This window comes from Pseudomonas sp. R1-15 (assembly GCF_051132085.1).
Taxonomy (GTDB): domain Bacteria; phylum Pseudomonadota; class Gammaproteobacteria; order Pseudomonadales; family Pseudomonadaceae; genus Aquipseudomonas.
This window is the reverse complement of sequence record NZ_CP071660.1, coordinates 1850001-1907671: the sequence shown is the minus strand read 5'-3', so window position 1 is coordinate 1907671 and position 57671 is coordinate 1850001. Positions and strand designations below refer to the sequence as shown.

General features: G+C 62.9%; 22 protein-coding genes, 2 tRNA genes and 3 rRNA genes (2 of these 27 cut by a window edge). 12 read left to right on the top strand and 15 right to left on the bottom strand.

The features are described 5' to 3' along the window. The 3 genes from J3P97_RS08610 to J3P97_RS08600 form a co-directional block, all read left to right on the top strand. Positions 1 to 194 carry the 3' end of a formylglycine-generating enzyme family protein gene (locus J3P97_RS08610; protein WP_434673918.1) on the top strand. Its footprint begins 682 nt before the window's first position, so 194 of the gene's 876 nt are visible here — the last part of the coding sequence; the start codon falls outside the window, past its left edge; it ends in the stop codon at positions 192 to 194. A 77-nt stretch (positions 195 to 271) separates the two neighbouring features. After that, positions 272 to 1930 (top strand): cyclic peptide export ABC transporter, encoded by a 1659-nt coding sequence (locus tag J3P97_RS08605; protein ID WP_434673917.1) that lies wholly within the window; start codon positions 272 to 274, stop codon positions 1928 to 1930. A 37-nt stretch (positions 1931 to 1967) separates the two neighbouring features. Then, positions 1968 to 6095, top strand: a complete 4128-nt coding sequence (locus tag J3P97_RS08600) for an amino acid adenylation domain-containing protein (RefSeq protein WP_434673916.1) — start codon at positions 1968 to 1970, stop codon at positions 6093 to 6095. A 532-nt stretch (positions 6096 to 6627) separates the two neighbouring features. On the opposite strand, the gene J3P97_RS08595 is transcribed toward J3P97_RS08600, so the two are convergent. The 5 genes from J3P97_RS08595 to J3P97_RS08575 form a co-directional block, all read right to left on the bottom strand. Continuing rightward, positions 6628 to 9096, bottom strand: a complete 2469-nt coding sequence (locus J3P97_RS08595; RefSeq protein WP_434673915.1) for a TonB-dependent siderophore receptor — start codon at positions 9094 to 9096, stop codon at positions 6628 to 6630. 333 nt (positions 9097 to 9429) lie between these two features. Continuing rightward, on the bottom strand, positions 9430 to 12636 hold the full coding sequence (locus J3P97_RS08590) for a non-ribosomal peptide synthetase (protein ID WP_434673914.1): 3207 nt from the start codon (positions 12634 to 12636) through the stop codon (positions 9430 to 9432). Then, positions 12633 to 26210, bottom strand: a complete 13578-nt coding sequence (locus tag J3P97_RS08585) for a non-ribosomal peptide synthase/polyketide synthase (RefSeq protein ID WP_434673913.1) — start codon at positions 26208 to 26210, stop codon at positions 12633 to 12635. Before J3P97_RS08585 ends, J3P97_RS08590 begins: the two co-directional genes overlap by 4 nt. Beyond that, positions 26210 to 38647 (bottom strand): non-ribosomal peptide synthase/polyketide synthase, encoded by a 12438-nt coding sequence (locus J3P97_RS08580; protein WP_434673912.1) that lies wholly within the window; start codon positions 38645 to 38647, stop codon positions 26210 to 26212. Before J3P97_RS08580 ends, J3P97_RS08585 begins: the two co-directional genes overlap by 1 nt. A 266-nt stretch (positions 38648 to 38913) precedes the next feature. Then, positions 38914 to 39648: a thioesterase II family protein gene (locus J3P97_RS08575; RefSeq protein WP_434673911.1), complete on the bottom strand. Its 735-nt coding sequence runs from the start codon at positions 39646 to 39648 to the stop codon at positions 38914 to 38916. 132 nt (positions 39649 to 39780) lie between these two features. Between J3P97_RS08575 and tam the strand changes: the two genes are divergently transcribed. Continuing rightward, positions 39781 to 40551: a trans-aconitate 2-methyltransferase gene (gene tam, locus J3P97_RS08570; RefSeq protein ID WP_434673910.1), complete on the top strand. Its 771-nt coding sequence runs from the start codon at positions 39781 to 39783 to the stop codon at positions 40549 to 40551. Positions 40552 to 40633: 82 nt separating this feature from the next. Then, positions 40634 to 41767, top strand: a complete 1134-nt coding sequence (locus tag J3P97_RS08565) for a cupin-like domain-containing protein (protein ID WP_434603392.1) — start codon at positions 40634 to 40636, stop codon at positions 41765 to 41767. A 122-nt stretch (positions 41768 to 41889) separates the two neighbouring features. Here J3P97_RS08565 and J3P97_RS08560 read toward each other — a convergent pair whose 3' ends face one another. Continuing rightward, the gene (locus J3P97_RS08560) at positions 41890 to 43062 is read right to left on the bottom strand and encodes an MFS transporter (protein ID WP_434673909.1); all 1173 of its coding nucleotides are present in this window, start codon (positions 43060 to 43062) and stop codon (positions 41890 to 41892) included. Positions 43063 to 43220: 158 nt separating this feature from the next. On the opposite strand from J3P97_RS08560, the gene J3P97_RS08555 reads away from it, so the two are divergent. The 4 genes from J3P97_RS08555 to J3P97_RS08540 all read left to right on the top strand — a co-directional run bounded on the left by J3P97_RS08555 (position 43221) and on the right by J3P97_RS08540 (position 47863). Continuing rightward, positions 43221 to 44021, top strand: a complete 801-nt coding sequence (locus J3P97_RS08555; RefSeq protein ID WP_434673908.1) for an SDR family oxidoreductase — start codon at positions 43221 to 43223, stop codon at positions 44019 to 44021. Further along, positions 44014 to 45837, top strand: a complete 1824-nt coding sequence (locus tag J3P97_RS08550) for a glycoside hydrolase family 15 protein (RefSeq protein ID WP_434673907.1) — start codon at positions 44014 to 44016, stop codon at positions 45835 to 45837. The genes J3P97_RS08555 and J3P97_RS08550 overlap by 8 nt, the downstream gene beginning before the upstream one ends. 717 nt (positions 45838 to 46554) lie before the next feature. Continuing rightward, the gene (locus tag J3P97_RS08545; RefSeq protein ID WP_434673906.1) at positions 46555 to 46932 is read left to right on the top strand and encodes a hypothetical protein; all 378 of its coding nucleotides are present in this window, start codon (positions 46555 to 46557) and stop codon (positions 46930 to 46932) included. A gap of 28 nt (positions 46933 to 46960) precedes the next feature. Continuing rightward, positions 46961 to 47863 carry an alpha/beta fold hydrolase gene (locus J3P97_RS08540; protein ID WP_434673905.1) on the top strand — a complete coding sequence of 301 codons (903 nt, stop codon included), beginning with the start codon at positions 46961 to 46963 and terminating at the stop codon, positions 47861 to 47863. Here J3P97_RS08540 and J3P97_RS08535 read toward each other — a convergent pair. Then, positions 47832 to 48824, bottom strand: coding sequence for a GlxA family transcriptional regulator (locus J3P97_RS08535; RefSeq protein ID WP_434673904.1), 993 nt, complete (start codon positions 48822 to 48824; stop codon positions 47832 to 47834). The two genes, J3P97_RS08540 and J3P97_RS08535, sit on opposite strands and share 32 nt — an antisense overlap. A 101-nt stretch (positions 48825 to 48925) precedes the next feature. Here J3P97_RS08535 and inhA point away from each other — a divergent pair, with 101 nt between their 5' ends. Next, a complete protein-coding gene (inhA, locus tag J3P97_RS08530) occupies positions 48926 to 49612 on the top strand; it encodes an isonitrile hydratase (protein WP_434569273.1) in 687 nt (228 codons plus the stop codon). Between the two features lie 47 nt (positions 49613 to 49659). On the opposite strand, the gene J3P97_RS08525 is transcribed toward inhA, so the two are convergent. Together J3P97_RS08525 and J3P97_RS08520 are read right to left on the bottom strand one after the other, a co-directional pair. Then, positions 49660 to 49917 (bottom strand): Atu4866 domain-containing protein, encoded by a 258-nt coding sequence (locus tag J3P97_RS08525; protein WP_434673903.1) that lies wholly within the window; start codon positions 49915 to 49917, stop codon positions 49660 to 49662. Positions 49918 to 49944: 27 nt separating this feature from the next. Further along, entirely contained in the window at positions 49945 to 50682 is a 738-nt protein-coding gene (locus J3P97_RS08520) for an SDR family oxidoreductase (protein WP_434569275.1), read from the bottom strand. 199 nt (positions 50683 to 50881) lie between these two features. Between J3P97_RS08520 and J3P97_RS08515 the strand changes: the two genes are divergently transcribed. After that, entirely contained in the window at positions 50882 to 51829 is a 948-nt protein-coding gene (locus J3P97_RS08515) for an AraC family transcriptional regulator (protein ID WP_305495957.1), read from the top strand. 907 nt (positions 51830 to 52736) lie between these two features. Here the strand turns inward: J3P97_RS08515 and J3P97_RS08510 are convergent. Beyond that, positions 52737 to 53195, bottom strand: a complete 459-nt coding sequence (locus J3P97_RS08510) for an SRPBCC family protein (protein WP_434603372.1) — start codon at positions 53193 to 53195, stop codon at positions 52737 to 52739. Positions 53196 to 53319: 124 nt separating this feature from the next. On the opposite strand from J3P97_RS08510, the gene J3P97_RS08505 reads away from it, so the two are divergent. Continuing rightward, positions 53320 to 53721, top strand: a complete 402-nt coding sequence (locus tag J3P97_RS08505; protein WP_434574251.1) for a lysozyme inhibitor LprI family protein — start codon at positions 53320 to 53322, stop codon at positions 53719 to 53721. Positions 53722 to 53815: 94 nt separating this feature from the next. On the opposite strand, the gene rrf is transcribed toward J3P97_RS08505, so the two are convergent. The 5 genes from rrf to J3P97_RS08480 all read right to left on the bottom strand — a co-directional run. Next, positions 53816 to 53931, bottom strand: a 5S ribosomal RNA gene (gene rrf, locus J3P97_RS08500). 149 nt (positions 53932 to 54080) lie between these two features. After that, positions 54081 to 56972 (bottom strand): 23S ribosomal RNA (locus J3P97_RS08495). Positions 56973 to 57223: 251 nt separating this feature from the next. Next, a tRNA-Ala gene (locus tag J3P97_RS08490) sits at positions 57224 to 57299 on the bottom strand. Positions 57300 to 57326: 27 nt separating this feature from the next. Continuing rightward, positions 57327 to 57403 (bottom strand) — tRNA-Ile (locus tag J3P97_RS08485). A 65-nt stretch (positions 57404 to 57468) separates the two neighbouring features. Continuing rightward, positions 57469 to 57671 (bottom strand): 16S ribosomal RNA (locus J3P97_RS08480); it runs 1336 nt beyond the window's last position. Together the 16S, 23S and 5S rRNA genes with 2 tRNA genes alongside form the textbook arrangement of a ribosomal RNA operon.

Genomic DNA, 57671 nt, shown 5'->3' with positions numbered 1-57671 from the left:
ATTGCTTCAACGAAAACTACCTCAATGCTCCAGGCGACGGCAGCGCCGCACTGACGGGCAACTGCAAAGTGCGGCGCATCCGTGGCAACGACTGGGGCGAAGCACCGGTGTTCTCCCGTTCGGGCAACCGCAACGCGGTGTTCTCCGATGCCCGCGGCGATTGGCTGGGGTTCCGGGTCGCCCGGGAGATGTAAACCGTGATCAGCCGCCTCGCGCCACTTGGCCCGTGCCTTGAACCATTGCCCTCACCGGCCCAGAAAGGGGAACTCCCATGATCTCGAACTCCCGCGGCGCCCTGCGTGAAGTGCTCAGCCTGCTGAAGCCGTTCCGGCTCATCGTCGTGGTATCGATCCTGCTCGGCATGCTCGGTGGCCTGAGCATCACCGCCCTGCTGGCGACCATCAACGACGCGCTGAACGCCGATGCCGGGCCCTCGCCACACATGCTCGGGACCTTCGCCGGGCTTTGCGCGGCGGCGCTGCTGACCTCGATCCTGTCGGACATCGGCACCAACCATGTCGGCCAGAACATCATCGCCAGCCTGCGCAAATCCCTTGGCCAAAAAGTACTGCTGGCACCGATCGAACAGATCGAGCGTTTTCGCAGTCATCGGCTCATCCCGATACTGACCCACGATGTCAACATGGTCAGCAACTTCGCTTTCTCCTTTGCGCCATTGGCCATCGCCTTCACCGTCACCCTCGGCTGCCTGGCCTACCTGGCCTACCTGTCATTGCCGATGTTTGCGCTGCTGCTGGTGGCATTGGTGATCGGCACGGTCATCCAGTACGTGGCGCGAGCCCGTGGCATTCGCGGTTTCGAAGCGGCCCGCGAGGCTGAAGACGCCCTGCAAAAGCATTACAGCGCGATCGCCGCCGGCGCCAAGGAATTGCGAATCCATCGGCCTCGTCGCCAACGCATGTTCAGCCAGCGCATCGAAGCCACCGCCGAGCAGATCTGCGATACCAACATCCGCTCGGTCAACACCTTCGTGGTCGCCAAGACTTTCGGCTCGATGCTGTTCTTTGTGGTCATCGGCCTGGTCCTGGCCCTGCAATCGCTGTGGCTGGGCATCGACAAGGCGGTACTCAGCGGTTTCGTGCTGGTGCTGTTGTATATGAAAGGGCCGCTGGAATACCTGGTGATGACCTTGCCGGTGATCAGCCGCGCCAACATTGCATTCAAACGCATTGCGGAGTTGGCCGAGCAGTTCTCCTCACCGGAGCCGCACCTGCTGCTCAACGATAAGAACGTGCCCAAGCCGACGATCCAGCAGCTTGAATTGCGTGACGTGCACTACGCCTTCCCGGCGGTCGACGGCAGCCAGGCCTTCGCCCTCGGCCCGGTCAACCTGTCCATCGCCCAGGGCGAGATCGTATTCATCGTCGGCGAGAACGGCGGCGGCAAGACCACGCTGATCAAATTGCTGCTGGGCCTCTATGCGCCCCAGGGCGGTGAAATTCTGCTCGATGGCAAGCCGGTGCTGGCTGCGCAGCGTGACGATTATCGCCAGTTGTTCACCACGATTTTTGCCGACTACTACCTGTTCGATGAACTGGTGCAAGGCGACCAGCAAGTGCCGGGGACCGCCAATCGTTACCTGGAGCGCCTGGAGATTGCCCACAAGGTCAACATTCGCGACGGTGTCTTCAGCACCACTGATCTCTCCACCGGCCAGCGCAAGCGCCTGGCCCTGCTCAACGCCTGGCTGGAAGAACGCCCGGTGCTGGTCTTCGACGAATGGGCCGCCGACCAGGACCCGGTGTTCCGGCGGATCTTCTACACCGAGCTGCTGCCGGAGCTGAAGGCCCTGGGCAAGACCATCATCGTCATTTCCCACGACGACCGTTACTTCGACATCGCCGATCAGCTGGTGCGGATGCAGGCCGGTCAGGTCGTCACTGAAAAGGTCCCGGCAGCCTTCGCCTGAGCCTGCCCGACGCAATGCTGTCTACCGCGAGAACACCATGAACGAATTGCTAGATGATGATCTGCTGGCGCTGCTGCTCGATGACGCCGCCGACGATCTGCACGCGCGGTCCAACCGCAGCCGGCTGGACCGCGCGCCCTTGTCTTTCGCCCAGCAACGCTTGTGGCTGGAACAACAGCGCGACCCGACCCGGTCGGCCTACAACCTGCCACGTGCCCTGCGCCTGACGGGCGAGCTGAATGCCGCTGCCCTGGAGCAAGCGCTGAATCGGGTCATCGACCGGCACGACATCCTCCGCACCGCGTTCCTCGAAATCGACGGCGCCGCCACCCAGGTGGTTGAGCGCAACGCCTGCCTGGTCCTGCATCGCGAAGACCTTGCCGGGCTCGAACAGCCGACGCTTTCGCAGCGCATCGAGCAACACGCCCGGCAACCGTTCGATCTCACCCAGGCGCCGCTGATGCGGGCCACACTGCTCAGGCTGAGCCCTGCGGAACATGTGCTGTTGCTGAATATGCATCACATCGTGTCCGATGCCTGGTCCAACACGGTCCTCATGCAGGACATGACCCAGGCCTATGCCCAGGGCTTACTGGACGATCCGTCACCGCTGCCGCCGTTGCCCCTGCAATACGCCGACTACGCGACGTGGCAACGCGGCGAGTACTTGCAGAGCCTGGCCTGCCGGCGCGGCGGCGAATACTGGAGCGAGTACCTGGGCCACGACCTGCCCGCACTGGAACTGCCACAGGACTTTGCGCGCACCGCGAGCCAGACACACATGGCCGGCCGTGTGCAGGTGGCGCTGGCCCCGGCGATGGTCCAGGCGCTCGACACGTTCTGCCAACGCCAGGGGCTGACGCCGTTCGTGGTAGCGCTGGGTGCCTGGCAATTGCTGCTGGCCCGCTACAGCCGCCAGAACGACTTCACCGTCGGCGTTCCCAACGCCAACCGCAACAACCATGAAAGCCAGGACCTGGTAGGTTTTTTTGTCAGCAGCCAGGTGTATCGGGCGCGGATCGACTCGACCCGCAGCGCGCTGGATTTTCTCCGCGATCTGCGCGCGCAGTCCCTCGCCGCGCTGGAGCATGCCGATTACCCGCTGGAATTGATCCTCGATCAATTGGGCGCCAACCCGCTGTTTCAGGTCCTATTCAACTGGCGCACCGGATCACAGGCGGCGTCGCTGCCAAGTCCGGAGCAATTTATTCTGGAGTTTCTCGACACCGGCGAAAACCAGGCCAAGTTCGACGTGTCGCTGGATGTCGACTATTCACAACAGCAGACCGTGGCGACCTTCGAATACAGCCGTGACCTGTACCGCACACAAACCATCGAGCGCATGGCCGAGCATTGGCAGAACCTGCTGCGCGGCCTGATCGAAACGCCCGGCTGCGCCCTCGGCGAGCTACCATTGTTGAGCGCCGATGAACAGCGGCTGACCCTGAACGACTGGAACCGCCGGCCGACCCGGTTGCGCCAGGAAGAGTGCCTGCACCAGGTGATCGAAACCCACGCCGCCAACACCGCAGAGGCGATAGCCCTGACGTTCGAAGGGCAGCACATGAGCTATGCCGAGCTCAATCGACACGCCAACCAATTGGCCCATCGTTTGATCGAACAAGGCGTCGGGCCCGACGTACTGGTCGGCATCGCCGTCGAACGCACGCCACGGATGATCATCGGCCTGCTGGCGATTCTCAAGGCCGGCGGCGCCTACGTACCGCTGGACCCGGCCTACCCGGCCGATCGCCTGGCCTACATGATCGAGGACAGCGGCGTCAGGCAGATCCTGACCGAGGCCCACCTGCTTGATTCGCTGGCGCTGCCCGCCGGCGTCGACTGCCTGTTACTGGATCCGGTCGATGCCGTCAGTACCTACCCCGAACACAATCCGCACGTGCCGATGGATCCGGACAACCTGGCCTACGTGATCTACACCTCCGGCTCCACCGGCAAACCCAAAGGCGCACTGCTCGCGCACCACAACGTCAGCCGATTGTTCCAGGCCACCGACCATTGGTTCGGTTTCGGCCAGCAGGACGTGTGGTGCCTGTTTCACTCCTACGCCTTCGATTTTTCCGTGTGGGAGATCTTCGGTGCCCTGCTGCATGGCGGTCGACTGGTCATCGTGCCCCACGCCGTAAGCCGTTCGCCCGAGGATTTCTACACCCTCCTCTGCCAGGAAAAGGTCACGGTGCTCAACCAGACCCCATCGGCATTCAAGTCATTGCTGCAAGTGGCCTGCGACCCTCAACAGACGCTCGTCCACCGCTTGCGACAAGTGATTTTCGGCGGTGAAGCGATTGACGTGCAGAGCCTGCGCCCCTGGTTCGAACGTTTCGGCGACCAGACACCACAATTGATCAACATGTACGGCATCACCGAAACCACGGTGCATGTCACCTGGCGGCCGCTGTCGTTGCAGGATTTGCATGGCGAGGCCGCCAGCCCCATCGGCGAGCCCATCGTCGATCTGTCCTGGTATTTGCTCGATGCGCACCTGAACCCAGTGCCCAAGGGTTGCATCGGCGAGCTGTATGTCGGTCGCGCGGGCCTGGCCCGCGGTTACCACCAACGCGCCGACCTGACCGCCAGCCGTTTCATTCCAGACCCGTTCGACCCACTGCCGGGCGGACGCCTGTACCGCACCGGCGACCTGGCCCGCTACCTCTGCGACGGCAGCATCGAATACATCGGACGCCTCGATCATCAGGTCAAGATCCGCGGCTTCCGCATCGAGTTGGGCGAGATCCAGGCGCGCCTGCAAATGCTCTCGGCGGTCCGCGATTGCGTGGTGTTGGCCCATGAAGGCCCGGGCGGCCTGCAATTGATCGCCTACGTCATCCCGACGCAACCGGCCTCGGCCGAGTTGCGCGAAGGCCTGCTGACTGCGCTGAAAACGCAGATGCCGGACTACATGGTGCCCAGCCATCTGTTATTCATCGATCACTTGCCCCTCAATGCCAACGGCAAGCTCGATCGCAAGGCCTTGCCGGAACCGGACGCCGACCTCCGGCATTCGACCTACGTGGCGCCCCGCACACAGTTGGAACAGGCCCTGGTGCAACTCTGGCAACAGTCGCTGAAGGTCGAGCGCGTGGGTATCAGCGACAGTTTTTTTGAGCTGGGTGGGCATTCGATCCTGGCGATCGAGCTCATCGCCAACCTCAAGGCACGCCTGAACCACACGGTGCGCCTGCAAGAACTGCTGGCCAACCCGAGCATCGCCGAACTGGCCCGGTTCATTTCGCAAAAACACCGCGAGCAGACGCAGTGCCTCGTCGCCCTGAACAACGCGCCCGTCAGCGCACCGCAGCTGTTCTGCCTGCACCCCAGCGGGGGCATCGTCTTCTGCTACCAGCCACTGGCGCGCAAACTGCAAAATCGCGCACGCACCTTCGGCGTCATGCACCGCGGCTTCAGCGAACCCCATGCGGGCCCCGAGGCCTGGCACCAGATGATTGCCGACTACAGCCAGGAAATCGTCTCGGCTCAGCCAGAGGGTCCGTATTACCTGATGGGATGGTCCCTGGGCGGGGCGATTGCCCTGGACATCGCGGCAACCCTGGAAAGCCAGGGTCACACGGTGGGTTTCCTGGGGCTGGTGGACAGTACGATTCCCGAGCACCTGTATCCCGCGACGTTACCGCGTCATCGGGAACTGCTTGCGGAGGAAAAAACCGACCCGACCTCGCAGGATCTGCATGAGGCCATCGAGTATTTCGATCTGCTGTTCCCTGCTCTTACGGAACGCACCGCGGCCTTTCGACGGGAACACCCTGACAGCTCGGTCAAGGCCTTCCACGAGTGGGCAGCCGGCCAGATCGAGCCTGAGCGAGGCGACTTGCTGTCGGTCGTGCAGAGCGTCAAGGAAGAGGTCATGAATGCCCAGGCGTTTTCGGTGCATGACCGGTTGCTGGAGGCCTTTGAAGGGTTCACTTTCAAGCCGGTACGGGTACGTCCCAGCTGCTGGTGGACCGAGGCGGAGAAAACACCGCAAGAGCTGGCGTTTTGCGAGGCGTTGGTCAGGGAACATAGCTTGACTGGCGAGTTGCAGTGCTCGGTGCATTCTCCGTTGCGCCATCGGGGCATGATCTTTGATGAGGGGTTGCTTGATTCGTTGGTTGAGGTGTTACTGACGAGCGTGGCGCAAGGGATATAACTCGGCAGTGACGTGTCCAGCCCCACATGGGTTATGTGGTGTCGCTGGGTTTTATATTCACTAGAGATCCACCGTGGGAGCGAGCCTGCTCGCGAAGGCGGTGGCACAGTCGAAGAAGATGTCGAATGGACCGGCCTCTTCGCGAGCAAGCTCGCTCCCACATGGGATCTGTGGTGTCGCTGTTTTTTTTATTCACTGGAGATCCAGTGTGGGAGCGAGCCTGCTCGCGAAGGCGCTGGGTCATCTTGCATCGACGGCGAATGTGCCCAGGCCTCCATCCCACAAGCAAATAGCCGCTGTCCCAAGGAAAAGACAACCCCGTGGCGAGGGAGCTTGCTCCCGCTCGGCTGCGCAGCAGTCGTAAAAAATACCCTGCTGTCGTCTCAGATATACCGTGCTGAATGGTTTTGGGGGCTGCTGCGCAGCCCAGCGGGAGCAAGCTCCCTCGCCACGGGGTTTGCGTTTCCAGCGAAATTAACCCCATAAAAACCGACCCGCGAAAGGCGGGTCGGTTTTTTGTTGCCGCCGAAAATCAAAACTGCGGCGTGTACTTCACGGTAAACATCAGATTCCTCGGATCACCGAAGTTGTTGTTACCGTTGATCTGGTTGTAAGCCGGCGTGATATACGTCTTGTCGAACAGGTTGTTGGCATTGACCGCCAACCCGATCTCCGGCGTCAACTGATAGCCGACGCGGGCATTCCACACGGTGTAACCCGGAACGTCATAGTTGAGGTCGAAGACCTGCGTATGGCTTTGAGTGGTGAAGCCCAGGCCGGCATTGACACGGTTCCAGTCACCGGTGAACTGGTAGTTGCCCCACACCCGGAGCATGTGTTTCGGCGTCCAGGTACTGAAGACACTGCCTTCGTTGGTCGGGTCTTCCAAGTACTTGGTGGTGTTGTAGGTGTAGCCCGCGAACAGCTGCAGGTTGTCTATCACTTCACCGCTGATCTCGGCCTCGATGCCCTGGCTACGCACCTTGCCCGAGGCTGTCGAGCAACCGAAGCCACCACATCCCGAACCGCCGTCATTAACCGCACGGTTTTCATGGTCGTAGCGGAAGACAGCCAGGGAAGTATTGACCCGACCGTCCATCAATTCACCTTTAAGACCCACTTCATAGTTGGTGCCGATGACGGGCTTGAGCACGGAACCGTTGGCATCAACGTTGGTCTGCGGCTGGAACACGTCGGTGTAACTGGCGTACACCGCCCACTCACGACTCAAATCGTAGACGATACCGGCGTATGGCGTGACCTCCCCCGTCTCACTTCCAGTGCTCGGCGCGTTGGGGGTGATACCGGCCGCCCGTTCGGTTTTCGACTTGTAGCTGAAGTCATACCAGCTGACCCGGGAGCCGAGGATCAGCGTCAGATCGTCCACCGGCTTGACGCGCCAGGTACCGTATATACCTTTCTGGCGAATGTCGTACTTGCTCAGTGTGCCCATGCCACCCGGGCTGTTGATCAGGCCCTCATAGCTGATGTCCGGACGGTTGTTGTCGAGGTCGAAGATATTGTCGGTGCTGCTGTTGAAGGTCCGGGCGTATTTGTCGTCCGTCTCCAGCTGGGAGTAGTTGCCGCCGAGCATGACCTCCTGCTCCATCGACAGGGCTTCGAACTTGCCGACCAGGTTCATGTCCAGACCCACCTTGGTGGACTGGAAGTCGGTGACGAAGTCGGCATATTGCACGCGGCTGCCATCCGGCAGCAGGCCGCCAGGACTTTGCGTGCGCTGGTTTTTCGCCTGGTTGTCTTCGGTCATCTGCACGGCACCGACCTTGAACGCCCAATCCTCGTTGAAGCGATGCTCCAGGTCGGCGTACAGCGTGGTGACGTCGATATCGGAACGGTTCCAGCGCGCGCCGGTGTAGGTCGAGCGCGACACGTCCGGCATCGAGCCATCGGCGTAGCGTGGCAGGCCGCGGATGTTGCCGCGCGACTCGCCATTGGATTGGCTGGCCGCGAAGCCCAGGGTGGTGTCTTCGCTCAGGTCGATGTCCAGCGAGCCGTAGAGCGAGTGGGTCTTGTTCCAGGCATGATCGACGAAGGAATTGCTCTGGTCTTCGTCGGCGACGATACGACCGCGGATGTTGCCGGCCTCGTTCAGCGGGCCGCCGGCGTCCAGTTGCAGGCCGTAGTGGTCCCAGGAGCCGGCCTTGCCGGTCAGGGTCACGGTCGGGGCGCTCTGGCCACGCTTGCGCACCAGGTTGACGGCGCCGCCGGGGCTGCCGGTGCCTTGCAGCAGGCCGGACGCGCCACGAAGGATTTCCAGGCGGTCGAAGAAGATCAGGTCCTGGGTCGCCCAGTTGCCCAGCGAGTAGGTGTTACGCGGGATCGGCACACCGTCGTACTGCCAGTCATCGATCTGGAAACCGCGCGACGAGAGGATCATGCCCTGGCCGACGCCCTGCAGGCCGACAACGCCGGTGGTCTGGTTGACGGCGTCCTTGAAGCTGACAAGGTTCTGGTCATCCATCTGCTTGCGCGTCATCACCGTGATCGACTGCGGAATCTCCTTCAGGGTATGAGTGCCCTTGCCGATGGTCACGGCATTACTGGTGTACGAGTTGCTGCCTTCGGTGGTGGCCTCCGGCTGCTGCGCGTTGATGGTGGTCGCGCCCAGTTCCAGGCCTGCGCCGGAGCCCTTTACCAGCATCAGGGTATTGCCCTCGAGGCTGTGGCGCACGCCGGTGCCCTTGAGCAATTCGGCGATGGCCGCTTGCGGGCTCATCTTGCCGCTGACGCGATTGCTTTTCAGGCCGGCCAGTTCGTCGGCGTTATAGATCACTTGTTGGTTGGTCTGCTCGCCGAACGCTTTTAATGCCTGCGGCAGCGGTTGCGCAGGGATGTTGATGCTGACGTTTTCAGCCATCACCTGGGCGCTCAATGGCAACACGCAGACCAGACCCAGGCCCGTCAACACCCGGCGCGAACGCAGGCCGCGGGACATGACCAGTGCCTTGAACAGCGGTTTCAACTCATGAATTGCCGACATCGTGCTCTCTATTATTGGTAGAAGTGAAAAGTCCATGGGGGCCGAAGGGCCTGCCGCTCGCCAGCACGGTGTACCGCTGACCGACCCCTCCCCGGGTACGGTCATCCGACTGGACGACAGCTAAATTTTTCCTGGACACAACCGGCGCCTGGGCAGCCCTGCCCGAGCCGATTTGCCCGCATACCTTAGTAAGACGCAGCACCTGGGAAAAACCGGAATGAGTTTATTTATCATTCGCGCAAAAGCTCAAAAAAAAAGCCGATGCGAACGGGCATCGGCCTCTTGTTGATTGAAGCGATCGTTCCTACGCGGAGCGTGGGAACGGTCTCCCATTCAGCGGCCTTGCGCGGCCTTGGCGGCTTGCAGCTGTTGAGCCTGTTCGGTCAGCCGGGCCTTTTCCTCGGGGCTCAGCGCTTCCATGCGCAAACGCACCTGAGCGATTTTTTCCAGTTGCCCCGGACTGCCCTCCACCGCTCGCAAGGCCATGGCCAGGGACGCCACGGTCGGATGATCGAAGACCAGCCCAGGATGGATGTCGCACTGCAACAACTTGCGAATGCCGGCCACCAGCTTGATCACCAGCAGCGAATGGCCGCCGGCGGCGAAGAAGTCGCGCTCGATGCCCAATCGTTCAAGCCCAAGCAATTGCGCCATGCGCGCGGCCAGCAGTTGCTCCAGCGCATCGCGGGGCGCGGCATCCTCCTCATCGCTGATCACGACCGCCAACTGCTGCAACGCCTTGCGATCGATCTTGCCGTTGGCCAGCCGTGGGAAACGTTCGATCAGTTGCAGCTGCTGCGGCACCATCACGCCGGGCAGGCGCGCGCTCAGTTCGGCGCGCACGGCGTCGAGCACGCCCGAAGACAGGCCTTGCCGAGGCACGACAAATGCCAACAAGCCCTGCTCGCCGGGCAATACCAGCGCTTCGGCCACCTGCGATACACGGAGTAGCTCGGCCTCGATTTCCGCCAGTTCGATGCGGAACCCGCGCACCTTGACCTGTTGATCGCGGCGACCGTGCAACTGGATCCCGCCGTCCGGGCGATAACGCGCCAGGTCGCCGGTGCGATACAGGCGCTGCGCCGGGTCGAACGGGCTCGGGATGAACGTCTGCTTGTCCGCCTCGGCATTCACATAGCCCCGGCACAACTGCGCACCGCCCAGGTACACCTCGCCCAGCACGCCCACCGGCGCCAGGCGCCTGTCAGCGTCCAGCACGTAGACCTGGTTATTGCCCAGCACCTGGGTCAGTGCCGAACAATCATCGGCAGCGCCATCCAGCGCCAACCTATGGATCATCACTCCGACCGTGGCTTCGGTCGGCCCATAGTGGTTGAACACCCGGCAATCGCTGCGCAACCGGGCGATACGCTCGACCAGCGTCGGCGCAATCGGCTCGCCGCCAAGCACCAGCAGCTGCGGCAGCATCGCCTGCTCACTGTCGAGCAACGCCGCGAGGTGCGACGGCACGATTTTCAGGCAGTCGATCTGTTGTTCTCGCAGGAACCCGGCAAAGAGCGCGCCGTCCTGCATCTGTTCATCACTGGCCACGTGCAAGGTCGCGCCATTGAACAACGCGCCAAACAGCGCCGTATTGCCCAGGTCCGCCGCCACGGTAGAGCTCAAAGCGACGTGTTTGCACTGGCTCAGCCCCAACGCCTGGCTGGCCTGGGCGGTGTAGTTGAGCAATTGCCGATGCTCGATCACCACGCCCTTGGGCACGCCGGTGGAACCTGAGGTGAACAGCACATAGGCAATGTCATTGCCCTTGGTCGTGAGGGCCGGCAACGGCGTGTTTGAAGAACGATCAAGCTCGGCGATTGCCAGCGCCCTGAACGGCTGCGCCTGCCAGGCAGGCAAATGTGTTGCATCGGTGAGCAACACAGCGGCACCGGCCTGCTCCAGCACCAACGCCTGACGGGCCTGGGGCCACTGGATATCCAGCGGCACATAAGCCGCGCCGATGCGCCAGCTCGCCAGCATCGCGGTCACCAGTTCCGCCGAGCGCGGCAAGGCCAGGGCGACAATCGACCCTTCGCCCAGGCCTTGGTCCATGAGGCCCTGCGCGACGCGCTCGACCTGATCTTTCAGCTGACCGTAGCTCAGCGATTGACCAGCCTCGCTCAGGGCGATGGCGTCCGGCGTCTGCAGCGCCAGCTCGGCGATGCGCTGCGGCAGGTAGCGGTTATCCACCAATGCCTGCATCGCCGGGTTGATCGCCCGCAAACGCTGCTCCTCGGTGTCGCCGAGCAAGTTGAGCTGCGCCAGTGGCGTATGCGCAGCCACGAGGATCGAGGCCAGCAGCACCTCGTATTGTTCGAGCACGCTGCGGACCGCGGACTGCGAATAACCCGAGCGGGCGTAGCAGAGGTCGACCGCAACCAGCTGTTGGGTGTCGTCCAGTTGAATCTGCAGCAGCAGTTCGAACGCATCCCGCCCAGGCAAGGGCTCAGTCGCCCACGTCAGGCCAGCGCTGCTGCGAACAGAATTTGCCGGGGCAATCGCGAAGCCATAGGCCGGATACGCCGCCTCCGACGCCAGTTCCGGCGTCCAGTATTCCTGCCAGGTGCGATGGGCTTCGAGACGCGTCGCCAGCTCCGCCAGCCACTCGCTGAACGGCGCGTCGGCGGGCAATGGAACGCAAAGCGGCAGGTTCTTTTCGAACACGCCGAAGGCATTGGCGAAGTAGTCATAGTCGCCACGGCTGTCGTGGCGCACGCCGACCAGCGCCTGCTCAAGACCACCCAGGCGTCCCAGCAGCGCCCACCAAGCGCCTTGCAGTAACGTCGCCAGCGGTTGGCCGAGCTGCTCGGCCAACCGTTGCAAGGCATCGCGTCGGGCCGGCTCGAAGATCAGCGAAATCTGCGCATCGGCTGTTCCACCACCGGCACGACGCGCAGCCAGCCACGGCGTGTCGATCGCCGTCTGCAGGCCGTGCAAATGCTGCTGCCAGTAATTTCTTGCAGTGCCGGCATCTTCATCCAGCACCACTTCGCTGCGCCACTCCAGGTATTGGGCAAACTCACCGGGCGCTTCTTCCTCCGCCCCATCGCCGGCGTAAGCCTGCCGTAGCTGTTCAAGCAGCAGGTTCATCGACGGCGCATCAGCGCTGTGGCGGGCGACGCCCAGCAGCAATTGCCATTGCCGAGACGCCAGACGATAAAGCACCGCCTGGACGCTGGCCGATTCGCCAAGCACAAAAGCCCGGCCAAGCGTCTCGCTGATCTGCGCCCGGACTTCCTCGGCCGGTTGTTCGCTGGCCTGTATCGTCAGTGGGAAACGTCCCGCATGGGCCACCTGACGCAAACCGTGGAAACCGCCGAGCTTGGTCAGTCGCGCCAGCAACATCGGTTGCTGCGCCACCAGCGTGTCGAAGGCGACCTGCAATCGCTGCGGGTCGAGATCATCGTCAATGACCACATTCAGCCAACGCAAGGCCTCGCCACAGGTCACCGTGCCCGACAGTTGCTCAAGTGCCCGTTGCTGTTCGGGCGTCAGGGCAAAACCCGCTTCCTGCGTGTCCATCGTCACCTCGTTCATGCTCCGCTTTCCTCGGTATTGAATGCGCCACGGACCGATCGCCCGGCGCCCGCTGGACGCTCCAGGCTGGCGTGGTCGTACATATCGCCCATGGCGACGACGATCTTGCGCGGCCCCTCGTACGGGTCGCGGGCGTGGGCCACGAGCATGTTGTCCAACAGGATCACGTCACCTTTCTGCCAGTCGAAACGCACCGCGCAGGCTTCGTACAACTCACCGATACGCGCCATCACCTCGTCTTCGATCGGCGTGCCGTCGCCGTAGTACACGTGCCGGGGCATGCGCTCCAGGCCGTACATCGACAACAGGTCCTGGCGCACGTCCGGCTCCAGCCAATGGATGTGATGCAGCTGCACCTGGTTGAAGAAGGATTTTTCCCCGGTGATCGGGTGCGTGATGATCGCCGGCCCCGGCGTGCGGGTCTGCAGTTCATCGTTATCGAGCCAGCGCCACTGGATGCCGCCAGCCCGGCAGCGGGCCTCCACTTCAAGGCGATCCTCGGTCTTGAAGAAGTGCTGCCACGACACGTCGAGTTTGTCGGTGAAGGTGCGCACGTACAGCAAACCCTTGTCTTCGAACTTCTCGCGAAGGTCCGTCGGCAGCTTTTCGTACATCAGGCGGCAATCCACCACCGGGGTCGCGCCGCCCACGGGTGCGGCCTGCTCGCAATAGAACATCTGCTTGCGCGGCCAGCGGTCCTGGTGGGAGCTCTCGTTGTGAAACAGGATCATCTTGCGTTCCGGGTACGGCGTGGACCGGTAGGTGTTCTTGCCGCCTTCCTTCTTCGGCAGGTCGCCGTACTGGCCGTACAGCCCCGGCTGGATCGCTTCGGCGAACGCTTCGAAGCCCTGGATACCGTCCAGTTCGAAGCCACGGAAGAGGATGCCGGCGTGCTCGGCCAGCTTCTGCTCGATCAACGGCCGGTTCTGCCGGATCCACTCGATGACGTCCAGGTGCGGCTCGCCAGGCTCCAGCATCAGCGGGAAACGCTGGGGCGCCGCCACCAGCGATTCGCGCACCAACGCCGGACGCGGCCGCGCGGCCGGGGTCGCCGAACGCTTGAGAAACTTGCCCAGTTTGTCGGCCTTGGGCCCCGGGACGTTGGCAGGCGTGGCGGCTGTCGCCACGTTGTCGACTGGCATGCTGATAGCTCCCAATTGAATGTCCTGATCAGCGACGATCTGTTCCAACAGGGCCGTCCAGGCCCGGATCAGGTACTGGATGCGCTCATGTCCGAACAAGCTTGTGGCGAATTGCCAATTACCGCGCAACTGCCCTTCTTCTTCGTCAACGAACAATGCCATGTCGAATTTAGAATGGTTCTGCAGCGCCGGCAGGAACTCGACGCTCAAGCCGGCCATGGAACGGGTGCGCACCGGCACGTTGTTCATCACGAACAGCACCTGCAACAACGGGTTCATGCCCTTGTGCCGCGGCACGCCCGCGGCCTCGACGATCTGGTCGAACGGCAGGTCCTGATGCTCCAGCGCGCCGAGCAGATGGTCCTGGGTCTGCGCCAGGAACCGGTTGAAGCCGACATCGGCGGCAAAGCGCGAACGCAACGGCAGGACGTTGACGAAGAAGCCGATCAAGCGCTCCAGCTCGGGTTGTTCGCGCCCGGCCACGTCAGCGCCGACGACAAGATCCTGCGCGTCGCAGAGGCGATGCAACAACACCTGGAACGACGCCAGCAACGTGCTGTACAGCGTGACGCCGGCCGCGCTCGACACCCGGCGCAACGCCGCGCTCAGCCCGGCAGGCAGCTCGAACTGCAGCGCATCGCCCTCATAAGAGGCCGTCTGGCCGCGTGGATTGTCCAAAGGCAAATCAAGACGCCCGTGGTAACCGTCGAGCCGCTGCTTCCAATAATCGCCCTGGCGCGCCAGCACGCCTTGGTCTTCCAGCGCCTGCTGCCACAAGGCGAAGTCGTGGTACTGGACCTCCAGCGGCGCCAGCGGCATGGGCTCGCCGCGCAGGGACGCTTCGTAGATCTGCACCAGTTCATTGATCAACAGCCCCATCGACCAGCCATCGGAAATGATGTGGTGCATGGCGTACAACAACACGTGTTCGGTCGGCCCCAGGCGCAGGATCCGCCCGCGCAGCAATGGCGCCTGCTCCAGGTCAATCGGGGTACTGGCGTTGTCCAGGATCGCCTGGGCCACTTGCTCCTGCCGGGCACCGGGCGACAACTGGGACAGATCGACCAGCGGGAAATCCAGCCGGACCTCATCGGCAATCAGCGCCAGCGGATCGCCTTCGTCATCCTGAACATACGCGGTGCGCAGCACGGCGTGACGGCGTGTCACTTCGGCAAAGCTGCTCATCAGCCGCTCGACGGACAACTCGCCGCACAACCGCAGCGCCATGGGCATGCCATAGGCGGAGGTGCCGCCGGCCAGCTGCTCGGCGATCCACAACCGTCGCTGCACCAGCGACAGCGGTGCCGATTGCCGTGGCCCATGGGCCTTGAGTCGGACCTGGCTGGAATCGCCGGCCCGCTCCGCGCCGTCGCCGGTCTCGCTCATCAGTGCCGCCAGTGCCTTGAGTTGCGGATGGTCGAACAGGTCGCGCAGGCTCAGCGGATAACGCGTGAGCTTTCGCAGCCGGGATACGGCCTGCGTCGCCAGCAAGGAGTGACCGCCGCGCTCGAAGAAATGGTCGTTGCGCCCGACCTGTTCCACTTCCAGCACTTCTTGCCAGATGCCGGCGATCCGGTGCTCCAGCTCGTTGGCCGGCGCCTCGTAACCGCCCTGTGAAGACCCGGTTTCGATGCTCGGCAAGGCCTTGCGGTCGAGCTTGCCGTTGGGGGTCAGTGGCAGGTGATCGAGGAACAGCCAGTGGGCCGGGATCATGTAGTCGGGCAGGTGCGCCTTGAGATTGGCCTTGAGTTGATCGCGCAGAGTATTCGCGTCGGTCGAAGCAACCACGTAAGCCACCAACTGCTGCCCGCCCGGCCCTTCCTGGGCCAGCACGGCGACGTCGCTTACCTCGGCTTGCTGCAACAGCCGCGCCTCGATTTCCCCCAGCTCGATGCGGAAGCCGCGGATCTTCACTTGATGGTCGAGTCGGCCCTGGTATTCGAGCACGCCATCGGCGCGATAGCGGCACAGGTCACCGGTGCGATACAGGCGTTCGCCTGTCGTCGAGAACGGGTTCGGCACGTATTTCTCGGCGGTCATCGCCGCGCGCCCGAGGTAACCCCGGGTGATGCCCGCGCCGCTCAGGTACAGCTCCGCCGAGACGCCTTGCGGCACCGGTTGCAGGTTGGCGTCCAGCAGGTAACTGGAGGTGTGCTTGAGCGGGCGACCGATGTTTGCCGTGCCGCCGGCGGTGCGGCGGGTCCAGGTGGAATAGGTGGTGTCTTCCGAGGGGCCGTACAGGTCATAAACATGCTCAACCCCCACACTTACCTGTGGGAGCGAGCCTGCTCGCGAAAGAGCTGGGTCAATCAATGATGGGGTGACTGACGGGACGCCTTCGCGAGCAGGCTCGCTCCCACAGGTTTTGGGTGTCGGGTAGAGGGCATCCACCAGACTCTGCTTCAGCGGCTCTCCGGCCAGATTGATGATGCGCACGCTGTGCGGGATCTCGCCGCTGCGCTGCAACGCGGCGATCGCCGAAGGCACGCTGTTGATCAGGCGTACCTGATCGCGGGCGGGCAGGTGCGGCAGTTCCAGGGCGTTGCGGGCGATGATCAGCGAACCGCCGTTGGCGAGGGTGACAAACAGCTCCCACACCGACAGGTCGAAGCACACCGAGGTCGACGCCAGGACGCCCTGGATGTCGTCGCGGTTGTAGACGGTTCTGGACCAGTCGATCAGCGCCAAGACGTTTCGGTGGGCGATGGCCACACCCTTGGGTTTGCCGGTGGAACCGGAGGTGTAGATGACGTAGGCGAGGTTGTCTGGGGTGACCGTTGTGCCCGGTGCGTTGAAGGGATATGAGCTCAACTCAATCCGGTCCAGCATCAGCACTTCGGTTCCAGCCGGAACCGTCAACGTCTGCGCCACCGCCTGCTCGGTCAACAACACCCGCGCGCGACTGTCCCCAAGCATGTAGGCCACGCGTTCGGCCGGGTAATCCGGGTCCAGCGGCACGTACGCGCCGCCGGCCTTGAGCACCGCCAGCAAGGCGATCAGCAATTGCTCAGAACGCGGCATCGCCACGCCCACCCGCACCTCCGGGCCGACGCCCAGTTCGATGAGCTTGTGGGCCAGGCGATTGGCGCGGCCGTCGAGTTCGCAGTAGCTCAGGCGCCTGTTGGCGAAGGTGACCGCCAATGCGTCAGGAGTGGATTGCGCTTGGCGGGCGATCAGTTGGTGGATGCACAGGTCCTGTTCGAACGGCGCATCGACCGGGTTCCAGTCATGGGTCAAACGTTGATGCTCATCGAATTCCAGCATCGACAGTTCACCCAGGCAGCGCTCGCCTTGAGTAGTCATCTGCCCGAGCAACTGCGCCAGATGCGCCGCCAGCCGCTCAACCGTATCCGGAGCAAAGCTCGCCCGTTGATAACTCATGTGCACTGACAACTGCCGCTCCAACCCCACCAGCAGCGTCAATGGGTAATTGGTCTGCTCCTGAGTCACCGGCGAACCAAAACGCAAGCCGTCCGGCGCGCCCTGCTCCAGCGCTTGGGCAATCGGGTAGTTCTCGAACACCAGCAGGCTGTCGAACAGCGCGTCGCCGCCCTGCCCGGCCCAGCGCTGGATATCCAGCAACGCGGTGTGCTCGAACTCGCGCAGGGCCAGGTTCTGCGCCTGCACCGCTTGCAGCCAGCCGGCCAAGGTCTGCTCGGCCCGAGGGCTGGCGATCACCGGCAAGGTGTTGATGAACAGACCGATCTGCTGCTCGATGCCGGGCAAATCCACCGGACGCCCGGCCACGGTTGCGCCGAAGGCTACCGTTTCTCGACCGGTGTAGCGCTGCAACAGCAGCAGCCACGCCGCTTGCACCAGCGTGTTGACGGTGACTTTCGACGCGCGGGCGAAAGCTTCCAGGCGACGGGTCGACGCTTCGTCCAGCACGTGGACGTGATCGCCGTAACCGCTGCCCATCTCGGCCGGTTTGGCCACCGCATCGGCCAATCGTGTCGGCGTCTCCAGCTGTTGCAGCGCCGGTTTCCAGAACGTTTCGCTGGCCGCCGCGTCCTGGCGTTGCAGCCAGGCGATGTAGTCGCGGTAGCGGCTGCCGGACACCGCAACGGGTTGGCCGCTGTAGCGTTGCAGCACTTCGCCGAGCAACTGCGAATTGCTCCAGCCGTCCATCAGGATGTGATGGCTGGTATAGATCAAGTGATAACGCTCCTGCGCCACGCGCACCACCACCAACCGCAACAACGGCGCCGCATCCAGGGCAAAACCTTGCTCGCGCTGGGCCGTTGCGAGGGTGTTCAGGTGCTCAGGCAGGTCAGCCTGCGTACGTGCGTCATCCAGCTGTAACGCGACCGCTACGCGCTTGTGCACCACCTGCACTGCACGCTTGAAATCACCCTCCCAAACAAAACCGCTGCGCAGCACGTCGTGGGCATCGGTCGCCGCTTGCCAGGCCTGGCGGAAGCGCTCGACGTCCAGCCCTTCGACATCCACGCGCATCTGGTTGATGTAGTGGCCGGCCTGCTGCTCGTACAGCGTGTGGAACAGCATGCCCTGCTGCATCGGCGACAGCGGATAGATGTCCTCCACGTCGCGCGCCACCAGCGGCAAGGCGTCCAACTGTTGCTGTTGCAATCCGGCCAGGGGGAAGTCCGACGGCGTGAACCCGTGGTGCCGCGGCTCGCAACAGTGGTCGATCAATGCCTGCAATTCCCCAGCGTAATCCTCGGCCAGCGCCTGGATCGTCGCTTCATCGAACATTTGCGAGCTGAACGTCCAGTCGATGCTCAACTCGCCGGCATAGACGCTGCCGTTGAGCGTCAGCCAGTTGTCCAGCGGCGCCAACGAGCTCTGCGCCGCGCCCGCCGATTCGCTGGCCGGGACAAACAGGCCCTCGGCGTCGTCGGCAAAGCCGCTGTCGAACTGGCCCAGATAGTTGAATGTGATGCGCGGCACGGGCAGCGCCGCGAGGGTGCGCCGCGTCGGTTCATCGCCCAGGTAACGCAACACGCCGAAGCCGAGCCCTTTGTCTGGGATCGCCCGCAGTTGCTCCTTGATCGCCTTGATCGAACCTTCGGTGGTGGCCGTCGGGGCCAGGCGCACCGGGAACAGGCTGGTGAACCAACCGACGCTGCGGCTCAGGTCCACATCCTCGAACAGCGCCTCACGGCCATGGCCCTCCAGCTGAATCAAGGTCGAGGCCTGGGAAGTCCAGCGGCCGATCACCCGGGCCAGGGCCGTCAGCAGCAGATCGTTGACCTGGGTGCGATAAGCCGCCGGCGCTTGCTGCAACAGGCGTCGCGTCTGGTCCTTGTCCAGCCGCGTCTGGACCTGGGTCGCGTGGCACCTGCGCAAATCGCCCTCTGGATGGTCGCAAGGCAAGTCATGACCGGCGCCTTGCAGTTGCTCTTGCCAATACTTCAGCTGGGACTGCAACGTCGCGCTGCCGGCATGCGCCTGCAACCGTTGCGCCCAGGTCTGCGCAGCCGTGGTCTTGGCCGGCAACGCTGGCGTCTGGCCGGCCTGCAACTGCTCGTACGCCTGTTGCAGGTCCTCCAGCAGTACACGCCAGGACACGCCGTCCACCACCAGGTGATGGATCACCAGCAGCAGTCGCTGGCTGCCGTCGGCCAGGCTCGCCAGCACTCCGCGCAGCAGCGCGCCATCTTGCAGGTCGAGGCTGCGTTGGGCTTGTTCGGCCAGGCGTTCAAGGGCCGGCGCATCGGCCACCTCGGCGGTCCACAACAGCGGCGAGCGCTGCCAGAGCGTGCGCTGTTCGGCCAGGGTAGTGTGGCGCGCGGTCCAGGTGCCCGCCTCGCAGACGAAGGCCAGGCGCAACGCATCGTGATGCTCGACCAGAGCCTGCAACGCCTGCTCCAGATGCGCGGCATCCACGGCGCGCAAGCTCTTGAGCAACACCGACTGGTTCCAATGATGAGGCTCGGCCATGGCCTGTTCGAAAAACAACTGCTGGAACGGCAGCAATACCGTCTGCCCCACCACCGGGCCCTGATCGATCACCGGCCCGTTGTCTCCGGTCGTTGCCACCCCGGCGAGGCCCTGGATGGTCTGGTGCAGGAACAGGTCCTTGGGACTGAAATGAATCCCGGCCTGACGGGCGCGACTCACCACCTGGATGGAAATGATCGAATCGCCGCCCAGCTCGAAGAAATTGTCGGTCCGCCCTACGCGTTCGCGCCCGAGCACGCTTTGCCAGATCGCGGCCAAAGTGTTTTCCACGGCGCTGACCGGGGCACTGTAGCTCTTCGCACTGGCGCTCGGATCGGCCTTCGGCAGGGCCTTGCGCTCAAGCTTGCCGTTGGGGCTGACCGGCATTTTCTCCAGCCACACCCAGTGTTGCGGCACCATGTAGTCGGGCAAGGACTGACTCAGATGTTCCCTGAGGCGCACTTGCAGCGCCTGGCGAACGGCGTCATCGGCGACCAGCAGCTCGGCGCGCGCCGGCACCACGTAGGCCACCAGCAACGTGCCGTCCTGGGCCAGGACCACGGTTTCGCGTACCGCCTCGTGTTCGGCCAGACGCGCTTCGATTTCGCCCAACTCGATGCGCAAGCCACGGATTTTCACTTGATGGTCCATTCGGCCGGCGTATTCGATCACGCCATCAGCCCGATAACGCGCCAGGTCGCCGGTGCGATACAAGCGCTGGCCAGCGTCGAACGGCGCGGTGACGAACCGTTCGGCGGTCAACGCCGCGCGCCGATGGTAACCGCGCGCCAGCCCTTCGCCCGCCAGGTACAGCTCGCCGATCACCCCGACCGGTACCGGCGACAGCTCATCGTCGAGAATGTAGGTGCCGAGGTTGGCGATCGGCTGTCCGATCGGCACGCTGTCGCGGCCCTCCTCGACGCAGGTCCAGTGGGTCACGTCGATGGCCGCCTCGGTCGGGCCGTAGAGGTTGTACAGGCTGGCATCCGGCAGTTTGGCGAACACCTGCTGCTGGGCATCCACCGGCAGCGCTTCACCGCTGCAGACGATCCGCTTGAGGCTGGTGCATTCGGCTACCCGCGGGTCCTGCACGAACGCCTGGAGCATCGACGGTACGAAGTGCAGCGTGGTGATGCGCTGCGCCGTGATCAGCTCGATCAGTTGCGCCGGGTCACGATGGGCCCCCGGCGCGGCGACCACCAGCGTCGAACCGGTCAGCAGCGGCCAGAAGAATTCCCACACCGAGACGTCGAAACTGAACGGCGTTTTCTGCAACACACTGTCAGTCGCATCGAGGCCATAGGCCTGCTGCATCCAGCACAGCCGGTTGACCAGGGCGCAATGGCGATTGCCCGCACCCTTGGGCTTGCCGGTGGAACCGGAGGTATAGATGACATAGGCCAGGTTTTCGCCGTGCACCTTGACGTCGGGATTCTCCTCACGACTGACATGCGACTCCTCAGCGGGCAGGTCCAGTAGCAGACTGCGCAGTCCTTGCGGAATCGGCAAAGCATCAAGCAGGTGTTGCTGGGTCAGCAGCAGACCGATGCCGCTGTCTTCGAACATATAGGCCAGGCGATCCTGCGGGTACTCAGGGTCCAACGGCACGTAGGCGCCACCGGCCTTGAGGATCGCCAACAGCCCGAGCACCATCTCCACCGAACGTTCCACGGCGATGCCCACCAGCACATCGGGGCCGACGCCCAGGTCGATCAAGCGATGGGCCAAGCGGTTGGCCCGGGCGTTGAGTTCGCGGTAGCTCAGGCGCTGCCCGCCAAAGACCAATGCAGGCGCATCCGGGGTCCGGCGCACCTGCTCCTCGATCAGCGCCTGGACGCTGCGGTCGAGCGGGTATTGCCGCGCCGTCGCGTTCCAGTCGATGAGCATGTGCCGACGCTCGTCCTCGTCCAGCAGCGACCATTGCGCCACCGGGCGGTGCAGGTCCTGCACCAGGCTGCGCAACAGGTTGAGCCAATGCCCGGCCATGCGTTCGATGGTCGCCGGCTCGAACAGGTCGGTGGCGTAGGTCAGGGCAGCGTGCAGGCCCTGGGGACTTTCGACGGTGTCCAGGCTCAGGTCGAATTGCGCGGTGCGCTGCGTCCAGCCTACGGGTTCGACGTCGAGCCCCGGCAAGGCCTTGGCAAACACCGAGGCGGTTTCGTTGCGGTGGTTGAACATCGCCTGGAACAGCGGGCTGTGGCTCAGGTTGCGCTGCGGCTGCAGGGCATCTACCAGTTGCTCGAAGGGCAGGTCCTGGTGCATCTGCGCGGCCATGGCCGTCTGCTTGAGCTGTTGCAGCAAAGCGGCGCCGGTCAGGTCGCCGGAGAACTCGCTGCGCAGGACCTGGGTGTTGACGAAGAACCCGATCAAGCGCTCGGTTTCCAGTCGCTGGCGGTTGGCGATCGGCACGCCGACGCGGATGTCGGCCTGGCTGCTGTAGCGATGCAGCAATGCCTGGAACGAGCCGAGCAACAGCACGAACAGGGTGACGTTTTCTTGCCGGGCCAGGGCCTTGAGGTCATCGCTCAAGGCGCGATCCAGCACGATCGGCAGGCGTGCCCCGCGCAGGCTTTGTTGCGCTGGGCGCGGGTGGTCGGTGGGCAGTTCCAGCAGCGGCTGTTCGCCGCCCAGTTGCGCCGACCAATAGGCCAGTTGGCGGTCGCGTTCACCGGCCGCCATCCATTGCCGCTGCCAGACCGCGTAGTCGGCGTATTGCACCGCCAATGGCGGCAGTTGTGCCGATTGACCCTGGACGAAAGCCGAGTACAGGCTCATCAGGTCATCGACCATCACCTGTAACGACCAGCCGTCGGAGACAATGTGATGCAGCGTCAGCACCAGCAGGTGATCCTCCTCGGCCACTTCCAACAGCGCCACGCGTAGCAGCGCGTCGTTCAGCAGATCGAACGGGCGTTGCGTCTGCTGTTCGAGGAAGGCCTGGATATCACGCCCTTCCAGACGCTCCTCGATATAGTCGACTTCGCCCTGCTCACAAATGACCTGGCCAGTGCGTCCATCCTCTTCCACGAATGCGGTGCGCAAGCTTTCGTGGCGCTGGACCAGTGCGGCAAAGCTCTTGCGCAGCGCGCCCTTGTCCAATGCGCCGCGCATCCGCAACGCGGTGGGGATGTTGTAGGCGGCGCCGTCGGGGTCCATTCTCCAGAGGAACCACTGGCGCTCCTGGGCAAAGGACAACGGCAACGGCGCATCGCGAGGCACCGGCGTCATGGCCGGGGCCTGTTCGCCTGTCGTGGTATCGAAGGCGGCGACGAACGCCTGCAACGTGCTGTGTTCGAACAGGCTGCGCAGCGGCACTTCGATGCCGAGCACCCGACGGACCCGCGAGACCACTTGGGTCACCAGCAGCGAATGCCCGCCCAGTTCGAAGAAATTGTCTTCCAGCCCCACGCGTTCAAGCTTGAGCACGTCCTGCCAGATTGCCGCGACCTGTTGCTCGACCTCGCTGCGCGGCGCCACGTAGGCCTGCTGCAAATCGCTGGCCTCGGGCGCCGGCAAGGCCTTGCGATCGATCTTGCCGTTGGGCGTCAGCGGCAGTTGTGCCAGGAACAACAGGTGCGCCGGCACCATGTATTCCGGCAACTGCGCCTTGAGGGCCGCCTTGAGTGCGGTGCGCAACAGCGCGTCCGGCTCCGGCACTGCGCCGCTGGCGGGCACCACGTAGGCCACCAATTGCGCGCCGGTCGGGCCTTCGTGGGCCACCACCACGGTTTCGCGCACGCGGTCCTGGGCCAGCAGCGCGGCTTCGATTTCCCCCAGCTCGATACGCAGGCCGCGGATCTTCACTTGATGGTCGATCCGGCCGAGGTACTCGACCACGCCTTCGGCGCGATAACGGCACAGGTCGCCGGTGCGGTACAGGCGCTCGCCCGTGGCGGAAAACGGGTCCGGCACGAAGCGTTCGGCGGTCAGCGCCGGACGCTGGAAATAACCACGGGCCAGGCCGGCGCCCCCGATCAGCAGCTCCCCCGGCGCACCGGGCGGGTTGAGGGTCAGGTCGCTGCCAACGATGTACAGCGCGGTGTTGTCCAGCGGTTTACCGAGGAACGGACGGTCGCGCTCCAGGCCCAACGGATGCAGCGCCGACCAGATGGTGGTTTCGGTCGGGCCGTAGAGGTTCCAGACGTTCGGCGAGAGCGCCAGCAAGCGCTGCGCCAGTTCCAGCGGCAACGCTTCGCCGCCGCAGAGGAAGGTCCGCCCGGCCAGCAGCGAAGCCTGCTCATGATCGATCAACATGCGCCAGCTCGACGGCGTCGCTTGCAGCACGCTGACAGCGTGTTGTTCGATCAGCGCCAGCACCGCTTGCGGGTCCTGGTGCAGGTTCTGGCCGGTCAGCACCACGCCGGCCCCGGCTGACAGAGGTCCGTAGATTTCCAGGCCGAAAATATCGAAAGAGAACGTCGTCAATGACAGCATGCGGTCGCCGGGCACGAGACCCGGCTCGGCGATCATGCTGTGGATGAAATTGCTCAGGGCGCCATGGCGCACCATCACGCCCTTGGGCTTGCCGGTGGAACCGGAGGTGTAGATGACGTAGGCCAGGTGTTCGCCAGTCAGCGGCACCACCGGGCAGGTTTGCGGGGCTGCTTGCAGTGCGGCGTCCGGCTGGTCCAGCAACAGAGTCCGAAGACTTGGCGGGATCGGCAAGCGCGCCTGCAAACGGGCCTGGGTCAGCAGCAGTTCGATGCCGCTGTCCTCGATCATGTAGGCCAGGCGATCCTCGGGGTACGCCGGATCCAGCGGCACATAGGCGGCGCCAGCCTTGAGGATCGCCAGCAGGCCGACAATCATCTCGACGCTGCGCTCGACCGCGATGCCCGCCAACTGGCCGGGCATCACGCCCAGGTCGATCAGGCGATGGGCCAATTGGTTGGCGCGCGCGTCCAGTTGTGCGTAGCTCAGGGCCTGGTCGTCGATGGTCAGCGCCAGCGCCTCGGGGTTGCGGCGCACCTGTTCGGCGATGCGCTGGTGCACGCAAACGGCTTCGTCAGTGTGGTCGGCGACCCGCAGCCATTGCTGCTGCGTGAGTTGCTGTTGCGCCAGGTCGAGCAGCGGCAGTTCGCCGATACGCTGGCGTGGCGCATCGACGATGCCGTGCAGCAGGGTCTGCCAGTGCCCGGCCAGGCGCTCGATGGTCTGCGCGTCGAACAGGTCGGTGGCGTAGGTCAGTTCCGCAGCGATGCCCTGCTCGGTCTCATAGGTGCCCAGGGTCAAGTCGAACTGGGCGGTACGCCCTTCCCATACCAGATCCTCGACCCGCAGCTGCGGCAGGTGCATCTGCCGGCTTCGAGTGGCGCCGGCGTTCTGGTGGTTGAACATGACCTGGAAGATCGGGCTGTGGCTGAGGCTGCGCTCAGGTTGCAGGGCCTCGATCAATTGCTCGAATGGCAAGTCCTGATGGGCCTGGGCCGCCATGGCCGATTGCTTGACCTGGGCGAGCAACTGATCAAACGGCAGTTGCCCATCGACGTTGGCACTGAGTACCTGGGTGTTGACGAAAAAGCCGATGAGCCCTTCGGTCTCGACCCGGTTGCGGTTGGCAGTCGGCACGCCCACGCGGATCTGCGGCTGGCCGCTGTAGCGGTGCAGCAGCGCCTGGAACGAGGCCAGCAAGACCATGAACAGGCTGGCGCCTTCACGCTGGGCCAGCTGCTTGAGCGCGGTGGCCAGTTCCGCGCTCAGGGTCAAATCCAGGCGCGCGCCACGAAAGCTCTGCACCGGTGGGCGCGGATGATCAAACGGCAGTTCAAGCACCGGTTGTTCGTCACCGAGGGTCTGGACCCAATAGGCCAGTTGCCGCTCACGCTCGCCCGCCTCCAGCCAGTGCCGTTGCCAGATCGCATAGTCGGCGTATTGCACCGGCAGATCCGGCAAGGCCAGCGGCTGGCCGCCAATGTCGGCGGCGTAGTGCCGGACCAGTTCATCCACCAGCACCTGCATCGACCAGCCATCGGCAATGATGTGGTGCTGGATGAGCACCAGGACATGGTCGTCTTCGGCAATTTTCAGCAGCGAAACCCGCAGCAACGGCCCTTCGCGCAGATCGAACGGACGCGCGGTTTGACCTTCGACGCAGGCTTTGATGCGTTCGTCCTGGCTGACCGTAGAACCGGCGGGCAGCGCCTCGACCGCGATGCTCAAGGGCATATGTTGATGAATGATCTGCACGGTTTGCTCGCCGTGCTCGGCGAACGTGGTGCGCAAGCTTTCGTGGCGCTCGACCACGGCATTGAAGCTGCGCTCCAGCGCCGGCACGTCCAGTTGCCCTTTGAGGCGCAAGGCGCTGGGGATGTGGTAAGCCGAGCTGTGGCGGTCCATCTGCCAGAGGAACCACTGGCGCTCCTGGGCGTAGGACAGCGGGACATGTTCAAACCCGGAGCGCACCTCGGGAATCGGCAGGTTGGCCGGCGAGACGCCCTCTTCGAGCATCTTTCCCAGGTACAGCCGGCGTTTGTCCAGCGGCAGAGTGATAAAGCGCTTGGCAACCCTCAAAGCAACACTCTTGTCCATCAGACTTCCTCCATTTCATCAAGCAGGGCGTCCAGCTTGTTCAGTTTCTGTTCGTTGATCGGCCCGTCGCCGCTGTCGAGTCGGGCGACGAAATCCTTCAGGACGGGGTGCTGGAATAACAGCTGCGGGGTCAGGCTCAACCCCAGTTCGAGGGCCATGCGCGAAACGGCGGTGACCGCCAGCAACGAGTGGCCGCCCAGCTCGAAGAAGTGATCGTGCAGGCCCACGCGCTCGACGGTGATCACCTGGGCCCAGATCGCTGCGACTTGCAGTTCAAGGTCGCTGACCGGTGCTTCGTAAGCGTTTTCTGAGCGCCCGGCCTCGATGCCCGGCAGTGCCTTGCGGTCGAGCTTGCCGTTGGGGGTCAGTGGCAGGTGATCGAGGAACAGCCAGTGGGCCGGGATCATGTAGTCGGGCAGGTGCGCCTTGAGATTGGCCTTGAGTTGATCGCGCAGAGTATTCGCGTCGGTCGAAGCAACCACGTAAGCCACCAACTGCTGCCCGCCCGGCCCTTCCTGGGCCAGCACGGCGACGTCGCTTACCTCGGCTTGCTGCAACAGCCGCGCCTCGATTTCCCCCAGCTCGATGCGGAAGCCGCGGATCTTCACTTGATGGTCGAGTCGGCCCTGGTATTCGAGCACGCCATCGGCGCGATAGCGGCACAGGTCACCGGTGCGATACAGGCGTTCGCCTGTCGTCGAGAACGGGTTCGGCACGTATTTCTCGGCGGTCATCGCCGCGCGCCCGAGGTAACCCCGGGTGATGCCCGCGCCGCTCAGGTACAGCTCCGCCGAGACGCCTTGCGGCACCGGTTGCAGGTTGGCGTCCAGCAGGTAACTGGAGGTGTGCTTGAGCGGGCGACCGATGTTTGCCGTGCCGCCGGCGGTGCGGCGGGTCCAGGTGGAATAGGTGGTGTCTTCCGAGGGGCCGTACAGGTCATAAACATGCTCAACCCCCACACTTACCTGTGGGAGCGAGCCTGCTCGCGAAAGAGCTGGGTCAATCAATGATGGGGTGACTGACGGGACGCCTTCGCGAGCAGGCTCGCTCCCACAGGTTTTGGGTGTCGGGTAGAGGGCATCCACCAGACTCTGCTTCAGCGGCTCTCCGGCCAGATTGATGATGCGCACGCTGTGCGGGATCTCGCCGCTGCGCTGCAACGCGGCGATCGCCGAAGGCACGCTGTTGATCAGGCGTACCTGATCGCGGGCGGGCAGGTGCGGCAGTTCCAGGGCGTTGCGGGCGATGATCAGCGAACCGCCGTTGGCGAGGGTGACAAACAGCTCCCACACCGACAGGTCGAAGCACACCGAGGTCGACGCCAGGACGCCCTGGATGTCGTCGCGGTTGTAGACGGTTCTGGACCAGTCGATCAGCGCCAAGACGTTTCGGTGGGCGATGGCCACACCCTTGGGTTTGCCGGTGGAACCGGAGGTGTAGATGACGTAGGCGAGGTTGTCTGGGGTGACCGTTGTGCCCGGTGCGTTGAAGGGATATGAGCTCAACTCAATCCGGTCCAGCATCAGCACTTCGGTTCCAGCCGGAACCGTCAACGTCTGCGCCACCGCCTGCTCGGTCAACAACACCCGCGCGCGACTGTCCCCAAGCATGTAGGCCACGCGTTCGGCCGGGTAATCCGGGTCCAGCGGCACGTACGCGCCGCCGGCCTTGAGCACCGCCAGCAAGGCGATCAGCAATTGCTCAGAACGCGGCATCGCCACGCCCACCCGCACCTCCGGGCCGACGCCCAGTTCGATGAGCTTGTGGGCCAGGCGATTGGCGCGGCCGTCGAGTTCGCAGTAGCTCAGGCGCCTGTTGGCGAAGGTGACCGCCAATGCGTCAGGAGTGGATTGCGCTTGGCGGGCGATCAGTTGGTGGATGCACAGGTCCTGTTCGAACGGCGCATCGACCGGGTTCCAGTCATGGGTCAAACGTTGATGCTCATCGAATTCCAGCATCGACAGTTCACCCAGGCAGCGCTCGCCTTGAGCAGTCATCTGCCCAAGCAACTGCGCCAGATGCGCCGCCAGCCGCTCCACCGTATCCGAAGCAAAACTCGCCCGTTGATAACTCATGTGCACTGACAACTGCCGCTCCAACCCCACCAGCAGCGTCAATGGGTAATTGGTCTGCTCCTGAGTCACTGGCGAACCAAAGCGCAAACCGTCCGGCGCGCCCTGCTCCAACGCCTGGGCAATCGGGTAGTTCTCGAACACCAGCAGGCTGTCGAACAGCGCGTCGCCGCCCTGCCCGGCCCAGCGCTGGATGTCGAGCAACGCGGTGTGCTCGAATTCGCGCAGGGCCAGGTTCTGCGCCTGCACCGCTTGCAGCCAGCTGGCCAAGGTCTGCTCGGCCCGAGGGCTGGCGATCACTGGCAAGGTGTTGATGAACAGACCAATCTGCTGCTCGATGCCGGGCAAATCCGCCGGACGCCCGGCCACGGTCGCCCCGAAGGCCACCGTTTCTCGACCGGTGTAGCGCTGCAACAGCAGCAGCCACGCCGCTTGCACCAGGGTGTTGACGGTGACTTTAGAGGCACGGGCGAAAACTTCCAGGCGACGGGTCGACGCTTCGTCCAGCACGTGGATATGATCGCCGTAACCACTGCCCATGTCGGCCGGTTTGGCCACCGCATCGGCCAGTCGTGTTGGCGCCTCCAGCTGTTGCAGCGCCGGTTTCCAGAACGCTTCGCTGGCCGCCGCGTCCTGGCGTTGCAGCCAGGCGATGTAGTCGCGGTAGCGGCTGCCGGACACAGTGACGGGTTGGCCGCTGTAGCGTTGCAGCACTTCGCCGAGCAGCTGCGAATTGCTCCAGCCGTCCATGAGGATGTGGTGGTGGCTGTAGATCAGGTGATAACGCTGTTCGTCGAGGCGCACGATCATCAGGCGTATCAGCGCCGACGCGCTCATGTCCAGTTGCTCGCGTTCGGCATCGGCCAGGGCCTGCAAGGCCTGGACAGGCAACGGATCGCTGCGCAGATCCTGCACGCTGTAAGGCAGCTCCAGGTATCTGCTGACCACCTGCACCGGCGCCGGCAAATCCCCTTGCCAGACGAACCGCGTGCGCAGGATGTCGTGGGCGTCCAGCGCCGCTTGCCAGGCCTGGCGGAAACGCTGCGGGTCCAGCCCTTCCACGTCCAGGCGCAATTGGTTGATGTAGTCGCCGGTGGCGTCGCCATACACGCCGTGGAACAGCATGCCTTGCTGCATCGGCGACAACGGATACAGGTCGACGATCTGCGCCATCGGCAGCGCCAGCCCGTCCAGTTGCTGCTGGCTCAGGCTCGCCAGCGGGAAGTCCGATGGCGTCACACCGTGATGTCCGCCCTGGCAGCAATGCTCGATGAGCTGCTGTAACTCAAGCGCATACTCGTCGGCCAAGGCCTGGATGGTCGCCTCGTTGAACTGCTCGCGGCTGAAGGTCCAGCCCAGGTCCAGTTCGCCATTGAACACCTGGCCGTTCAACGCCAGCACATTCGACAACGGTGCTTCAGCGTCCAGCTCATCGCCGGCCGCTTCGTTGGCCGGCACGAACAAGGCGCCGTCGGCTGCATCGAAGCTGGCGTCGAACTGGCCCAGGTAGTTGAAGGTCACGCCTGGCGTCGGCAGCCGCGCCAGACTTGCCCGCGTAGCGTCATCCGCCAGATGCGCCAAGGCACCAAAACCGAGGCCTTTGTCGGGAATCGCCCGCAGTTGTTCCTTGATCTGCTTGAGGCTATTCCCAAGATCGGCCTGCGGCGTGAGTCGGGCCGGGTACAGGCTGGTAAACCAGCCGACGGTGCGGGTCAGGTCGACGTCGTCGAACAGCGCTTCGCGGCCGTGGCCTTCGAGCTGGATCAGCGCACTGTCGGCGCCGGTCCAGCGCACCATGACCCGCGCCAGCGCCGTCAGCAGCAAGTCGTTGACCTGGGTGCGATAGGCCTTGGGCGCGTCTTGCAGCAGTTGTCGGGTCAGTGCGGCGTTCAGTCGCGTACGCACGGTCAGCGCGAGGCGGTTCTGCTGGCCGCCCTGTGGATGATCCATCGGCAACCGCGCATCGATGCCTTCGAGCTGGGTCTGCCAGAAGGCCAGTTGCTGCTGCAGCGCCGGGCTGCGGGCATGGTCTTGCAGGCGCTCGGCCCAGACCTGCGCTGAGGTGGTTTTGTCCGGTAGCTGCAACGCTGCGCCGCTGGACAGCTGTCGGTAGGCGCGTTGCAGATCCTCGAACAGGATGCGCCACGACACGCCATCGACCACCAGGTGATGCACCGCCAACAACAGACGTTGGCTGCCATCGCCCAAGGTCGCCAGTACCGCCCGCAGCAGCGGCCCGTCTTGCAGATCGAGGCTGCGTTGGGCTTCGTTGGCGATGCTGTGCAAGGCCGAGGCGTCAGGCGCGTCCACGGTCCAGAGCAGGTCTTCGCAGTGAACGTCCGCAGGACGGTAAGCCGCCTTCCAGCCTTCGCCCTGCTCCGTGAAGCTCAAGCGCAGGCCATCGTGATGCAGCACCAGCGCGCTCAGCGCCTGGTTCAGAGTCGACGCCTCCAGAGGCTCGGTCGGCTTGAGGAGCACCGCCTGGTTCCAGTGATGACGCTGCGGCACCGTTTGCTCGAAGAACACTCGTTGCACTGGCAGCAGCGCCAGCTCACCCGTCACCGGGCCCTGATCGATGACTTGCGCGGCTTCGCCCTGGCGGGCCACGGTCGCCAGCATCTCAAGCGTCTGGTGCTGGAACAGGTCCTTGGGCGTCAAGTGAATCCCGGCCTGACGGGCGCGGCTCACCACCTGGATCGAGACGATGGAATCGCCGCCCAGTTCGAAGAAGTTATCGCGCAGGCCCACCCGCTCAAGCTTGAGCACGTCCTGCCAGATCGCCGCGAGTTGCTGCTCTAGCGCGCTGCGCGGTGCCCTGTAGCTTTGCTGCAATTGGCTGGCGTCGGGCTTGGGCAGGTTCTTGCGATCAAGCTTGCCGTTGGGGGTCAGCGGCAGCCGTTCGAGCAACAGCAGATAGGCCGGGACCATGTGTGCCGGCAAGGTCGCCTTGAGTTGTTCGCGCAGATTCTCTGCGAAGTCATCCGGCACCCATTGATCAGCCACGACGTAGGCCACCAGGCGCTTGCCGCTGCCGGCAGCACCCTCCTGGGCCACGACCACCGCTTCGCGCACGCCGTCGAGGGCTTGCAGGCTGGCTTCGATTTCACCCAGCTCGATGCGGAAACCACGGATCTTCACCTGGTTGTCGATACGGTCGAGGTAATCGAAGGTGCCGTCGGCGCGCTGGCGCACCAGGTCGCCGGTACGGTACAGCAAGCCGCCGGCGCTGAACGGGTCGGCGACAAAACGCTCGGCGGTCAGCCCCGGACGGTTCAAGTAACCCCGGGCCAGGCCGCTGCCGCCCAGGTACAGCTCACCGGGCATGCCCTGTGGCAGCAGGTTCAGGTCGGCATCGAGCACGTAGGCGCTGCGGTCGCCGATGCGGCTGCCAATCGGCGCGTAGGCCGCGCCACAAGCCACCTCGCGACCGGCCTTCCAGATCAGCGGCGTGACCACGGTTTCGGTCGGGCCGTAGCCGTTGATGATGTACTCAGGCTGCAAGGCGCGCTTGACCCGTTCGAAGCTGGCGTTGGCCACCGCGTCGCCGCCGAAGCAGTAGATGCGCACCTGCGGCGGGTTGCCTTCACGCTCGGCGTGCTCGGCCAGTTGTTGCAGGTACACCGGCGGGAACGCGACCACCGTCACGCCGTGCTCGCGCATGGCGTTGTAGGTTTGCTCGGGGGTCCACAGGCTGTCATCGCGAACCAGCAGCGAGGCGCCGTGGGTCAGGCTGGTGAGCCAGCGCTCGTGGGCCCCGTCGAAAGCGAACGACATGAAATGGAACTCGCAATCGCTGTCGCGCATTTCATAACGCTCGCCGATCGCCTGGCAGTGCATCGCCAGCGGACCGTGGGCCACGCTGACGCCCTTGGGGTTGCCGGTGGAGCCGGAGGTGTAGATGACGTAGGCAAGGTTCTGCGGATCGAGTCGCACCTGCGGCGCACTGACCGGCAGCTCGCGCAGATCGATCCGATCCAGTTCCAGCAGCGGCAGAAATTCGGCCACCGGCAACTGCGCCGCCACCGAGGTGTCACTGATCAACAAGGCCAGGCCGGCGTCTTCCATCAGGTACGCCAGGCGTTCCCGGGGATAACTGATGTCCAACGGCACGTAGGCGCCTCCGGCCTTGAGCACCGCCAGCAGCGCGACGATCACGCTTTCGCTGCGCGGCAGGGCCACGCCGACGCGGGTTTCGGCGCCGACGCCACGGGCGATCAAGGCATGGGCCAGTTGGTTCGCGCGCCGGTCGATCTCGCCGTAGCTGAAGTGCCGGTCATTGAAAATCACGGCCGTGCGCTGCGGGCGCTCGGTCGCCAACGCGGCGATCCGCTGATGCACGGCGATGTCCACCGGATAAGGCTGCGGGTGGTTGTCGGCCTGTTGCCGCGCGTGTTCCGCGGCGCTGGCCAAGGCGATTTCGCCCAGGCTGCGTTCGGCGTCCTGGCTGAATTGCTCAAGCAGGTGCAGCAGGTGAGCGCTGATCTGGTTGATGACCTCGTCGGCGAACTGTCGACGCTCGTAGCTGTAGTGCAGCGCCAGTTGTTCACCGAGAGTGACCGCCACGCTCAGGGCATAGTGGGTCTGCTCAAGATTGGCCACGTCGCCAAAGGTGACATCGCTGCTGGTGCCTTGCTGCAAGGCTTGGGCGATCGGGTAATTCTCGAACACCAGGAGGTTGTCGAACAGCGCCTCCCCGCCCTGCCTGGCCCAACGCTGGATGTCCGCTAACGGCGTGTGCTCGAAATCCCGCAGGCTCAGGTTCTGCGCCTGCACCGCTTGCAGCCACTGGCCGACCGTCTGGTCGGGGCGCGGCGTGCCGATCACCGGCAAGGTGTTGATGAACAGGCCGACCTGCTGTTCGATGCCAGGCAGATCCGCCGGCCGCCCGGCGACGGTCGCGCCAAATGCCACGGTCTGGTGCCCGGTATAGCGTTGCAGCAACAGCAGCCACGCCGCTTGTACCAGCGTGTTGACAGTGACTTTCTGCCGGCGGGCGAAGGTCTCCAGTGCCTTGGTGCGTGGCGCATCCAGCGTCAGGAAGTGATCGCCATGGCCGCTCTGGCCGGCATCGCCCAAGGCCGCGCGGGCGAGCCGGGTCGGTTCTTGCAGCGCGGCCAGTTGCTCGCTCCAGAAGTCCTGGCTGAGCTGGCCGTCCTGGCGTTGCAGCCAGGCGATGTAATCGCGATAACGTCCGGCGATGCGGCCCGGCGCGTGGCCGTTGTAGCGTTGCATGACCTCGCCGAGCAACTGCGAATTGCTCCAGCCGTCCATTAGGATGTGGTGATGGGTGTAGATCAGATGCCACTGCTCGGCGCCGGTCTGCACCAGCACCAGGCGCAACAATGGTGCCTGGCTCAGATCGAAACCTAGCGCGCGTTCGGCGTCAGCCAGCGCGGCAAGGGCTCGGGCCTGAGTCTGGCTCTGCTCGGCACGCTCGCGCCAGTCGAGCACCGTGAACGGCAGCTGCACCTGTCTGTGGACAATCTGCAACGGCTGCGGCAATTCGCCCTGCCAGACGAAGCCGCTGCGCAGGATGTCTTGCGCAGCGATGGTGGCCTGCCACGCCGCACGGAATCGCTCGGCATCCAGGCCTTGCACGTCCACCCGCAGCTGGTTGACGTACTCGCCCGCCGCCTGCTCGTACAGCGTGTGGAACAACAGGCCCTGCTGCATCGGTGACAACGGGTAGATATCGTCGAGTTGGCCAGCCGCCACCGGCAGATGGTCGAGCTGCGCCTGGCTGATTTGCGCCAGCGGGAAGTCCGACGGCGTCGCTTGCGGCGTCGTCAGACGGACGCAATGCTGAATCAGCGCCTTGAGCTCGAGGGCGTATTGATCGGCCAGTTGCTGCACGGTCGCGCTGTCGAACATTTCACGGCTGAACCCCCAGCTCAGCGCCAGCTCGCCGCCATGCACCTGGCCTTCCACGGTCAGCCAGTTGGCCAGCGGCGCGGTCGGGTCCTGGGCGACTCCACTGCCTTCGCCGGATGGCAGCAACAGCGCCGTTTCGTCGAACTGACGGTCGAATTGGCCGAGGTAATTGAAGGTGATGCGCGGTTGCGCCAGACCGGCCAATGTCGCTTGTACCGAAGGCGCCGCCAGATGCCGCAGCACGCCATACCCCAGGCCTTTTTCCGGCACGCCGCGCAGTTGCTCCTTGACGGTCTTGATCGAACCGTCGAGGTCGTCGGTAACGGTGAGCTTCACCGGGAACAGGCTGGTCAGCCAACCGACCGTGCGGGTCAGGTCGATGTCGTCGAACAGCTCTTCGCGGCCATGGCCTTCCAGTTCCACCAGCGTACCCGGCTGCCCGGTCCAGTGGCTGATGGTGCGGGCCAGCGCGGTCAGCAACAGGTCGTTGACCTGGGTGCGATAGGCCGCTGGGGCCTGTTGCAGCAACTGCCGGGTCAGCTCGGCGTCCAGGCGCCATTCGATCTTCGCGCCGTGGATATTTTGCAGGCTGCCCTGCGGACGATCACAAGGAATGTCCGCCGCGCCCTGGTGCTGGGCTTGCCAGTAGGCCAACTGATCGTCGAAGCGCGACGCTTCGGCACTCAGCCGCGCGGTCCAGCTCTGGAACGCGCTGGTCTTGGCCGGCAACGTGGCCGCGCCGCCCGCCGCCAGTTGTTCGTAGGCTTGCTGCAAGTCTTCCAGCAACACGCGCCACGACACACCGTCCACTACCAGGTGATGAATGATCAGCGCCAGCCGCTGGCTCCCGTCGGCCAGGTTCACCAGCATGGCGCGCAGCAGCGGACCGTCCGGCAGGTTCAGGCTGCGTTGCGCCTCATTGCACAGTGCATTGAGGTCTTCGATGGATCGGGCATCGCGTTGCCAAAGATCGGCGTTTTGCACAAGCGGCCCGTGGCCCTGACGCCAACCGTCGGCGTCTTCGACAAAGCGCAGACGCAAGGCGTCGTGGTGGTTGATGACGCAGGTCAGCGCCGCGTCGAGCCGCTGTGCATCCAGCGGCTCGCGGGCGGTCAGCAACAGCGACTGGTTCCAGTGGTCACGGGCCTGCATCGCCTGGGAGAAGAACTGCCGCTGGATCGGCCCGAGCACAGCATCGCCGGTGACTGGCGCCTGATCCACAGCACTGTGGCTAGCGCGAGTGGCGACCAGCGCCAGGCTGCGCACGGTCTGGTACTGGAACAGATCGCGGGGATGAATGCGAATGCCGGCCTGCCGCGCGCGGCTTACCACCTGGATGGAAATGATCGAGTCACCGCCCAGCTCGAAGAAGTTGTCTTCGAGGCCGACGCGCTCCACGCCGAGTACGTCCTGCCATATTTCGGCCAGGGCAACTTGCAGCGCATCCTGCGGGGCGACGAATGTTTGCCGGGGCGCGGCGTCCGGTTGTGGCAGGGCCTTGCGGTCGAGCTTGCCGTTGGCGGTGACGGGCAATCTGGCCAACGGCATCAGATAGGTCGGCACCATGTATTCCGGCAGGCTCGCCAGCAGCCAAGCCTTCAGGTCCTGCTGCCACTGCTCGTGCGGCACGCTGTTTTCCAGCACCAGGTAACCCACCAGGTGCTTGCCGTCCTGGACCAGCACCACGGCCTCGCGCACCAGCGAATGCTGCATGAGGCGGGTTTCGATTTCGCCGAGCTCGATGCGCAGGCCGCGTAGCTTGACCTGGTGATCGAGGCGGCCGAGGTATTCGATCACGCCGTCGGCGCGCTGGCGCACGCGATCACCGGTGCGGTACAGGCGTGCGCCGGCATGGAACGGGCACGGCACGAAACGCTCGGCGGTCAGCGCCGGACGCTGGTGATAACTGCGCGCCAGCCCCGCCCCGCCCAGGTACAACTCGCCCGCCACGCCCCACGGCACCGGCGACAGATCGGCGTCAAGCACATGGGTGCGCAGGTTGGCGATGGGGACACCGATCGGCACACAATCGGCGCCTTCATCGACACAGGTCCAGTGGGTCACGTCGATGGCCGCTTCGGTCGGGCCGTACAGGTTGTAGAGGCCGGCGTTCGGCAGCTTGGCGAAGACCTGGTGTTGCGCGTCCAGCGGCAGCGCTTCACCGCTGCAAACGATGCGCTTCAAGCCTTGGCAGCTTTCCACGCCCGGCTCATGAATGAACGCCTGCAGCATCGACGGCACGAAGTGCAGCGTGCTGATGCCATGGCGCTTGATGGTCTCGATCAGTTGCAGCGGATCGCGGTGCACGCCCGGCGCGGCGACTACCAGTCGGGCTCCGGTCATCAGCGGCCAGAAGAACTCCCACACCGACACGTCGAAGCTGAACGGGGTTTTCTGCAGCACCGCGTCGCTGCCATCCAAGGCATAGGCCTGTTGCATCCAGCACAAGCGATTGACCAGCCCCGCGTGACTGTTGCCAGCGCCCTTGGGTTTGCCGGTGGAGCCGGAGGTGTAGATCACGTAGGCCAGGTTCAGCGGATCAAGCGTGATGTCGGGACGATGGTCGCTGTAGCCGTCGAGCCAGCCGGCCGCCTGGTCGAGTTCGATCACCTCGACGCCGTCGGTTGGTAGCGCCGCCGACAGCGAGCGCTGGGTCAGCAGCAAGCCGATGGCGCTGTCCTCGATCATGTAGGCCAGGCGCTCCTGCGGGTACTCAGGGTCCAGCGGCACATAGGCGCCGCCGGCCTTGTGAATCGCCAGCAGGCCCACCACCATCTCCAGCGAGCGCTCGACGCAGATCCCCACCAGGCTGTCCGGCCGCACGCCGCGCTTCCGCAGCAGGTGAGCCAGTCGGTTGGCGCGGGCATCGAGCTCGGCGTAGCTCAGGGTTTGCTTGCCAAATACCAGCGCCGGTGCGTCCGGGGTGCGCGCCACCTGGGCTTCAATCAGTTGATGCATGCACTGCGCGGTCGGGTAGCGTTGCGCCGTGGCGTTCCAACCGTGGACCAGGGTGGCGTGTTCGTCAGCGTCGAGCAGCGGCAGTTCGCCGACGCGCCGGGACGGATCAGCGATCATCGCCGTGAGCAATCGCAGCCAATGCCGGGCCATGCGCGCGATGCTCGGCGCCTCGAACAGGTCGTTGGCGTAGGTCAGCGCCGCGTGCAGCGTGCCGGCCTTTTCATAAGTGTCCAGGGTCAGGTCGAACTGGGTGGTGCGCGCCTGCCATTCGATCATGCCCAGTTCCAGCCCGGACGCCGTGCGGATCGTGGTGACGTCCGCCACGTGCGGCTGATGGTTGTACATCACCTGGAACAACGGCGTATGGCTGAGGCTGCGCTCCAGCTTGAGCGCTTCGACCAGGCGTTCGAACGGCAGGTCCTGATGGGCCTGGGCGCCGAGCGCGGTTTCTTTGACCCGGCGCAGCAACTCGTCGACACGGAGCTGGCCGTCCAGTTCGGTACGCAGTACCTGGGTGTTGACGAAGAAGCCGATCAGCCCTTCGACCTCATCCCGGTTACGGTTGGCGATCGGCACGCCGACGCGGATATCGGACTGGCCGCTGTAGCGATGCAGCAGCACATTGAACGCGCCGAGCAGCAGCATGAACAGCGTGACGCCCTGCTGCTGGGCTGTGCTGCGCAGTTGCTCCGCCAATGCGGCGTCGACGGCGAATTCATAGCGGCTGCCGCGATAGCTGGGCATCGCCGGGCGCGAATGGTCGGTGGGCAACTCCAGCACCGGATGTTCATCGCCCAGTTGTGCCTGCCAGTACGCCAGCTGCCGCGCCTGCTCGCCGGCCTCCAGCCAGCGACGCTGCCACAGGGCATAGTCGCTGTACTGGATCGGCAGGTCGGCCAATTGCGGGGCCACGCCTGCCTCGTGGGCGTCGTAGCAGCGGATGAACTCGTCGATCAGCACGTTCATCGACCAGCCGTCGGAGACGATGTGATGCAAGGTCAGCAGCAACACGTGCTCCTGCTGATCAAGCTTGAGCAGTTCGACCCGCAGCAAGGGGCCGCGCGACAAGTCGAAGGGGCGCATCGATTGTGCTTCGGCGGCTTGGCGCACTGCCTGCTCGCGCTCGCCTGCCGGCAAGCCGCTGAGGTCCTGTTGCTCGATCATCAGCGGCGCATGGGTGGGCACTTGCAGGAGGCTGTCGTCGGCCTGGCGCTGGAACACTGTGCGCAGGGTTTCATGGCGGGCCACCAGGCTGGCGAAGGCCTGCTCCAGCGCCGACAGGCTCAGCGCGCCCTTGAGCCGCACCGCGCCGGGCAGGTTGTAGGCACCGCTGTCGGGGTCCAGTTGCCAGAGAAACCACATGCGGCGCTGGGCATAGGACAGGGCCTGGCGGTCGTCGGCTTCGACGCCTTGGGGAATGGGGAAGCGACTGAAATCCACGCCCTCCTTGTCCAGCGCTGCCAGGAACATCTGGCGCTTGTCCAGGGGCAACCCGATAAACCGGCGAGCAAGTTTCAAGGCGTCTTCAGCATTCATTTCTGGGGTATCCGGAATCAGTGGGCACAGAGGCACAAAGGCAAGTCGTCCCTATGAAACGAATGCAAACCGGAAAAATTAGCGATTGGGAACAAGTGTCAGGAATGAAGAAAAACCGTGGCGAGGGAGCTTGCTCCCGCTCGGCTGCGCAGCAGTCGTAAACCGGCTGATGCGGTCTGCCTGGCTTAATGCGCCATCTCTTTTGGGGCGGCTTCGCCGCCCAGCGGGAGCAAGCTCCCTCGCCACAAAAGCGGGTCTTGAATCGGTTATGCGCTGATCGCCAACCCGTGTCGCCGGTGATGCACGCTCAGCTGATCCTTGATCAGCCGCAGCACCCTGGCCTCGTGTTCATGGATGAAGAAGTGCCCGCCCGCCAGCATATCCACGGAGAAGCTGCCGCTGGTTTCGCGGCTCCAGCCGATCAACTGTTCGGTGGTGGCCTTGTCGGCGGTGCCGCCGAGTACGTGCACGGGGCAGTTGAGCGGTGACCGAAGCCTTGGCTGGTAGCGGCCACAGAGCAGGAAGTCCGCGCGCAGTACCGGCAAGGTCAAAGCCATCAGCTCTTCATTGGCCAGCACCTCTTCGCTGGTACCGTTGAGGGTACGCAGCTTGTCGATCAGTTCGGCATCGGTTTTCGGCTCGGCGAAACCCCGGTCATAGTCGGCGCGCATCGTCGGCGCCGCGGTGCCCGAGGCAAACAGCGCTACCGGCTCCGGGCAGCCCAGCTCACGCAAGGCATGAGCGATTTCACAGGCCAGCAGCGCGCCCAGGCTGTGGCCGAACAAGGCGTAAGGGGCCTGGAGGGTCGGAGCCAGCTCCCGCGCCAATTGCTTGGCCAAGGGCCCCATGTCGGTGTGCAGCGGCTCGGCGAAACGCGCCCCACGCCCCGGCAACTCCACCGGCTGCACCGTCAGCCACTGCGGCACCTTGCGCCGCCAGCGGCTGTAAACCATCGCGCTGGCGCCGGAATACGGCAGACACAGCAGGGTCAGTTGGGTCACTGCGGTTTTCTCCGATCGTTTGTATAAAAGGAATAACGAGGCCGGGCCGTGCAGAATTAGTCACCGGCCCCTCGCCCGGATGCGTCTTATACTGCACGCCCGATGGCCTGGTCTGCCCTTAAGGAGAACACAATGAGCTGGTCCGCCCAACAATATGTCGCGTTCGAACAGGAACGCACCCGCCCGTCCCGCGATCTACTGGCGGCCATCCCGCCGGTACAGGCGCGTCAGGTCATCGACCTGGGCTGCGGCCCCGGCAACTCCACCGAACTGCTGGTCGATCACTTTCCCGACGCAACGGTGCGTGGCCTGGACAGTTCCGCCGACATGGTCGAAGCCGCCCGTAAGCGCTTGCCCGGCGTGACATTCGACACCGCCGATATCGGGCGCTGGAACGAAAGCGGCCCCTTCGACGTGATCTTCGCCAACGCCGTGCTGCAATGGCTACCCGACCACGCCACCCTGCTGCCGTCGCTGGTGGACAAACTCGCCCCTGGCGGCAGCCTGGCGGTCCAGATGCCTGACACCCTGCACCAACCGTCCCACCGTTTGATGCGTGACATTGCCGCCAGCGGCCCCTGGGCCAGTCAACTGGCCGGCGCGGCGGATTCGCGGACCGAGGTGGAGGATGCCAGCACTTATTACTCGATCCTCAAACCCCACTGCACCCGCGTCGATGTGTGGCGCACCACCTACCATCACCCGCTGGCCGGTGGCGCCTCGGGGGTCGTGGAGTGGTTCAAGGGCAGCGGCCTGCGGCCGTTCCTCGAGCCGCTGGACGACGCGCAGCGCGAGGACTACCTGAAGCAATACCTCAAGGCCATCGAACAGGCCTATCCGGCCCTGGACGATGGGTCGGTCCTGCTGCCGTTCCCGAGGGTGTTCATCGTCGCGACACGCTAGGGCGATGGTCGGGCGCGAGGGCTAAATTTCTGATCCGGGCCCTCGTTACCTGCTAAGACCAAAACCCACAAGAGTGACCGCCGTGGACCTGCAAACCATCCTGGGCAAACTGTTCGCCAACGCCGGCGCCGTTGGTATCGACGGCGTTTTCCAATTCGTGTTCGGCCCGCATCAGGCGTACTGGTCCGAGGTCAAAGCCAGCAGCCACACCCAGGCTGGTCGGCACAGCAGCCCCGACGTGACCATCGAAATCGCGGAAAAGGACTTTCTCGGGATCATGGCCGGCCTGGCCAATGTCGAGGAACTGTTCGCCAGCGGCCGCCTGAAGATCGGTGGCAACATGGGCCTGGCGACGTTGCTGCCGCAGATCATCGATCACGCCCGCAATGGCAGCCGCCCGGCGGAAAAGGTCGACATGAACAAACGCTACCCGACCCCGCCGCGCTTCAGCGAAACCCTCACCGCGAGCCTGCCGACCCAACGCAGCGTCGAGCGGCGGCCGCGCAGCGAACTGTCGGTGAGGGATTTCCAGGCACGCTACCTGCCCCATGGCATTCCGCTGGTGATCAGCGACGCGCTGCAGGACTGGCCCTTGTTCAAGCTCAGCCGGGAAGAATCCCTGGTTCATTTTGCCCAGCTGCAAGGCATCACCCGCCACGGCGACTACGTGAAGAAAACCTTTTCCACGGAGCGGGATTTCCGCTCGACCTCCATGGCCGATTTCATCGAGTCCCTCGACAACCCGGCCGCCAAGGGTGCAGACGGCGAGCCGCCAGCCTACATGGGCAACAATATACTGCCGGCGCAGCTGATGGAGCTGATTAAGTACCCGCCCTACTTCGATCCGTCACTGTTCATTCCGCCGCGCATCTGGATCGGCCCCAAGGGCACCCTCACACCGCTGCACCGCGACGACACCGACAACCTGTTCGCCCAGGTCTGGGGCCAGAAAACCTTCACCCTCGCCGCCCCCCACCACCGCGAGGCCCTGGGCACCTGGTCGACCGCGCCCCAGGGCGGGCTGGACGGTTGCGACTTCAACCCGGACGCGCCGGACTACGAGCGTTTCCCCCACGCCCGCGACGTGACCTTCCTGCGGGTGACGCTGGAGGCTGGGGATTTGCTGTTTTTGCCGGAGGGCTGGTTTCATCAGGTGGAGTCGGTGTCCACCTCGCTGTCAGTGAATTTCTGGGTGAATTCGGGGCGGGGTTGGTAGCGTCCGAAGTTTGCTTTCGTGGCGAGGGAGCTTGCTCCCGCTCGACTGCGCAGCAGGCGCAAACCTTGGGGTCGCTACGCAACCCAGCGGGAGCAAGCTCCCTCGCCACAAGAAGGTGTGCGTTATTTTTGCTGGCGATAACTTTGCACCGCCGCTCCCAGCACCACTGCCCCAGCCGCAATCGCCAGCCAGAAACCACTGCGCGCGCCATACGTATCCACCAGCCAACCCGAGCCCGCCGCGCCGATGGCCACGCCGATGCTCAGCCCGGTCACCAGCCAGGTCAGGCCTTCGGTGAGCCGCGCCGGCGGCACGATGCGTTCCACCAGGGCCATGGCGACAATCAGCGTCGGCGCGAAGAACAACCCCGCAACAAATACCGCCAGCGACAGCCCGAGGATATTGCTCGCCAACAACAGCGGCAGCGTGGTTACCGCCGTCGCCACCCCGCCGTACAGGAACAATCGCGGCAATGGCAACTTCGAACGCAGCGCACCAAACGCCAGGCCGGCCAGGCACGAGCCGATGGCATAGACCGACAGTACGATGCTCGCCGCCGCCGGTTGTCCCTGATGCTGGGCGAACGCCACGCTGACTACGTCCACCACCCCGACGATGACGCCCATGGCGACCATCAACAGCAGCAGCAAAAGCACGTCGCTTGAGCTGATGATCGAGCCCTGGTGATGCGCCTGATGCGGGTGCACCGGCGGCTCGGTGCCGCGCTGCAGGACAAACGCCGTCACGCCGATCGCCAGCAGCAACACCGAGGCCAGCGGCCCGGCCTCCGGGAACGCCACCACGCACAACCCCACCGACAGCGGCGGTCCGACGATGAAGCAGACCTCGTCCAACACTGACTCCAGCGCATAGGCAGTGCGCAGCTGCGGCTGGCCGCGATACACCTCGGTCCAGCGCGCCCGCACCATCGCCGACATGCTGGGCATGCAACCGGCCAGGGCGGCGAACAGGAACAGCGTCCACTGGGGCGCCTGCAAGCGCGTGCACAACAGCAGCATCAGCAACGCCCCGCCACCCAGCAGCGCCGCTAATGGCAAGACCCGCCGCTGGCCAAAACGGTCGACCAGCCGCGACACCTGCGGCGCGCAGAACGCCGTCGCCAAGGCAAACGTCGCCGCCACCGCGCCGGCCAATCCGTAACCGCCCTTGAGCTGCGCAAGCATGGTGATCACGCCGATCCCGGTCATCGATATCGGCATGCGCGCGATCATTCCTGCCAGCACGAAGCCACGGCTGCCAGGTGCGCTGAACAGTTCACGATAAGGATTTGCCATGGGATGCCGCCTCAACAAGGGCCTGCAACTTGCCACAAAGGACGGTGCCGGGGAAAGCGCAAAACTGTCGGTGAAATGTGAAGACTGCCGCCTGCAAATGAACTCTGCGCGCCTGTCGTCAGTCAGCAAGTAAGGCCCTCAGTTCAAGGTGCTATCCCATGCAGATTTCTCTTGCCCGACAAGTTGCTCTGGTTACCGGCGCCAGCTCCGGCATTGGCGCCGGTGCGGCCCGGGCGCTGGCGGCGGCCGGTGCCGCTGTGGTGCTCAATTACCATTCCAGCGCCGGACCCGCCGAAGACCTGGCCCGCGAGATCAACGACAGCGGTGGCCGAGCCATCGCCATCGGCGCCGATGTGTCGAAGGAACAGGACGTCGAGCGGCTATTCGCCCAGACCCTGGACGCGTTCGGCACGCTGGACATCCTGGTCGCCAACTCCGGCCTGCAAAAAGACGCCGCCGCCGTCGACATGAGTCTGGACGACTGGAACACCGTCATCGGCGTCAATCTCACCGGCCAGTTCCTTTGCGCCCGCGCGGCCTTGCGCATTTTCAACCGCCAGGGCATTCGCCAGGGTGTGTCCCAGGCCGCCGGCAAGATCATCCACATGAGTTCGGTGCACCAGCGCATCCCCTGGGCCGGCCACGTCAATTACGCGGCGTCCAAGGGCGGCATCGATCAGCTCATGCAGACCCTGGCCCAGGAAACCAGTCACCAGCGCATCCGCATCAACAGCATCGCCCCCGGCGCCATCCGCACGGCCATCAACCGTGAGGCCATGGAGGGCGACAAGGAACAGGAGCTGTTGCAGCTGATTCCCTACGGCCGGGTCGGCAATGTGGAGGATGTCGCCAACGCGGTGGTCTGGCTGGCGTCGGACCTGTCCGATTATGTGGTGGGCACCACGCTGTTCATCGATGGCGGGATGAGCCTCTATCCGGGGTTCCGCGGCAATGGCTGATCATGACGAACCGCAGAGCCCGATCGAGAACCACGGCATCATCGGTGACATGCGCACGGCGGCGCTGGTCAACGATCGGGGCAGCGTGGATTTTTTCTGCTGGCCGGAATTCGACAGCCCGTCGATCTTCTGTTCGCTGCTCGACACCCCCGAAGCGGGCATCTTCCAGCTTGCTCCGGATTTGCCGGATGCCCGTCGCCAGCAAATCTACCTGCCCGACACCAATGTCCTGCAGACCCGCTGGCTGAGCGATGGCGTGGTGGTGGAGATCACCGATCTGCTACCCATTGGCGACAGCGAGGATGATTTGCCGGTCTTGATGCGCCGAGTGCGCATGACGGTCGGCAGCGCGACGTTTCGCATGCGCTGCGCGGTGCGCCATGATTATTCACGCGCCGCGACTACCGCGCGCCAGGACGGCGATCACGTCATCTTCGAGGCCCCGCAGCAACCGAGCCTGCGCCTGTGCGCCGACCAGCCCATGACCCTGGATGGCCAGGCGGCGGTGACCGAGTTCACCCTGGGCCAAGGCCAGACCGCTGAATTTCTCTTGGGTGGCATCGACGACCCGCGCCTGGTGGACGACACCAGTACCCTGTGCCTGGAGAGAACCCTGGCGTTCTGGCGCGGCTGGATCGGCCAATCCAACTACCGTGGCCGCTGGCGGGAAATGGTCAACCGCTCGGCGTTGGCGCTGAAGCTACTGACCTCGCGCAAACAGGGCGCGATCCTCGCCGCCGCCACCTTCGGCCTGCCGGAAACACGCGGCGGCGAACGCAACTGGGATTACCGCTACACCTGGATCCGCGACGCCTCGTTCACCGTCTACGCGTTCATGCGCCTGGGCTTTGTCGACGAAGCCAACGCCTATATGCGCTGGCTGCGCGGCCGGGTCAGCGACTGCCGCGAACAACCGACCAAGCTCAACATTCTTTACGGCCTGGACGGCCGGCTCGAACTGCCGGAAACCGAGCTGACGCACCTGAGCGGCTACGGCAACGCGCGACCGGTGCGCATCGGCAACCTCGCCTACCAGCAGGTGCAGTTGGACATCTTCGGCGAGTTGATGGATGCGGTGTACCTGGTCAACAAATACGGCGAAGCCATCTCCCACCAAGGCTGGAAACACACGGTCGATGTGGTCGACCAAGTGTGCGAAATCTGGCGGGACAAGGACGTGGGCATCTGGGAAATGCGCGGCGAGGAGCAGCATTTCCTGCATTCGCGGCTGATGTGCTGGGTGGCGGTGGACCGTGCCATCCGTCTGGCGAGCAAACGTTCGCTGCCCGCCCCGTTCGCCCGTTGGGACGAGACTCGACAGGCCATCTATGAAGACATCTGGACGAATTTCTGGAATGACGAACACCAGCACTTCGTCCAGCGCCTGGGCAGCACCGCCCTTGACGGCTCGATGCTGCTGATGCCGCTGGTGCGCTTCGTCAGTGCCCGCGACCCGCGCTGGCTGTCAACGCTGGACGCCATCGAGAAAGATTTGGTGCGCGACGGCATGGTCTATCGCTACCGCACCGACGACGGCTCCATCGACGGTCTCAGCGGCACCGAAGGTTCGTTCGTCGCCTGCTCGTTCTGGTACGTCGAGTGCCTGGCCCGCGCCGGCCGCGTGGAGAAAGCCCAACTGGAATTCGAACAGTTGCTGCGCTACGCCAATCCGCTTGGGCTGTATGCCGAGGAATTTGACAGCCATGGTTATCACCTGGGTAACCTGCCCCAGGCGCTGAGCCATCTGGCGCTGATCAGCGCGGCGAGTTTCCTGGACCGCAGGTTGAGCGGGGAGAAAAATCATTGGCAGCCGTGAGGGGAAATTTGGATTGTCCCCCGTGGCGAGGGAGCTTACTCCCGCTGGGTTGCGCAGCGACCCCAAAAATTCCGGATTGAAAAACGACGACTGCTGCGCAGCCGAGCGGGAGCAAGCTCCCTCGCCACAGGGGGCCTGCAGCGCTCCGGCTAGCGCGGTGGCTCCGCCAGTTCGATGTTATCCAGCGCTCGGTTGGCCAGCAGTATTCCCAACTCGATCAACTGCTGAAGCCCCAGCGGTGGAGTTCGCCATTTCCGCGACCAAGCAGAGGGTGGAAATCCGGCAGGGCCGCAGCCCTCCCACGCACAGTAAGCCATAAAGCAGACAATGCGCCATTCTAAACCCGGACGACCAAGCCCGGTCGCTGATTTTGGAGCGACGAACAAAGCCTATTCCCACCGCTTCCGAACCACCAACCGCCACGACTCGTCGGAAAATTCTGATTCGCCAAATTTTTTGTAGGACCACCAAGCCCGTGGCGAGGGAGCTTGCTCCCGCTGGGTTGCGCAGCGACCCCAAAAATTCCGGATTGAAAAGCGACGACTGCTGCGCAGCCGAGCGGGAGCAAGCTCCCTCGCCACGGTGGATCTGCTTTTCGCCAAAGCCAAACGCATTTGAGTGACTCCTGGTTGCCAGCCCCGTCCCCCTCTCCTAAGATCGACGCACTCACGGGTGCAGCGGAGCTGCCCGATAAGAACCCGACTCAAGGACCCGACCATGACGCATATCCAACGTCCCATCACCACCGAACCCCGCACCGGGCTGAGCCGCGAAGAACTCTGGGACGGCCCGGACAAGGGCTTGATCAAATGCTGGGAAGTCGGCCGCGACCGGGCGCAGAGGTTCCCTGAACTGGCGCAACGTTGTCTCGCCGGAGAGCTGCCGGTGCTGGGCTGGAAAGGCGGGGTCAGCCGCAGCCTGAAGAAATCCGCCAAGTTCGGTTGCCTCAAGTACCTGGCCCAATGGCAGGGCCTGCGCGGCGAAGACCTGGACATCGACCTGGCCGAGGAACGCACCCTGACCTGCTCAAACACGAGCATGATCGTGACATTCACGCCAGACCGGGCCAAATATGTGAACCAGGAACCCGCCTGACCCCAACCGAATGAAGCCGGAGACCGACATGACATCTGCGCCCAGGATCAATTTTGCGGTAACGCCGCTGCTGCGCATCGCCTATGAGGAACACGGCCCCGCCAACGGCGAGCCGATCATCCTGCTGCACGGTTTTCCCTACGATCCGCGGGCCTTTGACGAGGTTGCCCCGCCCTTGGCCCAACGCGGTTATCGAGTCATCGTGCCGTACCTGCGCGGCTACGGCCCGACCCGGTTCAACAATCCCGCGATTGCCCGCTCCGGCCAGCAAGCGGCACTGGCCCAGGACCTGCTGGACCTGATGCACACACTCGACATTCCCCAAGCTGCGCTGTGCGGCTATGACTGGGGTGGCCGCGCCGCGTGCATTGTCGCCGCGTTGTGGCCCGAGCGCGTTCGCTGCCTGGTCACCGGCGATGGCTACAACCTGCAGAATATTCCTCGATCAACCCAGCCACTGGACCCGGAAACCGAATACCGCTTGTGGTATCAGTATTACTTCCACACCGACCGCGGCGTCGGAGGCCTGAAGCAGAACCGACGCGAGCTGTGCCAATTGCTCTGGCGCCTGTGGTCGCCGACCTGGGCGCGCGGTGCGGAGCTGTATCCGCTGAGCGCGCCTTCGTTTGATAATCCGGATTTTGTCGAGGTGGTGATTCATTCCTATCGCCATCGCTTCATGTACGCGCCGGGAGATCCGACGCTTGAATGGATGGAGGAACAGTTGGCGGCGCAACCGGCCATCGGCGTGCCGAGTATTTCCCTGTGCGGCGCAGATGACGGCGTGGGACCCGCGCCCGAGCACGACGAAGATGCCGCGCATTTCACCGGACGCTACGAGCGCCGCGTGCTGGCTGGCGTCGGCCATAACATTCCTCAGGAAGCACCTGAAGCCACGCTCAGGGCATTGCTGGATTTGCTTGAGGGCTGAGCGCAAACCGCTCGCGATAAGCCTGGGGCGTCACGCCCATGCCCCGCAGAAAACTGCGACGCAAGGTTTCTTCGCTGCCGAAGCCGCATTGCAGGGCGACGCGCTTGATCGGCACCGCACTGTCGCAGAGCAGCCGCCGGGCAGTTTCCACGCGGATCAGTTCCACCGCACGGGCCGGGGTCTGGCCGGTCTCGGCGCGGTAATGACGGACAAAGCTGCGCTCGCTCATACCGGCCTCGGCGGCCAGGCTCGACAAGCCCAGGTCGCGAGTGAGGTTTTCGGCGATCCAGGCGTGCAGTTTATCGAAACGACCGCCCTGCTCCTGTAATGCCAAAGTAGCGCTGAACTGCGACTGCCCCCCGGGGCGCTTGAGGAATACCACCAGATGCCGCGCGACTTCCAGCGCCATCGCCCGGCCCAGGTCCTCTTCGACCAGCGCCAACGCCAGGTCAATGCCGGCCGTGACTCCAGCCGAGGTCCAGACCGAACCATCCTTGATGAAAATCGGATTGGGTTCGACCTGCAGTTCTGGATGTTGCCGGGCCAGCTGTTCACAACGGGTCCAGTGGGTCGCCACCCGGCGTCCGTCCAGCCAGCCACTGGCCGCCAGCAGAAACGCCCCGGTACACACCGATGCGACTCTTCGCGAACGCGCTCCCTGATCCTTGACCCAGGCCACCAGCGCAGGATCTTTCGCGGCTTCGTACACGCCCCAACCGCCGGCAATCAACAAGGTGTCACTGCCCTCGCTGGGCAGTGGTTCGGCCATCAGCGCCAACCCCGCCGACGACATCACCGCCCCGCCACCCGCAGCAATAACAGTCGGCGCATACGGCGCCGGCAAGCCTTGTCCGCAAACCAGATCATTGGCCGACGCGAAGACCTGCAGAGGCCCGGTGACATCCAGCACTTGTACGTTGGCGAAGGCCAGCACATGAACGGTTTTTGCTGTGTTTGGCATATTGGCGTGATTCGAGGGCTTATTGGCGAATACGCCAGATCCTACGAGTCTAAAGTCAAACCGTCCACCCTCTCGGGCAATCATCCAAAGGAGCACGCGACATGACGTTGCAGATCGGTTTTCTGTTATTCCCCCAGGTTCAGCAGTTGGACCTCACCGGGCCTTTTGACGTGCTGGCTTCGCTGCCAGATGTGAAAGTGCATCTGATCTGGAAAGACCTGGCGCCGGTTACCTCCAGCACGGGCTTGGTCCTGCTGCCAACCACCACCTTCGAGGACTGTCCGAAGCTCGACGTCATTTGTGTCCCCGGTGGTAGCGGCGTCGGTCCGTTGATGGAAGATGAGCAGACCCTGGCCTTCATCAAGCGCCAGGCCACTCATGCCAAATACATCACCTCGGTGTGCACCGGTGCGCTGGTACTCGGCGCGGCGGGATTGTTGCGCGGCAAACGCGCCACCACCCACTGGGCCTTCCACAGTTTGTTGCAGCCGCTCGGGGCGACGCCGGTCACGGACCGTGTGGTCCGCGACGGCAACCTGCTTACCGGTGGTGGCATCACCGCGGGAATCGATTTTGCCTTGACCCTGGCGGCCGAGCTGTTCGACCAGGACACCGCCGAGCTGGTCCAATTGCAGCTTGAATACGCACCTGCTCCGCCGTTCGCCGCAGGTTCTCCGGACACCGCGCCGACGCTGGTGCTCGAAGAGGCCAACCGGCGTTCGGCGGAATCGTTCCGCGTGCGCTCGCAGATCACCCAGCGGGCTGCGGCACGCTTGGAATCAGCGTAGCGGCAGGTTCAGCCAGACACAGCAATCCGGTGCCTGGCTTGGATGGCCTATTCCTCCTGGCGATACAGGACCATTCCGGCGTGATACAGCACGCCATCGCGAAAATCACCGTCGGCGGTGAAACCCGTATCGTCGTGGTATTCGATATGGTCGTCCTGCAGCCAATAGTCGCCCTCGTAGGCACTCTTGCGAGTGCCACGTGCTTCGTCGTAGCGCCCGCCCGGAAGCAACCGATGGCGAATCACGCCATCGGCCGTCACCCACAGGCCGACGAATTTGTCCTGGTCTCCAAATGCCTTTCTCATGGGACGTCTCCTAGTGGTCGCCAGGTTTTAAAATGGGCTGGCCGTCGGCCGCACTACCAGTTCGCTGACGTCCACGTCCGCCGGTTGCTCGATCGCATAGGCAATTGCCCGAGCGATGGCCTCGGCGGGGATGGCGATCCTGCGGAACTCGCGCATCTCGGCCCGTCCGCCTTCGTCGGAAATGCTTTCGGCCAGTTCCGACTCGGTCACGCCGGGGGAAATCACCGTCACGCGGACATCCCCACCCACCTCCTGGCGCAGGCCTTCGGAAATCGCCCGTACGGCAAACTTGGTCGCGCAGTACACAGCGGCAGTCGGGCTGACGGTGTACGCACCGATGGAGGCAATATTGATGAATTGTCCGCTGCGCTGGCGCTGCATCAACGGCAGGCCGGCGGCGATGCCGTGCAGCACGCCACGGATGTTGACGTCGATCATGCGGTCCCATTCCTCGACCTTCAGCGCCTCAAGCTTGGAGAGCGGCATGACGCCGGCGTTATTGATGATCACATCAAGCCCGCCGAATTTCTCGACGGCGAAATCGATCAGGCTCTGGACATCGTCGCGACGGGTCACGTCCACGGCTTTGCAGGCAGCCCGGTGACCGGCGGCTTCAAGTTCTTGCACCAGCGCTTGCAAGCGCTCCACGCGCCGGGCGCCAAGCACCACGCAAGCCCCGCGGGCCGCCAACAACCGTGCTGCCGCCTCACCAATCCCGCTGCTAGCGCCAGTGATGACCACTACTTTGTTTTGAATATCGGACATGATGGTTTCCTCGTCTGGATGCGTTGGCCCCCGGTGGGAGCGTTTTGACAGGTCCAGATTAGGAGGGTGTCAGGCGCTTCGGTTAGCCGGATTCTCCTGCGCATTTGCACGATCCTGTAACGATAACGCCTCTGGTCGTTACGGCTGCAATCAGCTTTACTAGCGCGATCCATTAAATTGGTCAGGGAGATTGATCGGCATGTCGGTATCCACGTCCATCACCATCACGCCCATTAACGGCGTAGATCAGCGTCGCGCCGAGCTGGCGAACCTGATGAAGCGCTTCGCACCGGAATATGGTGTCCACGCAACGGCCATCGAGGCCTTGCACCTGATCCGCAGCGATCAACCCACCGAGGCCTTGCACGTTGTGCACAAGCCCGGGCTGTGCGTGATTGTCCAGGGGCGCAAGGAAGTCACGCTGTCTGACGAGCGCTATGTTTACGATCCGCTCAATTACCTGGTGGTCTCGGTGACGCTGCCGCTGGCCGGCCAGGTGATCGAGGCCAGCCCCGAGCAACCATACCTGTGCATACGCCTGGACATCGACCCGGCACAGATCTGCCAGTTGATCGCCGATGCCAGCCCAATTGGCGTACCGAGCGAAAGAGCCGATCGCGGATTGTTCCTGGACCGCATCGACGAGCCGCTGCTCGACGCAATGCTGCGTTTGCTGCGACTGCTCGACAGCCCGGACGACATCGCCACCCTCGCGCCACTGGCCCAGAAAGAGATTTTCTACCGACTGTTGCGGGGCGCCCAGGGCAGGCGGCTGCACGAAATCGCTATTCCTGACACCCAGACCCACCGCATCAGCCGCGCCATCGAGTGGCTTAACACCCATTACGCCGAACCATTGAGCATCGACAGCCTGGCGCAGATGATCAATCTGAGTCCGTCGGCACTGCATCATCGCTTCAAGGCCGTGACCGCCATGAGCCCGCTGCAATACCAGAAACAGTTACGCCTGCAGGAAGCCCGACGACTGCTGCTGGCGGAGAACAGCGATGTTTCGTCAATCGGCTACAAAATGGGCTACGAGAGCCCCTCGCAGTTCAGCCGTGAATACAGCCGTCTATTCGGCGCCTCACCGAGCAAGGACGTCGCTCGCCTTCGCGCCCAGGCGTTGCAAGCGAGCAGCGCCTGATTGTGCATACAAACAGGATCAGGCAAACAGAGCGCAGTATCCGACTAACGACCCTAGCCACCTCGCCCCTACTCTGAACCCATGCAGCAAGACAACCGTCCGGGCTGCAACGGGTTCAGCAGATTTCGACATCTGAACGACCCGGCACTCAACCCTTTGATACGACCGGAGTCATTGCCATGAAAACTTTCAATTCCTTGATCGCCGTTACCAGCCTTGTCCTGAGCGCCAGCGCTTTCGCATTGCCAAGCCAGCAACAGGATCGATTCTTTACCCAGTCGCCTGAGCCTTCGCAGTCAGTAGCAGCAGACGGCGCGGATCGCACTCCTGGCGGTCAGACTCTCGCTGCTGATGGCGCTGACCGTACTCCCGGTGGCCAGACTCTCGCTGCTGATGGCGCTGACCGCACCATGGGACGGCGCCTGGCATGACGGGGCTATTCTTTGGACGAAAAAAAACCCGCCTAGGCGGGTTTTTCAAGGACCAGATTGACTTCCTGTCAGGCACTCCATGCCGGGTCCCATCATCCATGACCCCAAGCACTCCCTGTACTCAGTGGATGGATATAGATTAGAGGGGATCAATAGGCAGAAAAAGACGAGAAAGCAGCGTCGCAACGTAAGCGTTTCGCTATGCGCCACTGTTACTTTTCTACAGGCGAAAAAAAACCCGCCGAAGCGGGTTTTTCCAAGACCATTACGACTCCCTGTCGGTAGCCATCCTTGCAAGGTCGATCGTCCCTGATCCTGAGCACTTCCTGTGCTTCAGTGGATGAGGCTAGATTACGCGTCGGATCCAAAGTGAAACAGAGGACATAGCTACCAAGCCGTGTAAGACATTCGCCATATCACCCCTTCCGGAAACCCTTAGCCCGGTCAGGTAACCGGCGTTTGGTCCTTGGGATCCATCATGGCTTGTTCAGATACTCTTCAATATTGGCCATCTGTTCATCCCAACCACGACTGTCCATTCGGAAAGCCTTGAGTCGACGCGCCTCGGGAATGTCATTGAACCCCGACTCCACTACCTTCAGCAGAGTGCCACCGCCCATGTCTTCAAGCTCGAATAGCACACGCGTCTCGGACTCTTGGGAATAGTCGGTCTGCGGCTCCACAGCGTAAGGATGCCAGCGAAACGAGAACACTCGCTCGGGTTCGACACGCTCCACCAGGACATCCCACACAAGATGCTCATAACCCGGATAGGTAATCTGCCCTTGGGTGCGCTCACCGGCGACAAACCGCTTGCCCGCGAGATCCACGCCAAACCATTGGCCGAAGGCTTCAGCATTGGCCATGGCTCGCCAGACCTGCGAACGCGGCGCCTTCAACAAGATCTTTCTTTCGATACGATCAGATAGATGCATGGGTCGTCACCTCCTGTGTTCAACATTAGGCCTGTAAGACCACAAGGCCAACCGTAAAGTTGTATCAACGCCTTGTTTGGTTACACTCCTCCAGCAGTTTTTACCCCTCATGGAGAGATTGATGATGTACACCCGTTTGTTGCTGCCCCTGATTCCGCTGTTGTTCATTGGCGCTGTCCAGGCTGACGTTTGTACCAACGCCACGACCCAAGGCGACATAAACCAGTGTGCAGCCCAAGAGACCAAGGCCGCCGACAAGGAACTGAACAGCCTGTACAAACAGATCACAGCGCGTTTGAAAGACAATGCCGAGGCCAAGCAGTTGCTGGTCAAGGCACAGCGAGCCTGGATTGACTTCCGTGACGCCGAATGCAGCTTTTCTGCTTCTGGTGCCGAAGGGGGGAGCGTCTATCCGATGATTCAGAATGACTGCATTACAGCCCTGACGAAGGCGCGAGTAGAGGCGTTCAAGACGTACCTTAACTGCGAAGAAGGAGACCTGAGCTGCCCGGTACCTGGGGCTTGATTGATGGTGTCGAAGAGGATGTCCTCAGGGCAATTTTCTTGCGGGCAAAACAAAACCCCTACCTGCGTCAGCAGATAGGGGTTTCGGAATTTAATCTTGACGATGACCTACTCTCACATGGGGAAACCCCACACTACCATCGGCGATGCATCGTTTCACTTCTGAGTTCGGGATGGGATCAGGTGGTTCCAATGCTCTATGGTCGTCAAGAAATTCGGTAGCCAGCGCGTGCCTTGCGGTCACGTTCCGGCGAATGGGTATGCGATAGTTTGTGGGTTTTGACTCGAACTTTCGGTTCATCTCGTCTTCACACACCGCAATCTGGCCTCTTTCGAGTCTACAGATTGCTTGGGTGTTATATGGTCAAGCCTCACGGGCAATTAGTACAGGTTAGCTCAACGCCTCACAGCGCTTACACACCCTGCCTATCAACGTCGTAGTCTTCGACGGCCCTTCAGGGGACTCAAGGTCCCAGTGAGATCTCATCTTGAGGCAAGTTTCCCGCTTAGATGCTTTCAGCGGTTATCTTTTCCGAACATAGCTACCCGGCAATGCCACTGGCGTGACAACCGGAACACCAGAGGTTCGTCCACTCCGGTCCTCTCGTACTAGGAGCAGCCCCTCTCAAATCTCAAACGTCCACGGCAGATAGGGACCGAACTGTCTCACGACGTTCTAAACCCAGCTCGCGTACCACTTTAAATGGCGAACAGCCATACCCTTGGGACCGGCTTCAGCCCCAGGATGTGATGAGCCGACATCGAGGTGCCAAACACCGCCGTCGATATGAACTCTTGGGCGGTATCAGCCTGTTATCCCCGGAGTACCTTTTATCCGTTGAGCGATGGCCCTTCCATACAGAACCACCGGATCACTAAGACCTACTTTCGTACCTGCTCGACGTGTCTGTCTCGCAGTCAAGCGCGCTTTTGCCTTTATACTCTACGACCGATTTCCGACCGGTCTGAGCGCACCTTCGTACTCCTCCGTTACTCTTTAGGAGGAGACCGCCCCAGTCAAACTACCCACCATACACTGTCCTCGATCCGGATAACGGACCTGAGTTAGAACCTCAAAGTTGCCAGGGTGGTATTTCAAGGATGGCTCCACGCAGACTGGCGTCCACGCTTCAAAGCCTCCCACCTATCCTACACAAGCAAATTCAAAGTCCAGTGCAAAGCTATAGTAAAGGTTCACGGGGTCTTTCCGTCTAGCCGCGGATACACTGCATCTTCACAGCGATTTCAATTTCACTGAGTCTCGGGTGGAGACAGCGCCGCCATCGTTACGCCATTCGTGCAGGTCGGAACTTACCCGACAAGGAATTTCGCTACCTTAGGACCGTTATAGTTACGGCCGCCGTTTACCGGGGCTTCGATCAAGAGCTTCGCGTTAGCTAACCCCATCAATTAACCTTCCGGCACCGGGCAGGCGTCACACCCTATACGTCCACTTTCGTGTTTGCAGAGTGCTGTGTTTTTAATAAACAGTCGCAGCGGCCTGGTATCTTCGACCGGCGTGGGCTTACGCAGCAAGTGCTTCACCCTCACCGGCGCACCTTCTCCCGAAGTTACGGTGCCATTTTGCCTAGTTCCTTCACCCGAGTTCTCTCAAGCGCCTTGGTATTCTCTACCCAACCACCTGTGTCGGTTTGGGGTACGGTTCCTGGTTACCTGAAGCTTAGAAGCTTTTCTTGGAAGCATGGCATCAACCACTTCGTCACCCAAAGGGTAACTCGTCATCAGCTCTCGGCCTTAAGATCCCGGATTTACCTAAGATCTCAGCCTACCACCTTAAACTTGGACAACCAACGCCAAGCTGGCCTAGCCTTCTCCGTCCCTCCATCGCAATAACCAGAAGTACAGGAATATTAACCTGTTTTCCATCGACTACGCTTTTCAGCCTCGCCTTAGGGACCGACTAACCCTGCGTCGATTAACGTTGCGCAGGAAACCTTGGTCTTTCGGCGTGGGTGTTTTTCACACCCATTGTCGTTACTCATGTCAGCATTCGCACTTCTGATACCTCCAGCAAGCTTCTCAACTCACCTTCACAGGCTTACAGAACGCTCCTCTACCGCATCACTTGCGTGATACCCGTAGCTTCGGTGTATGGTTTGAGCCCCGTTACATCTTCCGCGCAGGCCGACTCGACTAGTGAGCTATTACGCTTTCTTTAAAGGGTGGCTGCTTCTAAGCCAACCTCCTAGCTGTCTAAGCCTTCCCACATCGTTTCCCACTTAACCATAACTTTGGGACCTTAGCTGACGGTCTGGGTTGTTTCCCTTTTCACGACGGACGTTAGCACCCGCCGTGTGTCTCCCATGCTCGGCACTTGTAGGTATTCGGAGTTTGCATCGGTTTGGTAAGTCGGGATGACCCCCTAGCCGAAACAGTGCTCTACCCCCTACAGTGATACATGAGGCGCTACCTAAATAGCTTTCGAGGAGAACCAGCTATCTCCGAGCTTGATTAGCCTTTCACTCCGATCCACAGGTCATCCGCTAACTTTTCAACGGTAGTCGGTTCGGTCCTCCAGTCAGTGTTACCTAACCTTCAACCTGCCCATGGATAGATCGCCCGGTTTCGGGTCTATTCCCAGCGACTAGACGCCCTATTAAGACTCGCTTTCGCTACGCCTCCCCTATTCGGTTAAGCTCGCCACTGAAAATAAGTCGCTGACCCATTATACAAAAGGTACGCAGTCACCCAACAAAGTGGGCTCCCACTGCTTGTACGCATACGGTTTCAGGATCTATTTCACTCCCCTCTCCGGGGTTCTTTTCGCCTTTCCCTCACGGTACTAGTTCACTATCGGTCAGTCAGTAGTATTTAGCCTTGGAGGATGGTCCCCCCATATTCAGACAAAGTTTCTCGTGCTCCGTCCTACTCGATTTCACTTCTAAGATCCTTTCGCGTACAGGGCTATCACCCACTATGGCCGCACTTTCCAGAGCGTTCCGCTAAAATCAAAGAAGCTTAAGGGCTAGTCCCCGTTCGCTCGCCACTACTAAGGGAATCTCGGTTGATTTCTTTTCCTCAGGGTACTTAGATGTTTCAGTTCCCCTGGTTCGCCTCTTGCACCTATGTATTCAGTACAAGATAACCATCTTATGATGGCTGGGTTCCCCCATTCAGACATCTCCGGATCAAAGTCTGTTTGCCGACTCCCCGAAGCTTTTCGCAGGCTACCACGTCTTTCATCGCCTCTGACTGCCAAGGCATCCACCGTATGCGCTTCTTCACTTGACCATATAACCCCAAGCAATCTGGTTATACTGTGAAGACGACATTCGCCGAAAATTCGAATTTCTCAACTAAGAGAACTCACAAATTTTACCTTAGCCTGAGCCGTTACCAGTGAAAGTAACGTTCAGTCTATCTTTCTATCACATACCCAAATTTTTAAAGAACGATCTAATCAAAAGACTAGAAATCAACATTCAGGCACCGTACGGTGGAATGCTCATTTCTAAGCTTTAAACGTTGGTACCAATCTGTAATGGTGGAGCCAAGCGGGATCGAACCGCTGACCTCCTGCGTGCAAGGCAGGCGCTCTCCCAGCTGAGCTATGGCCCCGTATCGCTACAGGGGACACCATGAAATTGGTGGGTCTGGGCAGATTCGAACTGCCGACCTCACCCTTATCAGGGGTGCGCTCTAACCAACTGAGCTACAGACCCAATCGTCTTCTTCAATGAATCAAGCAATTCGTGTGGGAGCTCATGAAGCCGCTGCGGTCGTCGATTAAGGAGGTGATCCAGCCGCAGGTTCCCCTACGGCTACCTTGTTACGACTTCACCCCAGTCATGAATCACACCGTGGTAACCGTCCTCCCGAAGGTTAGACTAGCTACTTCTGGTGCAACCCACTCCCATGGTGTGACGGGCGGTGTGTACAAGGCCCGGGAACGTATTCACCGCGACATTCTGATTCGCGATTACTAGCGAT

Bases quoted from the DNA above. Each gene is read 5' to 3' on its own strand.
- J3P97_RS08605 (WP_434673917.1), top strand. From the start codon at position 272: ATGATCTCGAACTCCCGCGGCGCCCTGCGTGAAGTGCTCAGCCTGCTG.
- J3P97_RS08600 (WP_434673916.1), top strand. From the start codon at position 1,968: ATGAACGAATTGCTAGATGATGATCTGCTGGCGCTGCTGCTCGATGAC.
- J3P97_RS08595 (WP_434673915.1), bottom strand. From the start codon at position 9,096: ATGTCGGCAATTCATGAGTTGAAACCGCTGTTCAAGGCACTGGTCATG.
- J3P97_RS08590 (WP_434673914.1), bottom strand. From the start codon at position 12,636: ATGAACGAGGTGACGATGGACACGCAGGAAGCGGGTTTTGCCCTGACG.
- J3P97_RS08585 (WP_434673913.1), bottom strand. From the start codon at position 26,210: ATGGACAAGAGTGTTGCTTTGAGGGTTGCCAAGCGCTTTATCACTCTG.
- J3P97_RS08580 (WP_434673912.1), bottom strand. From the start codon at position 38,647: ATGAATGCTGAAGACGCCTTGAAACTTGCTCGCCGGTTTATCGGGTTG.
- tam (WP_434673910.1), top strand. From the start codon at position 39,781: ATGAGCTGGTCCGCCCAACAATATGTCGCGTTCGAACAGGAACGCACC.
- J3P97_RS08560 (WP_434673909.1), bottom strand. From the start codon at position 43,062: ATGGCAAATCCTTATCGTGAACTGTTCAGCGCACCTGGCAGCCGTGGC.
- J3P97_RS08555 (WP_434673908.1), top strand. From the start codon at position 43,221: ATGCAGATTTCTCTTGCCCGACAAGTTGCTCTGGTTACCGGCGCCAGC.
- J3P97_RS08550 (WP_434673907.1), top strand. From the start codon at position 44,014: ATGGCTGATCATGACGAACCGCAGAGCCCGATCGAGAACCACGGCATC.
- J3P97_RS08545 (WP_434673906.1), top strand. From the start codon at position 46,555: ATGACGCATATCCAACGTCCCATCACCACCGAACCCCGCACCGGGCTG.
- J3P97_RS08540 (WP_434673905.1), top strand. From the start codon at position 46,961: ATGACATCTGCGCCCAGGATCAATTTTGCGGTAACGCCGCTGCTGCGC.
- J3P97_RS08535 (WP_434673904.1), bottom strand. From the start codon at position 48,824: ATGCCAAACACAGCAAAAACCGTTCATGTGCTGGCCTTCGCCAACGTA.
- inhA (WP_434569273.1), top strand. From the start codon at position 48,926: ATGACGTTGCAGATCGGTTTTCTGTTATTCCCCCAGGTTCAGCAGTTG.
- J3P97_RS08525 (WP_434673903.1), bottom strand. From the start codon at position 49,917: ATGAGAAAGGCATTTGGAGACCAGGACAAATTCGTCGGCCTGTGGGTG.
- J3P97_RS08520 (WP_434569275.1), bottom strand. From the start codon at position 50,682: ATGTCCGATATTCAAAACAAAGTAGTGGTCATCACTGGCGCTAGCAGC.
- J3P97_RS08515 (WP_305495957.1), top strand. From the start codon at position 50,882: ATGTCGGTATCCACGTCCATCACCATCACGCCCATTAACGGCGTAGAT.
- J3P97_RS08510 (WP_434603372.1), bottom strand. From the start codon at position 53,195: ATGCATCTATCTGATCGTATCGAAAGAAAGATCTTGTTGAAGGCGCCG.
- J3P97_RS08505 (WP_434574251.1), top strand. From the start codon at position 53,320: ATGTACACCCGTTTGTTGCTGCCCCTGATTCCGCTGTTGTTCATTGGC.